57 protein-coding genes and 2 tRNA genes (2 of these 59 running past the window's edge) are annotated in these 57330 nt (G+C 55.4%); 45 read left to right on the top strand and 14 right to left on the bottom strand.

What is annotated here, in order from left to right; all coding sequences use genetic code 11:
• The 13 genes from M3090_RS04965 to rpmA form a co-directional block, all read left to right on the top strand.
• On the top strand, positions 1 to 168 hold the 3' portion of the coding sequence (locus M3090_RS04965) for a hypothetical protein (protein WP_249054289.1). The gene continues 84 nt to the left of window position 1, outside the view; only the last 168 of its 252 coding nucleotides appear in the window; the start codon falls outside the window, past its left edge; the stop codon is at positions 166 to 168.
• Entirely contained in the window at positions 162 to 485 is a 324-nt protein-coding gene (locus tag M3090_RS04960) for a type II toxin-antitoxin system RelE/ParE family toxin (RefSeq protein ID WP_249054288.1), read from the top strand. The genes M3090_RS04965 and M3090_RS04960 overlap by 7 nt, the downstream gene beginning before the upstream one ends.
• Positions 482 to 1297 (top strand): 3-deoxy-8-phosphooctulonate synthase, encoded by an 816-nt coding sequence (kdsA, locus tag M3090_RS04955; RefSeq protein WP_249054287.1) that lies wholly within the window; start codon positions 482 to 484, stop codon positions 1295 to 1297. The genes M3090_RS04960 and kdsA overlap by 4 nt, the downstream gene beginning before the upstream one ends.
• A gap of 128 nt (positions 1298 to 1425) precedes the next feature.
• On the top strand, positions 1426 to 4260 hold the full coding sequence (locus M3090_RS04950) for a M16 family metallopeptidase (RefSeq protein WP_249054286.1): 2835 nt from the start codon (positions 1426 to 1428) through the stop codon (positions 4258 to 4260).
• 127 nt (positions 4261 to 4387) lie between these two features.
• Complete coding sequence (locus tag M3090_RS04945; RefSeq protein ID WP_249054285.1) at positions 4388 to 5884, top strand: DUF5687 family protein; 1497 nt, start codon at positions 4388 to 4390, stop codon at positions 5882 to 5884.
• Between the two features lie 132 nt (positions 5885 to 6016).
• A complete protein-coding gene (locus M3090_RS04940; RefSeq protein WP_249054284.1) occupies positions 6017 to 6754 on the top strand; it encodes an ABC transporter ATP-binding protein in 738 nt (245 codons plus the stop codon).
• Between the two features lie 54 nt (positions 6755 to 6808).
• The gene (locus M3090_RS04935) at positions 6809 to 7396 is read left to right on the top strand and encodes a C40 family peptidase (protein WP_317239129.1); all 588 of its coding nucleotides are present in this window, start codon (positions 6809 to 6811) and stop codon (positions 7394 to 7396) included.
• Between the two features lie 63 nt (positions 7397 to 7459).
• On the top strand, positions 7460 to 8341 hold the full coding sequence (locus tag M3090_RS04930) for a TraB/GumN family protein (RefSeq protein ID WP_249054283.1): 882 nt from the start codon (positions 7460 to 7462) through the stop codon (positions 8339 to 8341).
• 100 nt (positions 8342 to 8441) lie between these two features.
• Entirely contained in the window at positions 8442 to 10406 is a 1965-nt protein-coding gene (locus M3090_RS04925) for an HAD-IA family hydrolase (protein ID WP_249054282.1), read from the top strand.
• A 165-nt stretch (positions 10407 to 10571) separates the two neighbouring features.
• The gene (locus M3090_RS04920; RefSeq protein WP_249054281.1) at positions 10572 to 10751 is read left to right on the top strand and encodes a hypothetical protein; all 180 of its coding nucleotides are present in this window, start codon (positions 10572 to 10574) and stop codon (positions 10749 to 10751) included.
• Positions 10745 to 11251, top strand: coding sequence for a DUF6169 family protein (locus tag M3090_RS04915; protein WP_249054280.1), 507 nt, complete (start codon positions 10745 to 10747; stop codon positions 11249 to 11251). Before M3090_RS04920 ends, M3090_RS04915 begins: the two co-directional genes overlap by 7 nt.
• Positions 11252 to 11413: 162 nt before the next feature.
• Positions 11414 to 11731: a 50S ribosomal protein L21 gene (gene rplU / locus M3090_RS04910; RefSeq protein ID WP_249054279.1), complete on the top strand. Its 318-nt coding sequence runs from the start codon at positions 11414 to 11416 to the stop codon at positions 11729 to 11731.
• Between the two features lie 23 nt (positions 11732 to 11754).
• Complete coding sequence (gene rpmA, locus M3090_RS04905) at positions 11755 to 12027, top strand: 50S ribosomal protein L27 (protein ID WP_249054278.1); 273 nt, start codon at positions 11755 to 11757, stop codon at positions 12025 to 12027.
• 138 nt (positions 12028 to 12165) lie between these two features.
• On the opposite strand, the gene M3090_RS04900 is transcribed toward rpmA, so the two are convergent.
• The 3 genes from M3090_RS04900 to M3090_RS04890 form a co-directional block, all read right to left on the bottom strand.
• Complete coding sequence (locus M3090_RS04900; RefSeq protein WP_249054277.1) at positions 12166 to 12459, bottom strand: DUF4834 family protein; 294 nt, start codon at positions 12457 to 12459, stop codon at positions 12166 to 12168.
• A 70-nt stretch (positions 12460 to 12529) separates the two neighbouring features.
• Positions 12530 to 13237, bottom strand: coding sequence for a CDP-diacylglycerol--serine O-phosphatidyltransferase (gene pssA, locus M3090_RS04895; RefSeq protein WP_249054276.1), 708 nt, complete (start codon positions 13235 to 13237; stop codon positions 12530 to 12532).
• 17 nt (positions 13238 to 13254) lie between these two features.
• Positions 13255 to 13941 (bottom strand): phosphatidylserine decarboxylase family protein, encoded by a 687-nt coding sequence (locus M3090_RS04890; protein WP_249054275.1) that lies wholly within the window; start codon positions 13939 to 13941, stop codon positions 13255 to 13257.
• Positions 13942 to 14126: 185 nt separating this feature from the next.
• Between M3090_RS04890 and dnaE the strand changes: the two genes are divergently transcribed.
• The 11 genes from dnaE to M3090_RS04835 all read left to right on the top strand — a co-directional run bounded on the left by dnaE (position 14127) and on the right by M3090_RS04835 (position 26034).
• Positions 14127 to 17924 (top strand): DNA polymerase III subunit alpha, encoded by a 3798-nt coding sequence (dnaE, locus tag M3090_RS04885; protein ID WP_249054274.1) that lies wholly within the window; start codon positions 14127 to 14129, stop codon positions 17922 to 17924.
• 56 nt (positions 17925 to 17980) lie between these two features.
• Positions 17981 to 18295 carry a thioredoxin gene (gene trxA / locus M3090_RS04880; RefSeq protein WP_249054273.1) on the top strand — a complete coding sequence of 105 codons (315 nt, stop codon included), beginning with the start codon at positions 17981 to 17983 and terminating at the stop codon, positions 18293 to 18295.
• A 49-nt stretch (positions 18296 to 18344) separates the two neighbouring features.
• Entirely contained in the window at positions 18345 to 18680 is a 336-nt protein-coding gene (locus M3090_RS04875; protein ID WP_249054272.1) for a hypothetical protein, read from the top strand.
• A 281-nt stretch (positions 18681 to 18961) separates the two neighbouring features.
• On the top strand, positions 18962 to 20236 hold the full coding sequence (gene serS, locus M3090_RS04870) for a serine--tRNA ligase (protein WP_249054271.1): 1275 nt from the start codon (positions 18962 to 18964) through the stop codon (positions 20234 to 20236).
• A 108-nt stretch (positions 20237 to 20344) separates the two neighbouring features.
• Positions 20345 to 20599: a hypothetical protein gene (locus tag M3090_RS04865; RefSeq protein WP_249054270.1), complete on the top strand. Its 255-nt coding sequence runs from the start codon at positions 20345 to 20347 to the stop codon at positions 20597 to 20599.
• A gap of 87 nt (positions 20600 to 20686) precedes the next feature.
• On the top strand, positions 20687 to 20923 hold the full coding sequence (locus M3090_RS04860; protein WP_249054269.1) for a type II toxin-antitoxin system RelE/ParE family toxin: 237 nt from the start codon (positions 20687 to 20689) through the stop codon (positions 20921 to 20923).
• A 15-nt stretch (positions 20924 to 20938) separates the two neighbouring features.
• The gene (locus M3090_RS04855; protein WP_249054268.1) at positions 20939 to 21517 is read left to right on the top strand and encodes an acyltransferase; all 579 of its coding nucleotides are present in this window, start codon (positions 20939 to 20941) and stop codon (positions 21515 to 21517) included.
• Positions 21518 to 21970: 453 nt separating this feature from the next.
• Entirely contained in the window at positions 21971 to 22216 is a 246-nt protein-coding gene (locus tag M3090_RS04850; protein WP_249054267.1) for a hypothetical protein, read from the top strand.
• 45 nt (positions 22217 to 22261) lie between these two features.
• Positions 22262 to 24565 carry a bifunctional dihydroorotate dehydrogenase B NAD binding subunit/NADPH-dependent glutamate synthase gene (locus M3090_RS04845; RefSeq protein ID WP_249054266.1) on the top strand — a complete coding sequence of 768 codons (2304 nt, stop codon included), beginning with the start codon at positions 22262 to 22264 and terminating at the stop codon, positions 24563 to 24565.
• A gap of 210 nt (positions 24566 to 24775) precedes the next feature.
• Entirely contained in the window at positions 24776 to 25357 is a 582-nt protein-coding gene (locus tag M3090_RS04840) for a superoxide dismutase (RefSeq protein ID WP_249054265.1), read from the top strand.
• A gap of 77 nt (positions 25358 to 25434) precedes the next feature.
• Positions 25435 to 26034: a DUF3267 domain-containing protein gene (locus tag M3090_RS04835; RefSeq protein ID WP_249054264.1), complete on the top strand. Its 600-nt coding sequence runs from the start codon at positions 25435 to 25437 to the stop codon at positions 26032 to 26034.
• 136 nt (positions 26035 to 26170) lie between these two features.
• Here M3090_RS04835 and M3090_RS04830 read toward each other — a convergent pair whose 3' ends face one another.
• From M3090_RS04830 to panC, 4 genes are all read right to left on the bottom strand, one after another.
• Entirely contained in the window at positions 26171 to 26998 is an 828-nt protein-coding gene (locus M3090_RS04830) for an agmatine deiminase family protein (RefSeq protein WP_249054263.1), read from the bottom strand.
• Positions 26980 to 27624, bottom strand: a complete 645-nt coding sequence (locus tag M3090_RS04825) for a hypothetical protein (protein ID WP_249054262.1) — start codon at positions 27622 to 27624, stop codon at positions 26980 to 26982. The genes M3090_RS04830 and M3090_RS04825 overlap by 19 nt, the downstream gene beginning before the upstream one ends.
• Before the next feature lie 96 nt (positions 27625 to 27720).
• Positions 27721 to 28071 (bottom strand): aspartate 1-decarboxylase, encoded by a 351-nt coding sequence (gene panD / locus M3090_RS04820; protein ID WP_249054261.1) that lies wholly within the window; start codon positions 28069 to 28071, stop codon positions 27721 to 27723.
• 99 nt (positions 28072 to 28170) lie between these two features.
• Complete coding sequence (panC, locus tag M3090_RS04815; RefSeq protein WP_249054260.1) at positions 28171 to 29010, bottom strand: pantoate--beta-alanine ligase; 840 nt, start codon at positions 29008 to 29010, stop codon at positions 28171 to 28173.
• 375 nt (positions 29011 to 29385) lie between these two features.
• Between panC and M3090_RS04810 the strand changes: the two genes are divergently transcribed.
• The gene (locus tag M3090_RS04810) at positions 29386 to 30219 is read left to right on the top strand and encodes a glycogen/starch synthase (protein ID WP_249054259.1); all 834 of its coding nucleotides are present in this window, start codon (positions 29386 to 29388) and stop codon (positions 30217 to 30219) included.
• Positions 30220 to 30249: 30 nt separating this feature from the next.
• Positions 30250 to 31827: a DUF4270 domain-containing protein gene (locus M3090_RS04805; RefSeq protein ID WP_249054258.1), complete on the top strand. Its 1578-nt coding sequence runs from the start codon at positions 30250 to 30252 to the stop codon at positions 31825 to 31827.
• A 79-nt stretch (positions 31828 to 31906) separates the two neighbouring features.
• Here M3090_RS04805 and M3090_RS04800 read toward each other — a convergent pair whose 3' ends face one another.
• Genes M3090_RS04800 through M3090_RS04790 form a run of 3 tightly spaced genes read right to left on the bottom strand, consistent with a single transcriptional unit; the run spans position 31907 to position 36505 of the window.
• Positions 31907 to 33253 carry a glycoside hydrolase family 57 protein gene (locus tag M3090_RS04800; RefSeq protein WP_249054257.1) on the bottom strand — a complete coding sequence of 449 codons (1347 nt, stop codon included), beginning with the start codon at positions 33251 to 33253 and terminating at the stop codon, positions 31907 to 31909.
• 18 nt (positions 33254 to 33271) lie between these two features.
• Entirely contained in the window at positions 33272 to 34537 is a 1266-nt protein-coding gene (locus M3090_RS04795; protein WP_249054256.1) for a glycosyltransferase family 4 protein, read from the bottom strand.
• Between the two features lie 18 nt (positions 34538 to 34555).
• Positions 34556 to 36505 (bottom strand): glycogen debranching enzyme N-terminal domain-containing protein, encoded by a 1950-nt coding sequence (locus tag M3090_RS04790; protein WP_249054255.1) that lies wholly within the window; start codon positions 36503 to 36505, stop codon positions 34556 to 34558.
• A 371-nt stretch (positions 36506 to 36876) separates the two neighbouring features.
• On the opposite strand from M3090_RS04790, the gene M3090_RS04785 reads away from it, so the two are divergent.
• The 3 genes from M3090_RS04785 (at position 36877) to M3090_RS04775 (ending at position 40117) form a co-directional block, all read left to right on the top strand.
• Complete coding sequence (locus tag M3090_RS04785) at positions 36877 to 38388, top strand: TrkH family potassium uptake protein (protein ID WP_249054254.1); 1512 nt, start codon at positions 36877 to 36879, stop codon at positions 38386 to 38388.
• Between the two features lie 100 nt (positions 38389 to 38488).
• Positions 38489 to 39157 carry a Crp/Fnr family transcriptional regulator gene (locus M3090_RS04780; RefSeq protein ID WP_249054253.1) on the top strand — a complete coding sequence of 223 codons (669 nt, stop codon included), beginning with the start codon at positions 38489 to 38491 and terminating at the stop codon, positions 39155 to 39157.
• A gap of 21 nt (positions 39158 to 39178) precedes the next feature.
• Positions 39179 to 40117: a DMT family transporter gene (locus M3090_RS04775; protein WP_249054252.1), complete on the top strand. Its 939-nt coding sequence runs from the start codon at positions 39179 to 39181 to the stop codon at positions 40115 to 40117.
• Positions 40118 to 40195: 78 nt separating this feature from the next.
• Here M3090_RS04775 and guaA read toward each other — a convergent pair whose 3' ends face one another.
• Entirely contained in the window at positions 40196 to 41749 is a 1554-nt protein-coding gene (guaA, locus tag M3090_RS04770) for a glutamine-hydrolyzing GMP synthase (RefSeq protein ID WP_249054251.1), read from the bottom strand.
• Between the two features lie 234 nt (positions 41750 to 41983).
• On the opposite strand from guaA, the gene M3090_RS04765 reads away from it, so the two are divergent.
• Positions 41984 to 42214 carry a hypothetical protein gene (locus M3090_RS04765; RefSeq protein WP_249054250.1) on the top strand — a complete coding sequence of 77 codons (231 nt, stop codon included), beginning with the start codon at positions 41984 to 41986 and terminating at the stop codon, positions 42212 to 42214.
• Here M3090_RS04765 and mscL read toward each other — a convergent pair.
• Complete coding sequence (mscL, locus tag M3090_RS04760; protein ID WP_249054249.1) at positions 42204 to 42638, bottom strand: large-conductance mechanosensitive channel protein MscL; 435 nt, start codon at positions 42636 to 42638, stop codon at positions 42204 to 42206. The two genes, M3090_RS04765 and mscL, sit on opposite strands and share 11 nt — an antisense overlap.
• 145 nt (positions 42639 to 42783) lie before the next feature.
• Here mscL and gap point away from each other — a divergent pair, with 145 nt between their 5' ends.
• The 7 genes from gap (at position 42784) to M3090_RS04725 (ending at position 50021) form a co-directional block, all read left to right on the top strand.
• On the top strand, positions 42784 to 43794 hold the full coding sequence (gap, locus tag M3090_RS04755) for a type I glyceraldehyde-3-phosphate dehydrogenase (RefSeq protein WP_087340645.1): 1011 nt from the start codon (positions 42784 to 42786) through the stop codon (positions 43792 to 43794).
• A 99-nt stretch (positions 43795 to 43893) separates the two neighbouring features.
• Entirely contained in the window at positions 43894 to 45969 is a 2076-nt protein-coding gene (locus M3090_RS04750) for a M3 family metallopeptidase (protein WP_249054248.1), read from the top strand.
• A 13-nt stretch (positions 45970 to 45982) separates the two neighbouring features.
• Complete coding sequence (locus tag M3090_RS04745) at positions 45983 to 46492, top strand: DUF4847 family protein (RefSeq protein WP_249054247.1); 510 nt, start codon at positions 45983 to 45985, stop codon at positions 46490 to 46492.
• A 22-nt stretch (positions 46493 to 46514) separates the two neighbouring features.
• On the top strand, positions 46515 to 46964 hold the full coding sequence (locus M3090_RS04740; protein WP_249054246.1) for a dCMP deaminase family protein: 450 nt from the start codon (positions 46515 to 46517) through the stop codon (positions 46962 to 46964).
• Between the two features lie 27 nt (positions 46965 to 46991).
• Positions 46992 to 48731: a S41 family peptidase gene (locus M3090_RS04735; protein WP_249054245.1), complete on the top strand. Its 1740-nt coding sequence runs from the start codon at positions 46992 to 46994 to the stop codon at positions 48729 to 48731.
• Positions 48643 to 49182, top strand: coding sequence for a 5-formyltetrahydrofolate cyclo-ligase (locus tag M3090_RS04730; RefSeq protein WP_249054244.1), 540 nt, complete (start codon positions 48643 to 48645; stop codon positions 49180 to 49182). The genes M3090_RS04735 and M3090_RS04730 overlap by 89 nt, the downstream gene beginning before the upstream one ends.
• Before the next feature lie 50 nt (positions 49183 to 49232).
• Positions 49233 to 50021, top strand: a complete 789-nt coding sequence (locus M3090_RS04725) for a histidinol-phosphatase (RefSeq protein ID WP_249054243.1) — start codon at positions 49233 to 49235, stop codon at positions 50019 to 50021.
• A gap of 5 nt (positions 50022 to 50026) precedes the next feature.
• Here M3090_RS04725 and M3090_RS04720 read toward each other — a convergent pair whose 3' ends face one another.
• Positions 50027 to 50317 carry a DUF721 domain-containing protein gene (locus tag M3090_RS04720; RefSeq protein ID WP_249054242.1) on the bottom strand — a complete coding sequence of 97 codons (291 nt, stop codon included), beginning with the start codon at positions 50315 to 50317 and terminating at the stop codon, positions 50027 to 50029.
• Positions 50314 to 51435 (bottom strand): DNA replication/repair protein RecF, encoded by a 1122-nt coding sequence (gene recF, locus M3090_RS04715; RefSeq protein ID WP_249054241.1) that lies wholly within the window; start codon positions 51433 to 51435, stop codon positions 50314 to 50316. Before recF ends, M3090_RS04720 begins: the two co-directional genes overlap by 4 nt.
• A gap of 300 nt (positions 51436 to 51735) precedes the next feature.
• On the opposite strand from recF, the gene M3090_RS04710 reads away from it, so the two are divergent.
• The 8 genes from M3090_RS04710 to lpxA form a co-directional block, all read left to right on the top strand.
• Positions 51736 to 52419, top strand: coding sequence for a tetratricopeptide repeat protein (locus tag M3090_RS04710; RefSeq protein ID WP_249054240.1), 684 nt, complete (start codon positions 51736 to 51738; stop codon positions 52417 to 52419).
• Between the two features lie 8 nt (positions 52420 to 52427).
• Positions 52428 to 52922: a 6,7-dimethyl-8-ribityllumazine synthase gene (ribH, locus tag M3090_RS04705; RefSeq protein ID WP_249054239.1), complete on the top strand. Its 495-nt coding sequence runs from the start codon at positions 52428 to 52430 to the stop codon at positions 52920 to 52922.
• A 62-nt stretch (positions 52923 to 52984) separates the two neighbouring features.
• Positions 52985 to 53070 (top strand) — tRNA-Tyr (locus M3090_RS04700).
• Positions 53071 to 53076: 6 nt separating this feature from the next.
• A tRNA-Gly gene (locus M3090_RS04695) sits at positions 53077 to 53149 on the top strand.
• A 134-nt stretch (positions 53150 to 53283) separates the two neighbouring features.
• Entirely contained in the window at positions 53284 to 54513 is a 1230-nt protein-coding gene (locus tag M3090_RS04690; RefSeq protein ID WP_249054238.1) for an HD domain-containing protein, read from the top strand.
• A gap of 141 nt (positions 54514 to 54654) precedes the next feature.
• Positions 54655 to 55698, top strand: a complete 1044-nt coding sequence (lpxD, locus tag M3090_RS04685; RefSeq protein WP_249054237.1) for a UDP-3-O-(3-hydroxymyristoyl)glucosamine N-acyltransferase — start codon at positions 54655 to 54657, stop codon at positions 55696 to 55698.
• Between the two features lie 3 nt (positions 55699 to 55701).
• Positions 55702 to 57087 (top strand): bifunctional UDP-3-O-[3-hydroxymyristoyl] N-acetylglucosamine deacetylase/3-hydroxyacyl-ACP dehydratase, encoded by a 1386-nt coding sequence (locus tag M3090_RS04680; RefSeq protein ID WP_249054236.1) that lies wholly within the window; start codon positions 55702 to 55704, stop codon positions 57085 to 57087.
• A gap of 87 nt (positions 57088 to 57174) precedes the next feature.
• On the top strand, positions 57175 to 57330 hold the 5' end (the start) of the coding sequence (lpxA, locus tag M3090_RS04675; protein ID WP_249054235.1) for an acyl-ACP--UDP-N-acetylglucosamine O-acyltransferase. The gene runs 621 nt beyond the window's last position; the window shows 156 of its 777 coding nt (coding positions 1–156); the start codon lies at positions 57175 to 57177; the stop codon falls past the right edge of the window.

The raw sequence follows: 57330 nt of genomic DNA, 5'->3' as shown, positions 1-57330 counted from the left end.
AGATTAGGAACGGCATGCCACCTCATAAAAAACGAAGAACTGGCAGACAATCTGCCTGCAATGCCGGCCTATTTGCTGGAGCAACTGCTCAATGAAGCCTTACAGGAAGATGCCGAAGGACTAAGCATCAGTGATGAAGAAATGGAACAGGAGATACAGAAATGGTAATCAAATGGTCCCCCTTGGCTCAACGAAGCCTGAAAGAAATCTACCTGTTCCATCTGCCCAAGACCGGGAGAGAGAAAGCGCATGCCATCGTAACGGAACTGAAAAAAGAGACACGCTATCTACTTATCTTTCCGGAAATGGGAAGAAAAGAACCGGTCGAAATCAACAGTTATGACTACCGCTATATCGTCAAAGGGCATTATAAGATTTACTATATCATCTTGCCCACACATATTCTTATAGGACTGGTGTGGGACACCAGGCGGAACCCTGAGCTATTAACCAAACTATTAAACATTTCCCCTACACAACAATGAAACTATCTGAACAACTGAAGAACAACCCCGCCGGCAACTTCTTCCTGCTGGCAGGTCCCTGCGTCATCGAGGGCGAAGACATGGCCCTGCGCATCGCCGAACGCATCGTGAAGATAACGGAACGGCTGAAGATACCCTACGTGTTCAAGGGCTCGTACCGCAAGGCCAACCGCTCGAGGCTGGACTCGTTCACGGGCATCGGCGACGAAAAGGCGCTGCGCGTGCTGCGCAAGGTGCACGACACGTTCGGCATCCCCACCGTCACCGACATACACGCGGCGGACGAGGCACAGATGGCGGCAGAGTACGTCGACATCCTCCAGATACCCGCCTTCCTCTGCCGGCAGACCGACCTGCTGGTGGCCGCCGCACAGACGGGGCGCACGGTGAACATCAAGAAGGGGCAGTTCCTCTCGCCCCAGGCCATGCACTTTGCCGCCGAAAAGGTGGTGGGCGCGGGCGACACGGACGTGATGCTGACCGAGCGCGGCACGACCTTCGGCTACCAGGACCTGGTGGTGGACTACCGCGGCATCCCCGAGATGCAGGCCTACGGTTACCCCGTCATCCTGGACGCCACGCACTCGCTGCAACAGCCCAACCAGGCGGCGGGAGTGACCGGTGGCATGCCACAGCTCATCGAGACCATCGCCCGCGCGGGCATCGCCGTGGGAGCCGACGGCCTGTTCATCGAGACGCACGAAGACCCCTCCGTGGCCAAGAGCGACGGAGCCAACATGCTGCGCCTCGACCTGCTGGAAGGCTTGCTGGAGCGGCTGGTACGCATCCGCCGGGCCATTACGGAAGCATGAACGGGAAGGTTGCGACTGTCGCAACTACTCGGTTGCCACACCCGCAACACTTTTTTCCACGCCGCTGTGATTAAAGCCACCAGCCTGCGACAGATAAGTCAAACTATTCTTAACAAAAAGATAGACACATGAAACAGTTAACAAAAACACTTTGGCTCGCGGCACTCATCCTGTGCTGCAGCCTGCAACAGGCAGCTGCCCAGATGCAGTTGCCGCCGCTGCCGGTGGACAAGAACGTCCGCATCGGCAAGTTGGACAACGGACTGACTTACTACATCCGCCACAACGAGAAACCCGAAAACCGCGTGGAGTTCTACATCGCACAGAAGGTAGGCTCCATCCTCGAAGAACCGCAGCAGCGCGGCCTGGCCCACTTCCTGGAGCACATGGCCTTCAACGGCACGAAGAACTTCCCCGGCGACGAGCGCGGCCTGGGCATCGTGCAGTGGTGCGAATCGAAAGGCATCAAGTTCGGCACCAACCTCAACGCCTACACCTCGGTAGACGAGACGGTGTATAATATAAGTAATGTGCCCAGCACCGACCCCGCCATCGTCGACTCCTGCCTGCTCATCCTGCACGACTGGAGCAACTCCATCCTGCTGGCCGACAAGGAGATTGACAAGGAACGTGGCGTCATCCGCGAGGAGTGGCGCAGCCGCAACGTCGGCATGCTCCGCCTCTACACCGACGCACAGGCCACGTTCTATCCCGATTCGAAATACGCCGACTGCATGCCTATCGGTAGCATCGACGTCATCAACAACTTCCCCTACCAGGACATCCGCGACTACTACGCCAAGTGGTACCGCCCCGACCTGCAAGGCATCATCGTGGTGGGTGACATCGACGTCGACCAGATGGAGCAGAAGATAAAGACCCTCTTCTCTGACATCAAGCTGCCGGCCGAACGCGCCGAACGCATCTGGTACCCCGTGCCCGACAACGAAGAACCCATCGTCTACATCGGCAAGGACAAGGAAATCGACACCCCCATCGTAGACATCTACTTCAAGCACGATGCCACGCCCGACAGCATCAAAGGCAGCGTCATGTACCTGGCACAGCAATACATGCTCGACGCCATCGCCACCATGCTCAACCAACGCTTCAGCGAACTGGCACAGTCGCCCAACCCGCCCTTCAACATGGCCGGCTGCTCGCCCGACGGCGACTTCTTCATCAGCGGCACCAAGAAAGCCTTCAACGTCAGCGCCTACTGCAAGGACGACGGTCTGAGCAACGCCCTCAAAGTCCTGCTGCAAGAAGTAGAACGCGTACGCCGCCACGGATTCACCGAATCGGAATACACCCGTGCCCGTGCCAACATCCTGCAACAACTGGAGTCCGTCTACAACGAACGCGAGAAGACCAACAACGACCGCTACGTCAACCAGTGCCTCCAGCACTTCCTCCACGCCGAACCCATCCCCGGCATCGAGTATGAATACGCCACGCTCAACCAACTGGCTCCCAACATCCCTGTGCAAGCCATCAACCAAGTAGCCCAGCAACTGATTACGGACAACAACCAGGCCGTCTTCATCGCCGCTCCGGACAAGGAAGGCGTAGTCATCCCCACTCAGGAAGAAGTCATTGCCGACCTCAAAGCCATGCCCACCCTCGACGTGCAGCCCTACGTGGACAAAGTATCCAACGAACCGCTGATGAAGGAAGCCCCCCAAGGCGGCAAGATTGTCAGCCAGAAGGACAACGCCCTGTTCGGCGCCACCCTGCTGACCCTCTCCAACGGCATCAAGGTCTATGTGAAGAAGACCGACTTCAAGGCCGATGAAATCCGCATGAGCGGCTTCAGCCTGGGCGGCATGACCAACTTCGACGCAGCCGACAAGCTGAACTACTCCTTCATGAACGGCGCGGTAGATGCAGGCGGCGCCGGCAACTTCAGCAACATCGAGCTGACCAAGATGCTGGCCGGCAAGAACGTCAGCGTCACCGCTTCCGTGGGCAGCACGCAGGAGAACGTCAACGGCTCTTGCTCGCCAAAGGACTTCGAGACCATGATGCAGCTCACCTACCTCTACCTCACCCAGCCCCGCAAGGACGAGGAAGCCTTCACCTCCTTCATGAACCGCATGAAAGCCCAGTTGGAAAGCTCCGAAGTCAACCCGCTCTCCGTATTCAGCGATACACTGAGCTATGAGATGTACGGCCAGAACGAACGCTTCATCAACGTGAAAGCCTCCATGGTAGACCAAGTGGACTACGACCGCATCCTCGAACTGTACAAGCAAGCCTTTGCCGACTGCGGCGACTTCCAGTTCATCTTCGTGGGCAATGCCGAACTCGACTCCATCAAGCCCTACATCGAAACATACCTCGGCGCCCTGCCCGCCAAGAGTGCCAAGCAGAACTACAACAAGGCCAACCTGCTGATTCCCGCCAAAGGCACCAAGGAGAACATCTTCGCCAAGGAACAGCAGACTCCAATGGCTACCGTAGCCATGGTCATCACCGGCAACTGCACATACAACCTGCGCAGCTCCGTCCTGATGAGCGTCCTCAACCAGGCCCTCGACATGGTCTATACCGAGGAAATCCGCGAGAAGGAAGGTGGCACATACGGTGTCAGCACCTACGGAATGTTAGGAAGCGAACGCCAGGATGCCACGCTCCAGATTTTCTACCAGACCGACCCCGCCAAGTTCGAACACCTTAACGGCATCATCAACACCCAACTGGAGAAGATGGCCCAACAAGGCCCCTCGGACGAGCAGATGCAGAAAATCAAGGAGTACATGCTCAAGAAGTATGCCGACAACCAGAAGGAAAACGGCTACTGGCTGGGCAATATCAGAGAGATGCTCTACACCGGCATGGACAAGACCAAGGACTACGAAGCACTCGTCAACGGCCTCACCGCCCAAGACGTAGCCCAGTTTGCCCAAGCCCTGCTGAAGCAAGGCAACAAACTGACGGTGGTAATGACCGTGCCGGAATAATAAGTTAAATGAAGAATGAAGAACGAAGAATGAAGAATCTGAGCAAGAAGCGGACGACGCCACGCACCCATTCATCACTCTTCATTTTTCATTCTTCACTCTTCATTCTTAATTCTTCATTAAATCCATGAACTTATTCTTAGAACTCCGCCGCCACGGCCGCCTGGCCGACAAGCGCCACCCGATGTACGAGAAGAGCCGCTTCACCCGGTTCTGGATGTACTTCATGGCCGTGTTTTGGGCGGGCTATCTTATCTTCATCGGCACTACCTTTGCCTTCGGCTTCGAGGGAGCGGCAGTAGAGCCGTACCACCTCCTCAATTCCGGTCTGGTATTCGTGCTCGCGCTGGACTTCCTGATGCGCTTCCCCTTCCAGAAGACACCCACGCAGGAGGTGAAGCCCTACCTGCTGCTGCCCGTGCGGCGCAACCGGCTGATTGACTTCCTGCTCATCCGTTCGGGGCTGAGCGGTTTTAACCTCCTCTGGCTGTTCCTGTTCGCGCCCTTCGCGCTGATCACCGTCACCAAGTTCTACGGACTGTGGGGTGTGCTGACCTACTGCGTGGGCATTTGGCTGCTGATGGTGCTCAACAACTACTGGTTCCTGCTGTGCAAAACGCTCCTGAGCGAACGCATCTGGTGGGTGCTCTTGCCCGTGGCCGTCTATGGGGGACTGGCTTTGGGGATGTTCCTGCCGGATGACAGCCCGGTGTTCGACTGGTTCCTGGAGTTGGGCGAGGGCTTCATCACGGGCAACGCGTGGGTGTTCCTGGCCCTGCTGGCCGGCATCGGCCTGATGTGGTGGGTCAACAGCCGCGTCATCCGCCGCCTCATCTACGACGAGCTGAACAAGACGGAAGACACTACCGTGGAAGTGAAGACGCTCTCGGAGTACCGCTTCCTGGACCGCTACGGCATGACAGGAGAATACATGCGCTTGGAGCTGAAGCTGATGCTACGGAACAAGATGTGCCGCAAGTCGCTCATCGCCATCGTCTGCGCCGTGGCCGCCATCAGCGCGGTCATCGCCTTCACGGACGTTTACAGCAGCGGGGGGATGAACAACTTCTGGGTGATGTACAATTACGTCATCGTCAGTCTGCTGGCTTTCTCCACGCTGATGGGCTACGAGGGCAACTACATGGACGGGCTAATGACACGCCGCGAGTCCATCTTCGCCCTGCTGCGGGCCAAGTACGTGCTCTACAACCTTGTCCTCCTCCTCCCCTTCCTGCTGATGCTGACGGGCGTGGTGACGGGCAAGCTGACACTCTTGCAAATCTTGGGGTGGGGACTGTTCACAGCGGGACCCGTCAACTTCGGCTTCTTCCAACTGGCCGTGTACAACAACCGCACCGTGGACCTCAACGCCAAGATGACCAGCCGCAACAATGCCGGTACAGGCCTGCAACAACTGGCCAGCTTCGGCGCCTTCATGCTGCCGTGGATTGTCTACCTGCCGCTGGTTGTTCTCTTCAATGAGACAGTGGCCTACTGGGGACTCCTCGTCCTTGGCCTCGCCTTCATCCTGACCTCGCGGCTGTGGATACGCAACGTCTACACGAGACTGATGAAACGCAGGTACAAGAACATGGAGGGCTTCCGCGACAGCCGCCAACGGTAAGCTCCTTTCCGGCACCCGGAATGCTTCCTTTCCGGCACCCGGAATGCCTCCTTTCCGATACCCGGAATGCCTCCTTTCCGATACCCGGAAAGTATCCTTTACGACACCCGTAACCTATAAAAGAATAAAGATATGATAGAAATAACCGACTTACAGAAGAGCTACGGCTCGAAACGGGCCATCGACATCGACCGCTACACTATCGCCGACGGCGACATGCTGGGCCTGGTGGGCAACAACGGCGCGGGCAAGACCACCCTGTTCCGCCTCATCCTGGACTTGGTGAAGGCCGACCAAGGCACGGTGGCCATCGCCGGGACGGACGTCACCCGCACCGAGGACTGGAAGGACATCACCGGTGCGTACATCGACGACGGCTTCCTCATCGACTACCTCACGCCCGAAGAATACTTCTACTTCATCGGCCGCATGTACGGGCTGAAAAAAGAAGAAGTGGACGAACGCCTCCGCCCCTTCGACCGCTTTATGAACGGCGAGGTGCTGGGACAGAAGAAGTTCATCCGCAACTACTCCATGGGCAACAAGCAGAAAATTGGCATCATCTCCGCCATGCTGCACCACCCGCAACTGCTCATCCTGGACGAACCCTTCAACTTCCTTGACCCCTCCAGCCAAGCCATCATCAAGCACTTGCTGCGGGCATACAACGAGGAGCACCACGCTACTGTCCTCATCTCCAGCCACAACCTGAACCACACCGTCGACATCTGCCCCCGCATCGCCCTGCTGGAGCACGGCGTCATCCTGCGCGACATCGACAACCACGACGGACAGGCCGAGAAGGAACTGGAGGACTACTTCAACCTGAAAGCCGAAGAAATGAATAATGAAGAATCTACGAATCAATGAAGAACGAAATAAATGAAGAATAAAGAATGAAGAATAAAGAATGAAGAATAAAGAATGAAGAATGAAGAATTAACCAAACATGAAGGACGAAAGACGAGAGACAAGAATCGCCGGAAGCGGACGCTACGCGCCCATTCTTCATTCCTCATTCTTTATTCTTCATTTATATTCTTTCTCCTCTGCCTGACCGGCTGCCGCACCGCTGCGCCCAAGCTGGACTACCGCGCCCTGGTCCGCGCCGCCGACCGCCTGGGTGTGGACATTGGTCCCAAGGACCACCACGCCCTCTACCTGGAGGCCGCGCAGTGGATAGGCACACCCTATCGCAGCGGCGGACAGAGCCGACGAGGCACGGACTGCTCAGGCTTCGTGCGCCAGGTCTACAAGGCGGCCTACGGCATCGACCTGCCCCGCAGCACCGACCAGCAAATGGATGCCACGAGCCGGGTCCGCCGGGGCAAATTGCGCGAAGGAGACCTGGTTTTCTTCCACGGAAGCCGCAAACGCCGCGTCAACCATGTGGGCATCTACCTGAAAGACGGCAAGTTTGTCCACGCCAGCACCAGCCGGGGCGTCATGGTCAGCCGGCTGGACGAGGACTATTGGGACGAGCACTGGATGCGGGGCGGAAGAATCAATTGACAATTAACAACGAGGCGTTGCTATCAAGACGTATTAACCATTAACCATTTATCATTAACCATTATGAAACGATTCATCACCCTCCTCCTGGTCGTCGCAGCCACGCTGGGCGCCCAGGCACAATTACTCTGGAAAGTATCGGGCAACGGGCTCGACAAACCTTCGTACCTCTTTGGCACGTATCACCTCGCCGCCTTGAGCATCAAGGACAGCATCGCTGCCCTGCCGCAAGTGCAACAAGACGTGCAACAGGTGTACGGCGAACTGGTCATGGCCGACATGATGAAGCCCGAAACGCTGACGCAGATGCAGCAACAGATGATGCTGCCCGCGGACACCACGCTCCGCAGCCTCTTCTCTCCCAAAGAGTTCGAGGTGGTGACCCGCGCCGTGACGGAGTACCTCAAGGTAGACATCGCCCTGCTGGACCGCCTGAAGCCCGCCGCCCTCTTCCAGCAACTGACCGTGCTGTTCTACCTGAAGCATACGCCGGGCTATAACCCGCAGGAACAGCTGGACGCCTCCTTCCAGCAAGATGCCACGAAGGCAGGCAAGAAGGTAGGCGGGCTGGAGACGGTACAGTCGCAGATGGACATCCTCTTCAACAAGCCCCTCCGCCGCCAGGCCGAAGACCTCTACTGCTTCGTCAGCGACCCGGCCAAAGCCGAACGCCAAGCCAAGGAACTCATCGCCGCCTATGCCGCGCAGGACCTGGACAAAATGCTGCAACTGATGGAGGAGAAGGAAGGCACGTCGTGCGACCCCACGCCCGAAGAGATGGCCCAACTGCTGTATGACCGCAACCAAGCCTGGGCGAAGCAGATGCCCGCCTTGATGCAGGCCGCTCCCACCCTGTTTGTCGTAGGCGCCGGACACCTGCCGGGCGAACGAGGCGTGCTCAGTCTGCTGAAAGAGAAAGGATATACAGTAGAACCGATGAAATGAGAATAATGGTGAATGGTAAATGATTAATGGTTAATACGTGCGGCCGGACATCATTTACCATTAACCATTAATCATTAACCATTAATCACTCTCCCTCCGCATGTCTTATCAAGTCTACCTTTTTGACTTCGACTACACCCTGGCCGACTCGTCGCGCGGCATTGTGATGTGCTTCCGCCACGTGCTGGAGCGCAACGGCTATGCCGACGTGACCGACGAGGCCATCCGCCGCACCATCGGCAAGACGCTGGAGGAGTCGTTCTCCATCCTGACGGGTGTCACCGACCCCGAACGTCTGGCGGCTTTCAAAGCCGAATACCGCCGGGAAGCCGACGTGCACATGACGCCCAACACGCGCCTCTTCCCCGAAACGCTCCGTGTGCTCCGGACGCTGAAGGAGCGGGGCGCCCGTGTGGGCATCATCTCCACCAAATACCGCTTCCGCATCCACGACACCATGGACCAGCACCTGCCTGCGGATTTCCTGGACATCGTGGTGGGCGGTGAAGACGTCTCCCGCGCCAAGCCCGACCCCGAAGGACTGCTCTACGCCATCCGCCAACTGGGCGTGAAGAAGAAGCGCGTGCTCTACATCGGCGACAGCACCGTGGATGCCGAGACGGCCCAAGCCGCCGGCGTGGACTTTGCCGGAGTGACTCACGGCGTCACCACCGCCGACGAGCTGGCTGCCTATCCCCACCAACGCATCATGTCCTCGCTGGACGAACTGTTGGAGCCGGAGGGAAAGACGCAACGCCCCACCACCCACCGACGCATCGCCGTACACCAGGTGCTCATCCTGGCCCTGCTGCTATGGATTGCCTGCGAAGAAAGCTTTCCGCTGGACGACGACCCGACGTATCTCTTCTTCCTCTTCTTCCTCGCCTATCTGGTCAAAGTCCTCCGCACGCGCCGTGTCCTGCCTCCGGCTGCCAGACAATGGCTGTGCGAGCAGTGTCACCCCCTCATCGTCCGCGCCCGCGCCCTGCACATCCGCCAGATTCGCGGCAAAGTGCCCGCCCCGCTCAGCACGCAGCCCTGCACCTGCCGCAACTGCGGACACACGTTCACGGGCAATTTCTGCCCCCGCTGCGGACAGACGCGTTCCGTCTATCGCTTCCGGCTGAAGCACGCGGCGGGCAACATCCTGCGCAGCCTGTTCCGTGTGGACGGCAAATTCGGCCGCACGCTCATCGCCCTGCTCTACCGCCCCGGCCATCTGATGCGCGACTTCATGCAGGGCCGCCGCGCCAACCACTCCATGCCCCTTCAGACGCTCTTCCTGCTCGTGGCCTTCTACCTGCTAGCCGTGCAACTGGTCATCCCCCAGATAGAAACGGAAAAAACAACGGTCGAAAGCGACTCCGTGCAGGTGGCCAAGCTGCGCGAGTCCATCGCCGAACTGCAAGAAGAAAACAATTACAAAGACGACTCCCTGTCCAAAGCCGCCAACGACCTGGCCATCATCCTCTTGCAGAAAGAACTGGCACAGAAAACTGCCACCGCCGACTCCCTGTCTGCCGCCGACCAGAGCGACATGGAAGAGTTGAGCCAAACCGCCCGCGTCCTGGCCGGAGAATCCAAACTGAGCCACTACCTGGAGAACGGCATCCGCAGTGTCCCCTTCCTCAACCGCGTATGGGAGCTGCTGAAACGCTGGGGGCACGGCAACCGCACGCTGCACGTCGTCGCCACGCTGCCCCTGCTGGCCATCGCCACGCTCTGGGCTTTCCAAAGCCGACGCCGGCTCAGGCGCTGTCCGCCCAAGGTACGCTTCAACCTGATGGAACATTTCTTCATACAAGCCTACATCGCCGGACAAATCATGCTCATCAGCATCTTGCTCCTGCCCATCGGTCTGACCGCCTATGCCGACGACCTCTTCGCCCTGCCGTGGTGGGTCCTCTTCCTGCTTTTCTGGTGGGATTTCCGGCAGTTATACCTCTGCTCGTGGTGGGAAAGCTTCTGGCGCACGCTGCTGATGTTCGTCTACGCCCTCCTGTTGCTCGTCGGCATCGTGATGTTCGTACTCCTCCTCATCGCCGCAGCCGAAAGCCTGCTGTGAGCAGGGCGCGGTGCTTGTCCGGAAGAAGCGCGGTCCTGACACACAACGGCCGGGCTTCTTGTCCGGAAGAAGCCCGACCGTTGCAGCCTCCACCAAGATAATCCCTCAAAAGTTTGGCCGTCTACCCCAAGATTCGTACCTTTGCCTCCATAAACACTTATCACTATGGAAGAAACATTGCAAACACCCCCCAAGAAGACAACGCTGACCAAAGAAGAAGTATGGCGGCGGATGAAGGAGCATAAGCGGAAGAAGCAAGAACTTATCCGACAGATGGAAGAGTACTTGAGAGCAGAATACAAGAAACGTACAGGGCAAGAACCAGAATCTATCGAAGTATGGTAAAAATTGACTTGGAGCGTGTCAACACATCTGCTCCATATATGCTCCGGTTGGCTCCATACGCCCAGTTGTCATACATATTGACCACTGACTACGGCGTCAATTACACGTTAAGCTTCATGCCAAGCGACCTTATGCCGAACATTGAAGCATACGAGTTTGCCATATCCAACACCAACCACCGCAAGTCTCCCCGCGACCCCAAGCTGCGGCAAACCATCCTGGCCTTGGTCTACGAATTTTTCCGCAAGCGGGAAGCCGTCATGCTCTACCTGTGCGAGACGGGCGACAACCGGCAGAAGCACCGCAGCCGCCTGTTCGAATCGTGGTTCCGCTCTTCGGGCAGCCAGACAACGTTCGCTTTTCTATCGGCACAGATACCCGACGAAGAAGGCATCCCGAACTACGTCGCCCTCATCGTCCGTCCCGACCATCCCCGGTTTGCCTTCATCGCCCAGCAGTTCAGCGACACGCTGGAGCTGTTTCGCGACAAACCGGCATGAAGGCGGGCAAAAAAACGGATAAAAAAGCCCTGCCTACACTTGCCCGTCTCGGATAAAATCCGTACCTTTGCAGCCGATTATTCCGCAACGGGTTCAGTTAAGAGTTCTCTAAGTGATTAGGGACCACCCGCCGGAGCTAACTTATACATTGTTTTATAAGAAATGTACGCAATTGTAGAAATCCAAGGCCAGCAATTCAAAGCAGAGGCCGGAAAGAAGTTGTTCGTTCACCACATGCAGAACGCAGAAAACGGTGCAACGGTAGAGTTTGACAGAGTACTGTTGGTGGACAAAGACGGTGTCATCACCGTGGGAGTTCCCACCGTAGAAGGTGCAAAAGTAGTTTGCGAAGTAGTATCCCCGCTGGTAAAAGGCGACAAAGTACTTGTTTTCCACAAGAAAAGAAGAAAAGGCTATCGCAAGCTGAAAGGCCACCGCGAACAGTTCACGGAATTGACAATCAAAGAAGTAGTAGCTTAATCAATTAAAAACAGTAAGAAGAAATGGCACATAAAAAAGGTGTTGGTAGTTCTAAGAACGGCCGCGAATCAGCAAGTAAGAGATTAGGCGTTAAAATATTCGGCGGTGAAGCTTGCAAGGCAGGAAACATCATCGTCCGTCAGAGAGGTACCGAGTTCCATCCGGGCAAAAACATCGGCATGGGTAGTGACCACACTCTGTACGCCTTGGTAGACGGAACTGTACAGTTCAAAGTAACCCGCGAAGACAGACGCTACGTGTCCGTCATCCCGGCAGAGACAAAAGCAGAAGCATAAGACTGCATACCCCAGAAACAGAAAAGGGAGAGTAACGATTACTCTCCCTTTTCTGTTTCTAAACCTCTCTCTGCCGGACGTAGGAACCACAGCCACAACAGCGGAAAGAATCTCCGGACGACCGACCGCTTAAGTACCTTAATCCCTCACCTCTTCATAAGGCACATACTCGCCTTCATCTTTGCCGAAAATCTTCTTCCGGTTAATATGCAGTTCCCCCTCTTCCACCGTCACAGTCCCGTCGTCCGACACAGCAGTCCGCCGCGCACGTTCCGCACCCGTACGTTCCGCACCGCCGGCCCGCTGATAAGCCGTCGTATTTTTTCCCCGGCCAAAGCCAAAGACACCCCGCACCACACTGAGCAGGATAGCGATGCCAATGAACACAATGGCCAATATGATAATCAGAATAAATCCTAAGAAATGAAGCATATATCCGGTTTTAAGTTAAAAATGAATTACCTCTGAAGGTATAACTACAACAACCGTGCCGAAAAAAAGTTCAACCCCGCTTAGCCGTGCAGAGCGAAAGCAAGACATACCACACGATGCAAGCAGACAAGCCCTTGACTTGCAGGCAAGCCAGCAGCACAATGCAAACAGCCAGGAAGAGGAAACGCAACTTATTGTCCGCCCACGACAGGCTCTTGAACTTCAGCGAAAACATGGGCACCTCGCTCACCAACAGCCACGACGACAGGCACACCAGCAGCAACAGCCACAAAGGATGAACGTCCCCTCCCGACAGCCAAGGATGGAACCCCGCCACCAATGCCGCCCAGAACAACGCATTGGCCGGGACAGGCAAGCCGATGAACGAAGTGGTCTGCCGCGCATCATTGTTGAACTTGGCCAAACGCAGGCCCGAAAAGACAGCTATCAGGAAAGCCACATAAGGGAAATAAGGAGCCACCGCCTCCAGATAAGTCGGATAACGCATCTCCTGCAAAAGAGAAAAGACCACCACCGACGGTGCCAGGCCGAAGCTGATGTCATCGGCCAGCGAATCCAAATCCTTGCCGATGTTGGAATAAGCATGAAGCGCACGCGCCGCCATCCCGTCGAAAAAGTCGAACACCGCTCCAACGATGATGAACAACAAAGCCATGTCATAACGAGACTGAAACGCCATGACGGCAGCCACACAGCCCGAAAAAAGATTCAGGCAAGTCAGCGTATTGGGAATGTGACGAGTAATGCAATTAGCCATAAGCAAAAAAGAAATAATTATTTTAGTCTGGCAATGACGGTCTGGTTACCCGTGGTCGTTTGCCCCAGTTTGACCAGCACCTCCGTACCCAGTGGCAGGAACACATCCACACGCGAACCGAACTTGATGAACCCCATGTGCTCGTCAATGTAACACTCGTCACCTTCCACAGCGTATGTGACGATTCGCCGCGCCATTGCACCGGCAATCTGACGGGCCATCACCTCCACGCCTTCGGGCGTCTCGATGACCACGGTCGACCGTTCGTTATCCGTACTGGCCTTGGGCAGCCACGCTTTCATGAATTTGCCGTTTTGATGAAGAACTTTCTTCACCGTCCCATCCACAGGATACCAGTTGGCATGCACGTTCACCAAACTCATGAAGATAGAAATCATAATACGACGGTCGTGGAAATACTCGTTCTCGTCCACCTCTTCCACGACTACCACCTTTCCGTCAGCAGGAGCCACCACCACCTTCTCCGTATCTTGCCCGAACAGCCGGATAGGACAACGGAAGAAATTAACCATAATCCCATAAACCACCAGACTCAACAGAGCAATAATATAGAAAGGGATTCTGGTCTCCAGCCCCCAGTAAAGCGCAGCGTTAATGATTAACAGCAACAGAAAGCTGCCAGTCAGTGTATGTGTACCTTCACGGTGTATGCGTATTTTCTTCAATCTTTTCAAACGACCCATTATCTCGTAATTACAACAGTTGTTATGAATAATGTAGAATCTGCGTGCAAAAATAGGCTTATTTTGAACATGAAGCAAAAAAAGCGTACAGAAAAGTACCTGTTAATAACTTTTGGGAGAAAATTTTGCCCAATCCCGCATTTGGTTGTATTTTTATGCGCTCATTAGAAAGGAAAACTCAAACTATGCAAGATTTCGTCCACCTACACGTACACACCCAATATTCGCTCCTCGACGGTCAGGCCAGCGTCAGCAAGTTAGTAGACAAAGCCATGAAAGACGGCATGAAAGGAATCGCCGTCACCGACCATGGCAATATGTTTGGCATCAAAGAGTTCTACAACTATGTAAGCAAAAAGAACAGCGGCCCGCGCGGAGAAATCAAAGAACTGAAGAAACGCCTGGCCGAGCTGGAAAACGCTTCGTCCAAGGATGCTGAAACCTTGGAGGAGATGGCGGCTTGTCAAAAGAAAATAGCCGAAGCAGAAAGCAAGCTGTTCAAGCCCGTCATCGGATGCGAGATGTACGTGGCCCACCGCACCATGGATAAGAAGGAAGGAAAACCCGACCAAAGCGGCTGGCACCTCATCGTCCTGGCGAAGAACGAGAAAGGCTACCATAACCTCATCAAGTTGGTCTCCCGCGCATGGACGAAGGGTTACTACATGCGTCCACGTACCGACCGAAGCGAACTGGAGAAATACCACGAGGGCCTCATCGTCTGCTCGGCCTGCTTAGGCGGAGAGATACCCAAGAAGATAATCGCCGACCATTACGACGAGGCGGAAGAGGCCATCCAATGGTACAAGAACCTATTCGGCGAGGACTATTACTTAGAACTGCAACGCCACAAGGCAACCGTCGAACGTGCCAACCACGAAGCCTTCCCTTTGCAGCAGAAAGTGAACGCCAAGTTGCTGGAGTATGCCAAGAAATACAATATCAAGGTTATCTGCACGAACGACGTGCACTTTGTGGACGAAGAAAACGCCGAAGCACACGACCGCCTCATCTGCCTCAGTACCCAAAAGGATTTGAACGACCCCAAACGGATGCTCTACACCAAGCAGGAATGGATGAAAACCAAGGCAGAGATGAACCAGCTTTTTGCCGACGTGCCCGAGGCCCTTTCGAATACGCTGGAAATTCTGGACAAAGTGGAATACTATTCCATAGACCACGCTCCCATCATGCCTACCTTCGCCATCCCCGAAGACTTCGGCACGGAGGAAGAATACCGAAAGAAATATACCGAGAAAGACTTGTTCGACGAGTTCACCCAGGACGAAAACGGTAACGTCGTGCTGGATGAAGACGCCGCCAACGCTAAAATCAAACGTTTGGGCGGCTACGAGAAGCTGTACCGCATCAAGTTGGAGGCCGACTACCTGGCCAAACTGACTTTCGACGGAGCCAAAAGGCTGTATGGCGACCCGCTGTCCGAGGAAATCAAAGAACGGCTGGTGTTCGAGCTATACATCATGAAGACAATGGGTTTCCCGGGCTACTTCCTCATTGTGCAAGACTTCATCAACGCGGCGCGCACCCAACTGGGCGTGTCCGTAGGCCCGGGACGCGGCTCGGCGGCCGGCTCGGCCGTGGCCTATTGCTTAGGCATCACCAAGATCGACCCCATACAGTACGACCTGCTGTTCGAACGTTTCCTGAACCCCGACCGCATCTCGCTGCCCGATATCGACGTAGACTTCGACGACGACGGACGCGGAGAAGTCTTGCGCTGGGTGACGGAGAAGTACGGCCAGGAGAAAGTGGCGCACATCATCACCTACGGCACGATGGCCACGAAGATGGCTATCAAGGACGTGGCCCGCGTGCAAGGGCTCTCCGTGGCCGAGTCTGACCGCCTCTGCAAACTGATTCCCGACAAGATTCCCGACAAGAAGCTGAACCTGCCCAACGCCATCGAATACGTCCCCGAACTGCGAGCCGCCGAAGCCTCGCCCGACGAACGCGTGCGCGACACCCTCAAATACGCCAAAATGCTGGAAGGAAACGTGCGAGGCACGGGCGTGCACGCCTGCGGCACCATCATCTGCCGAGACGACATCACCGACTGGGTGCCCGTCAGCACGGCCGACGACAAGGAGACGGGCGAAAAGATGCTGGTCACACAATACGAAGGCTCGGTCATCGAAGACACCGGACTGATCAAGATGGACTTCTTAGGCCTGAAGACGCTTTCCATTATCAAGGAAGCCGTGGCCAACGTGAAGTTGCACCGGGGCATAGACTTGGACATCGACACCATCCCCATAGACGACCCGGCCACTTATAAACTTTACTGCGACGGACGTACCGTGGGCACCTTCCAGTTCGAGTCGGCCGGCATGCAGAAGTACCTGCGCGAGCTTCAGCCCAGCACCTTCGAGGACCTCATCGCCATGAACGCCCTCTACCGGCCGGGGCCTATGGATTACATCCCCGACTTCATCGACCGCAAGTGGGGACGCAAGCCCATCGAGTATGACATCCCTATCATGGAGAAGTATCTGAAGGACACGTATGGCATCACCGTCTACCAGGAGCAGGTCATGTTGCTGTCCCGATTGCTGGCCAACTTCACCCGCGGTGAGTCTGATGCCCTGCGCAAAGCGATGGGTAAGAAGCTGCGCGACAAGCTGGACCACATGAAACCCAAGTTCATCGAAGGCGGCAAGAAGAACGGCCACGACCCGAAGGTGTTGGAGAAAATCTGGGCGGACTGGGAAAAGTTTGCTTCGTACGCCTTCAACAAATCGCACGCCACGTGCTACTCGTGGGTGGCTTACCAGACGGCCTACCTCAAGGCCAACTATCCCGCCGAATACATGGCTGCCGTGATGAGCCGAAGCAAGGACAACATCACGGACATCACGAAGTTCATGGATGAATGTAAGGCAATGGGCATCAAGGTATTGGGACCGGACGTGAACGAAAGTAACCTGAAGTTCACCGTCAATGCCGAGGGCAACATCCGCTTCGGGCTGGGAGCCGTGAAGGGAGTGGGCGAAAGCGCCGTAGAAAGCATCATAGAAGGGCGTAAGAAGGAGGGGCCGTACAAAGGCATATTCGACTTCGTGCAGCGCGTCAACCTGAACGCCTGCAACAAGAAGAACCTGGAATGTCTGGCACTGTCCGGCAGTTTCGACAACTTCCCCGAGCTGACGCGCGAACAGTATTTCGCCGTCAATGCCAAGAACGAGAGCTTCTTGGAAACTTTGGTGCGCTACGGCAACCGCTACCAAATGGACAAGGCCATGGCCTTGAACTCGCTGTTCGGAGGCGAGAACATGGTGCAAGTCTCTACGCCCGAAATATTGCCCACCGAACGCTGGAGCGACCTGGAGCGTCTGAACAAGGAACGCGAACTGGTAGGCATCTACCTCTCGGCACATCCGTTGGACGAGTTTTCGGTCATACTGGAGAATGTGTGCAACACGCACATGAAGGAACTGGAGAACAAAGAAAACCTCGTGGGACGCGAAATCACCATGGGAGGCATGGTCACTGACGTGCGGCGTGGCACCAGCAAGAACGGCAACCCCTACGGCATCGTCCGCATCGAAGACTACACGGGCTCGGCCGAACTGCCGTTCTTTGGCAACGACTGGGTCACCTGGCAAGGTTACCTGGGCGAAAAGACTTTCCTGTTCATCAAGGCACGGTGCCAGGCCAAGCAATGGAAACAGAACGAGCTGGAGGTAAAGGTCACTTCCATCGAGCTGCTGCCCGACGTGAAGGAGAAGCTGGTGGAAAAGATTACCATCTTCATTCCGCTCAGCGTCCTGAACAAAGGGCTCATCGCCGAACTGGCCGACCTGACCAAAGCACACCCCGGCAACACGCAACTGTGCTTTAAGGTGATGGACAAAGATACGCGCATGGCCGTCGACCTCGTGTCGAGACCGGTCAAACTGAACGTGGGCCGCGAGCTGATTTCATACTTAAAAGGGCATCCCGACCTCAGGTTCCAGATAAATTAGTATCTTTGCAGCGAAAGAGAATCATCAGAAACACCAAACTTTAATATTAGAACATTATGGCTTTGAACATTACAGAAAGCAATTACAAAGAACTGCTGGCAGGCGACAAGCCTGTGGTTATCGACTTCTGGGCTACGTGGTGCGGACCATGCCGCATGGTAAGCCCCATCATCGACGAACTGGCTACGGAATATGAAGGACGCGCTGTCATCGGCAAGTGCGACGTGGAAGAGAGCAACGACCTGGCCATGGAGTACGGCATCCGCAACATTCCCGCCGTGCTGTTCTTCAAGAACGGCGAGCTGGTGGACAAGCAGATAGGCTCGGCCCCCAAGGCAACATTCGTGGCCAAGCTGGAAGCACTGCTCTAAGACAGTACAGACATTCAGACCATCCAAACCTTCTAAAAAGACATCAACCATGAGACAAGATGACGACTTTTTGCAGGACGACCTCGATGACGAAAAGACCATCGAGTTCATTAAGAATTACCTGCCGCAAGACTTGAAAAACAAGTTCACGGACGACGAGTTCTATTACTTCCTCGACCTGATTGACGAGTACTACACGCAAAGCGGTATCCTCGACGCACAGCCCGACGCAGAGGGCTGCATAGAAATCGACCTGGAGAAAGTTGTCGATTACATGGTCAAGGAAGCCCGAAAAGACGGAATGGGTGAATATGACCCCGAAGAACTGCTCTTCATCGTACAGGGAGAGATGGACTATGCCGACTCGCTGGACAACGGAGACTGACATCGGTCCGCACACTTATGCAAAGAGGGTATGCCCGCCAAGGCATACCCTCTTTCGTTATCCCCACAAGCGCCGCGGCCGGCACGCACGGCAAGGAAGGCTGCGGCGAACGGCAAGCGCAGCCGTTGCACCCGGCAAGCAACAGACTGACGGACAAGAAAATCTGCTTTCGGCAAAAGCCTTCTCACCAGAACATCACCACATATCGGTTTTTTGCGTATCTTTGCCCCGCGAATCGTACAGAACGAAATGAAATAACATTAAATAAATAGGTATAAACCATGCTTACCATCAAACAAATCACCGAGAACACCGACGCCGTGGTGCGCGGACTCGAGAAGAAACATTTCAAGAACGCCAAGGAGACCATCGACCAGGTGCTGGCCCTCAACAACAAGCGCAAGAGCACGCAAGCCGTGCTGGACACCAACCTGGCCGAAGTGAACGCCACCTCCAAAACCATCGGCCAACTGATGAAGGAAGGCCGCCGCGACGAGGCCGAAACCGCCAAGGCACGCGTGGCCCAACTGAAAGAGACCAACAAGACACTGCAAGCCGACATGGACCAGGCCGCCCAAGACCTGCAACAACTGCTCTACACCATCCCCAACGTGCCCTACGACGAAGTGCCCGAAGGCAACGGCGCCGAAGACAACCTCGTCGTCAAGATGGGCGGCATGGAGACACCCCTGCCCAAGGACGCCCTGCCCCACTGGGAACTGGCCAAGAAGTATGACATCATCGACTTCGACTTGGGCGTGAAAATCACCGGCGCCGGATTCCCCGTCTACAAAGGCAAAGGCGCCCGCCTGCAACGCGCCCTCATCAACTTCTTCCTGGACGAAGCACGCGCATCGGGCTACACCGAAGTGATGCCCCCCACGGTGGTCAACGCCGCCTCGGGCTACGGCACCGGCCAACTGCCCGACAAGGAGGGACAGATGTACCACTGCGAGGTGGACGACCTCTACCTCATCCCCACCGCCGAGGTGCCCGTCACGAACATCTACCGCGACGTCATCCTCGACGAGCGCGACCTGCCCATCAAGAACTGCGCCTACACCGAGTGCTTCCGCCGCGAGGCCGGCTCCTACGGCAAGGACGTGCGCGGCCTGAACCGCCTGCACGAGTTCTCCAAGGTAGAGCTCGTCCGCATCGACAAGCCCGAACACAGCCGCCAGAGCCACCAGGAGATGCTAGACCACGTCGAGGGCCTGCTGCAGAAGCTCGAACTGCCCTACCGCATCCTGCGCCTCTGCGGCGGCGACATCAGCTTCACCGCCGCCATCTGCTACGACTTCGAGGTCTACAGCGAGGCGCAGAAGCGTTGGCTCGAGGTCAGCTCCGTCTCCAACTTCGACACCTACCAGGCCAACCGCCTGCACTGCCGCTACCGCACGGCGGACAAGAAAATCGAGCTGTGCCACACGCTCAACGGCTCGGCCCTCGCCCTGCCCCGCATCGTGGCCGCCCTGCTGGAGAACAACCAGACGCCCCAGGGCATCCGCATCCCCAAGGCACTGGTGCCCTACTGCGGGTTCGACATGATTGACTGATACACATTATATTATACAGATGCACAAGAAAAGAAGGCAGGGGCTTGCAAAGTTCCTGCCTTTCTTTTACCTTTGTCCCTGTTGAACCTAACGAAGGAGGAACCAACTATGGAAGCAACCGTATCATTGGATTATCTGTGGAAACTGATACAATCGCTCAGTCCCGACAACAAACGCTGGCTGGCCGGCAAGCTCTACGAAGAAGTAGAGGAAGAGGAAAAACAACGCCTCACGCCCTACACCATGGAGGAAATCAATGCCCGCATTGAACGCTCGCGTGCCAATATCAAGGCCGGACGCGTGCATACGACGGAAGAAGTCAGACGCATGATAGAAAACAAACACCCTTGGCTATGCGAGTGATATGGGATGATGATGCAAGCGAAAGACTTGCCGATACGCTGGAATATGGCCGCGACACATTTGGCGAACGCGCAATGAAGAAATTCTATGCCCGTTATCTTGGATTACGAGCAACTCTTGCAAAGCAACCCCGGAATGGGAAAGAAAGAGCCACTGCTTGAAAAAGAGCCGGAAGGTTATCGCAGCATCGTCGTGCATCCCAATTACAAAATAGTGTATTACGTTGAAGGTGACACTATTTACATCGCCGACCTCTGGGACACCCGACGCGAGCCCGTCCGACAGGCCGACGGACTGACCGGAACCGACACCCATAACCCATAACACCCATATATCCCCATGACACAGATAGAAGGAAACGAAAACCAACTCATCTTCGCCTTCCCCGACCGGGAAGTCAACTGCACGACAACGACCGATGCCCTGACAAGCCGCCTGCTGGAGAGGGCGGACATCTCCATCATCGGCCACCGCAACCGCGTGCTGCTGCACTTCGAGTCGGAGGCCGCTGCCGAAGAGCTGCTGACGGGAGGCGGCTTCCTGCTGATTGTCAAAGGCGATGACAACGACGTGGAGGTGGGACACGTCATCGTGCGCTGCTCCTCCATCCTGGGCATGACGGGACTGAAGCTCATCGTCGGCCAACTGCCGGGACTGGGCGCGGGCGTGTCGCGCACGGCCAACGGCTGCCGCGTGCGCATCGGCAACCGGGTGGTCATCAACGGCGTCACGCTCTACTTGCAAGAAGACCGCTCGCACGTCTGCATCGGCGACTACAGCATCGTGGGCTGGGGAAGCATCGTCACCAGGCGCTTCGACGAGCCCAACGTCATCCTGGCCGGCATCCCCGCCAAGGTGGTCAAACGGGGCATCAACTGGGACCGCAGGAGCCTCAACAAGTACATGCTGGGGAGATAAGCCACCACTCGTAGCTTACCTCCCCCAAAGCCGTGCAAAGCTCCTGCCTTTCTTTTCAAACAATAAATCCTTACATCACGAGAGACATCGCGGAGACTTCCCTTGCGCATGGCCGACACTTGTGCTAAGTATCACCGACACTTGTGCTAAGTATCACCGACACTTGTGCTAAGTGTCACGGATACTTGTGCTAAGTGTCAGCGACACCTGTGCTAAGTGTCAACGCACTGTCACTGAAATCATTAGAAAGCGCCCAACGAGGCACACTGATGTCGTGCCGACATCCAAAACTATTTACAGAAGAATGCCGGTGTCCCGGCACCGACGACAGCGACGGCGAAGGCACCTTCGGCTAACGCTAAAAAAACACAAGAAAAGGCCGGCGTAGGGATGGACGTCGGCCTTTTTTGTTAACTTTGCGGGGAAAGTAAAAACACAGTAAAAGAACACCCTATGAACGCAACCATCTCACTGGACGGCCTCCTGTCCTTCATCCGCTCCCTTGCCCTCAGCCCCGACAACAAAGAGTGGCTGGCCCAAAAGCTGATTGAAGACGCCCGACACGAACAGGATGCCGCCCCTTGCCAATACACCGCAGAGCAACTGCAACAACGCCTGGAACAATCTATGCAGAGCTATCGCGAAGGACACTATTACACCAGCGACGAACTGCGCAAACGACACGCCCCATGCGAATAGTCCAAGTCCCTCAAATCCTACGTAATTATACATAACTAACCGAATATGAACAAGATTCTCCACAAAGAACATTTCTCCGAAAAGGTCTTCAAGCTCGTCGTTGAAGCACCCCTCATCGCCCGGTCGCGCAAGGCCGGGCACTTCGTTATCGTCCGCGTCGGCGAGAAGGGCGAACGCATGCCCCTCACCATTGCCGAAGCCGACCCCGTAGCCGGCACCATCACCCTCGTCGTGCAGGAAGTCGGCCTCTCCTCCACCCGCCTCTGCGAACTGCAGGAAGGCGACTACATCACCGACGTCGTCGGCCCCCTGGGACAAGCCACGCACATCGAACGCTTCGGCACCGTGGTCTGCGCCGGAGGAGGCGTGGGCGTCGCCCCCATGCTGCCCATCGTACAAGCCCTGAAGGCTGCCGGCAACCGCGTCATCACCGTCCTGGCCGGACGCACCAAGGAACTCATCATCCTGGAAAAAGAGATGCGCGCCTCCAGCGACGAAGTCATCATCATGACCGACGACGGCTCCTACGGACAGAAGGGCCTCGTCACACAGGGCGTCGAGCAGGTCATCCTGCGCGAACGGGTAGACAAGTGCTTCGCCATCGGCCCCGCCATCATGATGAAGTTCGTCTGCCTGCTGACCAAGAAATATGACATCCCCACCGACGTGTCGCTCAACACCATCATGGTGGACGGCACGGGCATGTGCGGCGCCTGCCGCATCACCGTGGGCGGCAAGACCAAGTTCGTCTGCGTGGACGGCCCCGAGTTCGATGGCCACCAGGTGGACTTCGACGAGATGCTCAAGCGCATGGGCGCCTTCAAGCCCTACGAACAGGAAGAGATGCACAAGCTGGAACACCCCGACACTTGCCAGGCCACGGGCGAATCCCTCCAGGAAGAAGACAAGACCCGCAACGCCCCCTGGCGCGTGGAACTGCGCAAGGCCATGAAACCCAAGGAACGCACCGCCATCCCCCGCGTCAAGATGCCGGAGCTCGACCCCGAATACCGCAGCCACAGCCGCCGCGAAGAGGTGAACCTCGGCCTCAACGAAGAGCAAGCCCTCACCGAAGCCAAGCGTTGCCTGGACTGCGCCAACCCCGGCTGTATGACCGGCTGCCCCGTAGGCATCGACATCCCCCGCTTCATCAAGCACATCGAAAAAGGCGAGTTCCTCGAGGCCGCCAAGACCTTGAAGGAAACCAGTGCCCTGCCCGCCGTCTGCGGCCGTGTCTGCCCGCAGGAGAAGCAGTGCGAATCCCAGTGCATCCACCTGAAGATGAACGAGCCCGCCGTGGCCATCGGCTACCTGGAACGCTTCGCCGCTGACTACGAGCGCGACAGCGGCCAGATTTCCGTGCCCGAGATTAAGGAGAAGAACGGCATCAAGGTAGCTGTCGTAGGCAGCGGCCCCGCCGGCCTGTCCTTCGCAGGTGACATGGCGAAGAAGGGCTACGACGTCACCGTCTTCGAGGCGCTGCACGAGATTGGCGGCGTGCTGAAGTACGGCATCCCCGAATTCCGCCTGCCCAACAAGATTGTGGACGTGGAGATAGACAACCTGGCCAAGATGGGCGTGCAGTTCGAGAAAGACTGCATCATCGGCAAGACGCTCAGCATCGCCGAGCTGAAGGAAGCAGGCTTCCGGGGCGTATTCGTAGCCAGCGGTGCCGGCCTGCCCAACTTCATGAACATCCCCGGCGAGAACTCCATCAACATCCTCTCGTCCAACGAATACCTGACGCGCGTCAACCTGATGGACGCTGCCAGCGAGGACAGCGACACCCCCGTGCCCTTCGGCAAGCGCGTGGTGGTCATCGGCGGCGGCAACACGGCCATGGACTCCGTGCGCACGGCAAAGAGATTGGGTGCCGAGCGTGCCATCATCGTCTACCGCCGCAGCGAGGCCGAGATGCCCGCAAGAATAGAAGAGGTGAAGCACGCCAAGGAAGAGGGCGTGGAGTTCCTCACGTTGCACAACCCCATTGAATACCTGGCCGACGAGCAGGGCCGCGTGAAGCAGGTAGTCCTCCAGAAAATGGAACTGGGCGAACCCGATGCCAGCGGCCGCCGCAGCCCCGTGCCCATCCCCGGTGCCACGGAGACGCTGGACATCGACCTGGCCATCGTCAGCGTCGGCGTAAGCCCCAACCCCATCGTGCCCCACTCCGTCGAAGGACTGGAACTGGGCCGCAAGGGCACCATCGCCGTGAACGACGACATGCAGTCGTCCATCCCCTTCATCTTTGCCGGCGGCGACATCGTGCGCGGCGGTGCCACGGTCATCCTGGCCATGGGCGACGGACGGCGCGCGGCAGCGGCGATGGACAAGCAGCTGCGCGGCTGAAACTGATTGGCTAACTGAATGACAACATGATAAAGGCTTACGCGTTTCTCCACAGAAAGCGTAAGCCTTTTTTCCTTATACTTATTTTTAGACACTTATAAATAACTACATTCCATTCCTTCTCCCCCAAAATTGTACTACCTTTGCAAAGCCATGGTTTCCATAAACCCAAGGCACAAAACACTATAATCTTTTAAAAACTTTTATGTCATGAAGAACGAAATGCCCAAACTGCCCTATCCAAACAACGGACTGGAACCGGTCATCAGTGCCGAAACCCTGACTTATCATTACGGCAAACACCTGCAAACCTATGTGACAAACCTGACAAACCTGACCGCAGGCACAGCCTATGAACAAAAGGAAGTGGAAGACATCGTGGCCACTGCTCCCGATGGCGCCATCTTCAACAACGCCGGACAAGTGCTCAACCACACGCTCTATTTTCTGCAATTCACCACGCCCCATCAGGCACAAGCACCGGAAGGCCGGCTGGCCGAACTTATCTACCGCGATTTCGGCAGCCTGGACAACCTAAAAGAACAAATGGAAAAAGCCGCCATCGGCCTCTTCGGCTCGGGATGGGCATGGCTGTCACTAAGCAAGGAGGGAACCCTGCAAATTACCCAAGAAAGTAATGCAGGCAATCCGTTGCGCCGGGGCGACACCCCCTTGCTCTGCATAGACGTATGGGAACATGCCTACTACATCGACTACCGCAACCGCCGCGCCGACCATGTGAAGCGCCTTTGGGACATCATCAACTGGCAAGCCGTAGGCAACAGGCTATAAACCCGCCTTCTTCCCCTCAAGGAAGGACAATGCCCATACCAAGTGCGTACTATTTTGACTTATAGAAAAGATATGCCATGGCAAAGATTATCTGGAAAGGTTTTACCGAGCACGTCATTCGTGCCCCACGCCGACCGTTGCCGCCCGACGCCCGGCCTCTGATTGTCCCCCGGCGGCACTACTGGCTGAAAGCCATCTTGCTGGCTGCGCCCGTCTATCTGCCCGTATTGGCTTCACTGTATCTAAAGAACAGTTTCCTTCAAACAGACATGCGGGACAAGCCGTGGATAGTGGCGGGTATGGCATTGGCTCTGCTACTGGGACCCTTGCACGAATACTTGCACGCTTGTGTCTATCCCAAGATGGCCACGGCGCACATCGGCGTGCTTTACAAACGGTTTCTTTTCTATATGGATTGCGGAGCACCCATCGGCCGTGGAAGGTATTTCGTAATGTGTCTGCTGCCGATGCTGCTCTGCATCCTTCCGTGGATTATCTTCCTACTCTGTCCGGCCGATGCCAAAGCCTTGGCTTCGTTGTGCTGGGGCTGCGCCATCATGGGAGCCGTAGGGCCATGCCCCGACTACATGAACGCACTTTGCGCCTGGCGGCAAGTGCCGCGCGGTGGGTACCTACAGGAAGGAGAAGATGGAGGGGATTACTGGTTCGTACCCTGATGTGGAGAACTGCCCAATCTTGGAGAAGAGAAATTTTTTAGCATCATAAACAAGCGTAGATTGCTCAAATAAGACAAGTACCAACAAAGAAGTCTCACCTACTTGCTTCTACCGAGCGTTGCAGGAGAGGCTTTCTTTATACCTTTATATTCCATGAAATGCAATTCAAAGCACCCCCATAGCCAACTATATCCGAGACATCGACCTGTTCTATCCGTCCCCGATAATCAGAAAAAACTTCTTCAAATTGTCTCATAGCCTGCACATCCTCTTTGATGCCAAACGCAGGAACAAGAATTACATCTTGAGTCTGAAGAAAGTTTATATAAGCCCAAGTCAGATTTCTACTACGCGGACGGGTAGTATAGACCAATGGAATGACATTGAAATGACGCTCCAACGCCTCACGAAACTTACGAGCAAAATGACGGGACTGTTCGTAGGCAGTCAGCAAAACAACATCATCGGCCACCCACCTCACGATACCGTCTGCATGTCCATAAGGTTCTGATCGATCCCAAGGCAAGAACACTATTTCGCACTCAAACAACCTTTCGAGTTCAGCAACTACGACCCGAGGGGACAATTGTTGGTTTTCCCAAAAGACCTTCTCGGTCATGATGATGTTCTGAGAGCACTTAACCACATTACCACCATCAATAATGAGTGCTGACTGCACCGACTTAATGCCCAACTCATCCAAGGTCCTGTCAGGATTGGTAATAAATGGACGATTCCTTCTACTCCTCAGATAATCCGGATAATAAGTATAGCGAACAAATTTCTGATCAGTCACTTGCACCGGCATATAGTCACGACACCAATAGTCCCGCGTATGCGGCAACAAACCATACTTCACTCCGTGCTTCTCCAACAGCCGACACACATTGGCAAAAGTAACAGGAAAATCTTGTCGAATCCATTCTGAAAAATAAACCTGATTAGTCAGTCGGTCGGTAAGCATATATCATCATTCAATTTGAAACTCCACGGTCGATCGTCTGGTACTCCGTCAATCTTCCTATAGGGTTCTTGAGGATTACCAGTCTCCCAGTATGCACACACCCGGCAACGTCGACCTTGCAGCAAGGACTTACGTGGAAAACGCTCTTCGTCTACCCAACGAACACCGCTATCACCAGCAAGCGAAAAACCGTTGAGATAATCATATAAATAAGTAGAACGGTCATCGCGATTGTTTTTCTTTAACTCCAAAAAGCGATTGTTATTGACATCAAACACGGAATATTCGCGTATCAAGGCAGAGGCCCGATAACCTTGTTCCTCGTTCTCAAACGTAATGTCAAAACCGGAAACATGAGCATGCAATGTCATCAGTGGGAAATAGGGTACGACAATACCTTTTTCCGGGCGATTACGATGATACACGATGAAATCTTTAATAGGATTCGCGCGTTCTTTCTCATCGTGAAAATAAAACTCAACAGTGCAGATATACACCCGATATACATCACGGACATTAATGTAGCCGCCGTAAATAAAATGGGGAGCCAAACGAGAAAAACTTTCCGTCAGTTCTTTTTCGGAAGACGGCCGCTTAAAGTCAGCCAAAATCTGATATAGTGCCATAAAATTCTACTTAAGAAGATACATAAAATAATGACGGCACAGACACTCCCCGCCAAACCAGGAAACGTCTATGCCGCTTCTCATATAGAAATACGTTTACACCAGCTTGTTCGTCGCCGGGTCGGGGAAGATGACCGTCGGCTTGAACGTCTTGGCCTCCTCGAAGTCCATCAGGGCGTAGGACATGATGATGACGATGTCATCCGGCTGTACCTTGCGGGCAGCGGCGCCGTTCAGGCAGATGCAGCCCGAGCCGCGTTCGCCCTTGATGATGTAGGTCTCGAAGCGCTCGCCGTTGTTGTTGTCCACGATGGCCACCTTCTCGCCGGCAATCATGTTGGCAGCGTCCAGCAGGTCTTCGTCGATGGTGATGCTGCCCATGTAGTTGAGGTTGGCCTCGGTGACGCGGGCGCAATGGATTTTCGATTTCAGAACTTCAATAAACATCTTTTTTTATTTTAGCAGTTGACAAAGGGAACAAGTTAACGAGACTACAAGAGCCTCATGACCTGAAGCCTCGTCAACTTGTCAACTCGTCCACTCAATTCAATATTTTATGTTATCAATCAGGCGGACTTCTCCGCAGAACACGGTGATGCAGCCCACGGGATACGTCGTATCCTTCCAGTCGGCAATGCTTTGCAGCGTGTTGCCGTCCACCAATTCAAAATACTCCAGCGTCAGGCCGGGAGCCTGGGCGATGCGGTCTTCCACAAACTGCCGGGTCTCCTGCACCGTATGCGTCTTGGCATAGTCCACGCTGGCAAAGAGCGTCTGCGAGATTTGCAGAGCCTCGGTGCGCTGTTCGGGCGTCAGGCGCTTGTTGCGGCTGCTCAAGGCCAAGCCGTCGGCTTCGCGGACTATCGGACAACCCACAATCTGGAGGGGGAAGTGCATCTGCCGCACCATCTCGCGGACAATGGCCAGTTGCTGGAAATCCTTCTCGCCAAAGTAAGCGCGGTCGGGCTTCACCATGTCGAAGAGCTTGCTCACCACCTGGCACACGCCGTTGAAATGGCCGGGACGGTATTTGCCCTCCATCACCGTGTCGAGCGGCGCGTAGCTGAACTGGCGCGTGTCCGGCTCAGGATAAACCTCCTCTACCGACGGGGCAAAGGCGATGGCAGCACCGTGTTGCTCAAGCAGACGGCAGTCAGCCTCCAGCGTGCGCGGATACTTCAGCAAATCATTCTTGTCATTGAACTGCGTGGGGTTGACGAATACACTGACCACCGTCACGTCGTTCTCGCGCACGCTGCGGTCCACCAACGAGGCATGTCCGGCGTGCAAGGCCCCCATCGTGGGCACCAGGCCCACACTCTTACCTTCGGCCCGCAAAGCCGACAACTCGGCCTGCAAGGCTGCGACTGTATGAATTACTTTCATTGCACAGAAAAGTTATGTAAAATAAATCAACATTTCAACATCCATCCGGCAACCCCGCCCCAGGGAAACGCTTCCGACGCACACGAAGCACGCTTCTGACGCACCGGAAACGCGCTTCCGACGCGCACCAAACAACGTGAAAAGGCCGGGCCGGAAAATCGGGTGCAAAATAAGTCATTATTTGCCACATAACGAAGAAAACACGCAAATTTATGCACGGAAACACGCAGACAAGGAGGGCGGAAAGCCGATACAGGCCACTGTAATACAACTTCTTAACAAAACATAAGGAATAATTGGAGAAAGGAAAGCACACGATTGCGCAAAAAATTTCGTATCTTTGCACACATAAACGAAGAAGAGAAGACTGTGACTATGACAAAGGTGAACAAAGTTTTATTCATAACCCAAGAAATCGCTCCTTACCTTCCTGATTCAGAAATGTCGCTCACAGGCCGCAACCTGCCGTCGGCCATCCAGGAAAGAGGACGTGAAATCAGGACATTCATGCCTAAATGGGGTAACATCAACGAACGCAGAAACCAACTGCATGAAGTCATACGCCTCTCCGGCATGAATCTTATCATTGACGACACCGACCACCCCCTCATCATCAAGGTGGCTTCCATACAGTCGACACGGATGCAGGTTTATTTCATCGACAACGACGACTACTTCATGAACCGGCTGGAAGCGACCGATGAAAACGGCAACGAATATGAAGACAACGACGAACGCGCCATCTTCTACGCCCGCGGAGTGCTGGAGACGGTCAAAAAACTGCGCTGGCAACCCGACATCATACACTGTCACGGCTGGATGAGCGCCCTGGCACCCCTCTACATCAAAAAGGCATACCACGAAGAACCCTCCTTCCGCGACTGCAAAGTGGTGTACTCGCTCTACGAGGACGGCTTGAAGCAATCCTTCGAGCCCAACTTCGCCAACAAAGTCCTGATGAAAGGAATCAATAAAAAAGACCTGGCAAACATAAAAAGCCCCGTCGACTTCGTGACCCTCAACAAACTGGCCATCGACTATTCCGACGGCGTCGTGCAGCAGAGCGAACACGTGGACGAACAAGTGCTGGAATACGCCCGCCAAAGCGGAAAGCCCTTCCTGCCCTATGCAGCCGACAACTTCGCCGACGAATGTAACAACTTCTACGACCTGCTGGGAGGAAACGACAGCGATGAAAAAGAAGAATAAAACATACGACCCCAATACTACGGACAACTTATGAAACTGAAATACATAGCATCGATGCTCATGGCCGTAACCGTGCTCTTCAGTTGCGACGAAGAAACCGGCCAACTGGGCATGGACATGCTGAACCCCGACGCTGACTACATGTCGGCACACACCGTGACGTTCGACGTAGAAACACAATCGGTCGAAGCCGGCCCCGTGTTCGCCAAGACCAGTACCGGATACATCGGCCGATACACCGACGCCGAGTTCGGATTCTACGAATCCGGATTCCTCACCGCACTGAACAGCACCGAAAACTTCTCGCTGCCCGAAGTCTACCACGTCACCGAACGGGACGCACAGGGCAACCCCACCAAGGCCAGCGGAATCATGAGCGGCGACAGCGTAACCGCCGTCCACCTGGTGGTGTACTACAACGAATGGTTCGGCGACTCGCTCAACGCCTGCCGCATGAGTGCCTACGAACTGAACAAGGCACTGGACTACGACAACCGTTATACCAACCTTGACCCGACGGAGTATTACGACGAATCCGGCCTGCTGGGACGTGTGGCCTATTCAGCCTACGATGCCTCTGTGCCCGACTCCGTGCGCAACGCCACCGACTCCTACGGAAATTCCACCTACACGCCCTACGTCGCCTTCAAACTGCCCAACAAGGAATTTGGAGAGGACAGAATACTCAAGCCCTACCGCGAAAACCCCGAATACTTCAAAGGTTCGGACAACTTTATCAACAACATCTTCAAAGGCGTCTACCTGACCACAGACCAAGGCGACGGAACCATCCTCTACGCCAGTGGCGTAGAGTTGCAGATGCAGTTCCACTTCTTCCACGTCAACGACACCACCGGCGTCAAACTCAAAAAGCAAGACGGGACGGACTCCACCTATTACAGTACCAACACCCTCTTCGCCTCCACCAAAGAAGTGACACAAATCAACCGCTTCTACAACGCCGAAGAAAAAATACAGCAAAAGTTGCAAGAAACCAACTGCACCTACCTGAAGTCGCCCGCAGGCATCTTCACACAAGCCACCCTGCCCTACGACGAAATCTACAACCAGTTGGCCAACGACACCCTGAACGGAGCTCGCCTGGTCTTCACCAACTACCGCCAGGAGAGCAAATACGACTTCAGCATGTCTGCCCCCAACGAAGTACTGTTGGTGCGCAAGAAAGACTACCAGAAGTTTTTCGAAGACAACGAAGTGCCCGACGACATCACGTCCTACGTGGCCACACACAACGAATCCGGCACCAACGAATATACCTTCGGCAACATCGCCCGACTGATAAGCTACTGTATCAACGAAAAACAACAGGCCCGCGAAGCTGCCGGAGAAGCTTGGGACGAGGAAAAATGGATGGAAGAGAACGAATGGGACAAGGTTTACCTGGTTCCTGTCGTTGTCACCAGAGACCAGACCTCGCAAAGTACCCAACAGCGCATCATCAACATCCAACACGATTTGGAGCCGGGCTATGCCAAGCTGTACGGCGGACCCGAACGGGAAGGCGGTACCGACTCTCCGCTGAAAAACCCGCTGAAGCTGGAAGTGACCTACACCAGCTTCTCGCCCACCGGCACAACGGAACAGTAAGCAAACGCTTATGACATCATAAGAAAGCCCCATCGGCATGAAACCGATGGGGCTTTCTCTTTATAACCTTAAAGACGCCTTACGCCTCTGTCTTCTTCGTCGCAGTCTTACGCTTGGGGGCAGCTGCCTTTTCTTCCTTTTTCAGCTTAGCCTCAGCCTTTTCCAGCTTCTTGCGCAGTTCCTCAATCTCAATACCCTGGTTGCGGATGGTGGTCAGCAGCGGGTTCAGCTCCTCATTATCCACATCGACAGGATACAGCGAATTGACACGGCTGATGAAGTCGCCCAAGATGTTCATATAATTCGTGAAAGCATCGTACGGCGACTCATAGATGCCCCGGTTCAAGCCCACGCCACTGTTCTTGGTAGTCATGAAACGGAAGTTGTTGCTGGCCTGCAAGTAATCCCAGTCTTGCTTGATACGGCGGTCGTCGCACAAGTGGATGCGCTCGGCCACGCTGTACAATTTGTTGAAGGCTTCACGCTGCATCACGTTGCCCAGCAGGCAGCTCGTGTCGCGCTCTTCGTCCAGCCACGACATGGGGTCGGGCACGTCCAGTTGCGATACAGACTTCAGCTTGGCAATCACTTCGCTCGGCGTGGAGAAGGTGATTCCTTTCTCCTTGGCACAAATAGGCAGCGCCTTGATGAACTCCAGGATGTTGGACGACAAAGGCTGTGCGATGCCCAGTGCACTAAGTTCCATGAAGATGTTGATAACTTGTTCCTCCTGCGGCATGGAGTCTATCCAACCAATGTACCTGTCGGCAAAGAGCGGGAACTCGTTCCACTCGGAGTTGGAGAAGCGCAGGCTGATATCGTCGGACAGCTTATAGTCACGCAACAGCAGCTTCAGGTTCGGGTTCATGTTGCAGTGGTACACATAGTGCGGACTCTTCCAGCCCAACACGTGCTTCGCACCTTCTGTCAGCATACCTTTGAAGCCCATGCTTGCCACCATAGCACCAATCTCGTCCGAATAAATCAGGCTGGAGTTGCGGAAGACTTTTGGAGCCTTGCCGAACATTTGCTTCATCTTGGCAGCCTGGCGCATGACCTCTTCCTTGAAGCAGTCTTCGTTGACCAGCGACGAAAGACCGTGCGAGTAGGGCTCGGCCAGAAATTCGCAGCAACCGGTTTCGTTCAACTGGTGAAGCAGGTCGATGACGGCCGGCGCATGGATTTCCAATTGCTCCAAGGCTACGCCCGAGATGGACAATGCCACCTTGAAGGCTCCCTCGGACTTCTTCACCATGTCGATGAGCGTGTTTAAGGCGGGGATGTACGAACGTTCGGCCACGTCGTTCATGCCCGCTTCGTTGGCATAGTCGTCGTAGTAGTAGTGGTCGTTACCTATGTCGAAGAAGCGGTAACGTTTCAGATGAATAATCTGGTGTATTTCGAAATAAAGACAAATCGTTCTCATGTTAGTATTGTTTGATGTTTACCTATAATTCTTTAAAACATTCTCGTAGAGTCCGCGGACTTTCAGTGCCACTTTTTCCCATGTGATGCCGGCCACTTCCTTCATGCCTTCTTCCTGTAAGTAGTGGAACAGGGCCGGATTGGTGCAGATGGAATGGATATAGTCCGCCATCGCGTGAATGTCCCAGTAATCGGTCTTGATGACGTTGGTCAGGATTTCGCCGCAACCGGATTGCTTGGAGATGATGGAAGGAGTGCCACACTGCATGGCCTCGAGGGGTGCGATGCCAAAAGGCTCGGAGACTGAGGGCATGACAAACACGTCACTGTCTTTGTAGACCTCGTACACCTGTTTTCCTTTCATGAAACCGGGGAAGTGGAAGCGGTCGGCAATGCCACGCTCGGCGGCCAGGTTGATCATGGCGTTGAGCATGTCGCCCGAACCGGCCATGACAAAGCGTATGTTGCGCGTGCGTTTCAAGACCATGGCTGCTGCCTCGACAAAGTATTCGGGGCCTTTCTGCATGGTGATACGCCCCAGGAAGGTGACGACCTTCTCTTTGTCGTGCGCCGGACGCGGGATGTCCACGTACTCCTGCGAGAGCGGGTAGACGGCATTGTGCACCGCAAAGACTTTGCGCGGGTCTTGGTGATACTCGTTGATGACCGTGCGGCGTGTCAATTCGGAGACGCACATGATGCAGTCGGCATAGTCCATGCCGTTCTTCTCGATGCCGTAGACGGTGGGGTTTACTTTGCCGCGCGAACGGTCGAAGTCGGTGGCGTGTACGTGGATGCAGAGCGGTTTTCCGCTGACCATCTTAGCGTGTACACCGGCCGGATAGGTCAGCCAGTCGTGAGCGTGTATGATGTCGAACTGCTGCTGGCGCGCTACCACCCCTGCGATGATGGAGAAGTTGTTAATCTCGTCATTCAGGTTGGAGGGATAGCCCCCGGCAAATTCCATACAGCCCAGGTCGTTGACGTGCATGTAGGAGAAGTCTGCGTAGATGTGGTTGCGCAGGTCGTAATAGAGCTCCGGTGTCATGCCCGGGCCAAGGCGTGCTTTCAGGTAGTCGTAATCCATATTGTGCCATACGATGGGCACTTGGTTCATACCGATGATATTCAGGAATCGTTCTTCGTCTCCGCAGGGCTTGGGCATGCAGAAGGTGGTTTCCACGTCGCCTTGCACGCTGAGTCCCTTGGTGATTCCGTATGTGGCGACTGCGAGGCCGCCGTATATCTTGGGAGGAAATTCCCATCCGAACATTAAAACTTTCATCTTGTTCCTCCTCTTCTTTTATTCTGCGTTGTTGTTATACATGGACAATAATCTCAATGCGCGCAGAATCTCGGCCACGTTCATGGCAAAGGAGACTGCGCCACGCCCGGTGAACGGCGGGTTGCCGTCGAACAGTTCGGGCAGGGTGCCGATGCAGTGGCAGGTCATTTCGTCTTCCATTCCGATGAGGGCTCGCTCCAGGAATGACAGGCCGCTGGTCTTGTAGATGCGCAGGTAGGCTTCGGTGTAGAAGCCGAGCAGCCAAGGCCAGGCGGTACCCTGGTGGTAGGCGTAGTCGCGTTGCGTCTGCGGTCCCACGTAGTTAGGATTGTAGCCGCCGCTCTTGGGGCTGAGGGTGCGCAGGCCTTTGGGGGTGAGCAGCTCTTTGGTCACGATATCCAGCACTTGCTTCTTCTGCGCCTTGTCCAGGGGCGAATAGTCCAATGCCACGGCGAAAATCATGTTGGGACGTACGCTCCAGTCCATCATGTAACCGTCGACGTAGTCGAACAGATAGCCGTATTCGTTACGGAAGACTTCGACAAAGGATTTGCCAGTCACCTCGGCTTGGGCGTCCAGGCCGTTGGCTCCGATTTCGTCGCCGGCTTCGCGGGCCATATCGGCCGAGAAGCGGAGCGCATTGTACCACAGAGCGTTGACTTCTACCACGTAGCCTGTACGCGGGATGACGGGATGCCCGTTGGCCGTGGAGTTCATCCAGGTGACGGCGTGCTCGGTGCCGTTGGTGTAGAGCAGTCCGTTGTCGTGCAGGAAGAGGTTGTCATGTTTCCGGCTCAGGAGGTATTTCATGATGTCTTGCAAGAGGGAGCCGTACATCTGCCGGCAGTGTTCGCGCGAGGTGAACTTGGCGTACTGCTGCAGTGTCCACACGGCCCAGAGAAGGACATCGGGGTGCTCCATTTCGTAGATTTTGTAGGTCGAGGGTTCGCCGGCCATGAATTGGCGGAGCGCTTTCTCGGCGGTCTTCATCACGTCTTCGAACTCGTCTTGTTCGTCGATTGCCAGCGTCAGTCCGGGCAAGGAAACGAAGAGGTCGCGCGCACGGCACTTGAACCAGGGATATCCGGCAAGGACATAATGCTCGTCGCCCTGTTTGTTGTGGAACTGGTGCGCGGAGTTGGTGAGGCAGTGGAGGAAGTTGTCGCGCGGGGTACGGTCGGCCACCTCGGCTTCGAATGTCTGCTTCAGGCGGCGGGTGGAGACTTCGGAGATGCCGGCGGAGAAGACGATGCTTTCGCCTTTCTTGATGTCTACTTCGAAGTATCCCGGCACGTAGAGGTCTTCGTTGAAGTCGTAGCCGCGTTCTTGTTCTTTGGTGTAGACGATGCCCCGGTACCAGTCGGGCTGGAAGTGGAACTCGTTCTGCTTGTTCAACTGCATGTAGAGCTCAGGATATCCGGGATACATGCAGGTTTTGATACCGTTTTCCACCTGCTGATAGTCGCGGTTGGCCTGGGCGTTCTCGTGAGTGTACTCGCGCACGCTGCGGAAGGCCAGGAAGGGGCGGAAACGCAAGGTCGTGGCCGAATGGGCGTCGACCAGGGTGTAGCGGATGAGGATACGGTTTTCGTGATGTACAAAAATCTTTTCTTTTCTCAGGATGACGCCGCCCACCCGGTAAGTGGTAGCAGGGATGTGTTCGCAATCGAACTCGCGGATGTACTTGTGGCCGTTGGGACTGAAGTGCCCGTTGCCATAATAATGGAGGCCCAAGTTAAATTCGGCGCCGTGCTGAATCACCGTCTCGTCCAGCGAGGAGAGCAGTACGTGGTTTTCGTCGTCCAGGTTTGGTACGGGAATAACCAGCAAGCCATGATACTTGCGTGTATTGCAATCCACTATTGACGTGCAGTGATAAGCGCCCGACTTGTTCGTCCGGAGTATTTCGCGAGGCAGCGACTCCTGAAGATTGGTCATCAGGGTCTTGTCAAATCGTAAATAGCTCATGGTTATACATTATTTAAAGGTTAAATTGTTCCAGTCATATCGCGCCACAGAGCATGTAGCGACGCTCAAAAGTACAAATTTATGACCATACTCAAAATAAAAAGAGAGTTTTTTTTCAGTATTCAAACAAAATATCGTAGTATTGCACCGCCAAAACGGGAAACCGACGCTTCACGCAGTGCCAAATGCCTGCCACAACGGCAGGCAACGACGCCACGGGGCGGGACCGGTTGCGACGGTTCCAGACACCGGGGGCTTCGGACGCGCAAGGAAGATGCTCCGGACGTACCAGAGGCGGGGCCGTGACGCGGAAGAGCGGGAACCGACGTTTGGCACACTTTTTTCGAAACGGACAAGAAATTTTACAAGAAATGGAAGGTTACATATCGGACAGCCTGTACACGAACAACAGGAAGCGGAACAACAGCCTCATCAACCGCCGCATCATCCTGCGCGTGCTGGGCGTGTTGCTGCTGGTAGAAGTATGCATGTTGCTCACCTGCGTGGGCGTGGCCTGGTTTTACAACGAGTCCGACGGCTGGGCATTTCTGCTCTCGGCAGGCATCACCGCCCTGGCTGCCGGACTGCTGATTCTGGCCGGGCGGAAGGCCGAACGGCGCATGGGCAAACGCGACGGCTATTGCGTGGCTGCCCTGACATGGGTGCTGTTTAGCCTGTTCGGCATGCTGCCCTTCGTGCTGAGCCAAAGCGTGCCGACGCTGGGCAGCGCGTTCTTCGAGACCATGTCCGGCTTCACCACCACGGGTGCGACGATTATGGACGACATCGACACGCAGTCGCACGCCATCCTCTTCTGGCGCAGCCTGACGCACTGGATAGGCGGCTTGGGAATCGTGTTTTTCGCCATCGCCATCCTGCCCGCCTTCAGCGACGGCGGCAACCTGCAACTGTTTTCGGCCGAAGCGGTGGGCGTGACGCACGACAAGATACACCCCAAGGTGAGCACCATGGCGCGCTGGCTGTGGAGCATTTACCTCATACTGACCGTCAGCCAGACCATTCTGCTGCGGCTGGGCGGCATGGGCTGGTTCGACTCCGTGTGCCACACGTTTGCCACCGTCGCCACCGGCGGCTTCTCGACCAAGCAGGCCAGCGTGGCTTATTGGAACTCTCCGTACATCGAATACGTGATTGCCATCTTCATGGTACTGGCAGGCATCAACTTCTCGCTCTACTTCTCGTGCCTGAAGGGCAAGTTCGGGAAAATCTGGCGCGACGAAGAAACCCGCTGGTTCTTGGGCTCCATCCTCGCGGTGACGCTCGTCATCGCCGTCTCGCTGGTGCTGCAACGGGGTTACGGACTGGAGGAAGCCTTCCGCAAAGCCTTCTTCCAGGTGGTGACGCTGCACACATCGACCGGCTTCGCCACAGACGACTACATGCTATGGCCTCCGTTCACCTGGCTTTTGCTGAGCTACGCCATGCTGGCGGGCGGATGCACCGGCTCGACCAGCGGCGGCATCAAGAACCTGCGCCTGCTCATCATGACCAAGGGCATACGCAACCACTTCCGCAAGTTGCTCCATCCCAACGCCGTGATGCAGATACGTGTCAACCGCCAGGCCGTACCCTCCAACGTGGTGCTCACCGTGGCCATCTTCATCTGCCTCTACCTGCTGTGCATCCTCGTGGGCTGGACGGTGTTCATGCTCATGGGCGTAGGCTTCATGGAGGCCTTCGGCGTCACCGTCTCCAGCATGGGCAACGCCGGACTGGGGTTAGGACTCTTCGGCCCCGCCTACTCCTGGAGCGCACTGCCCGAAGCCGGCAAATGGCTCAGCTCGTTCCTCATGCTGCTGGGACGTCTGGAGATGTTTGCCGTCATGCTCATGTTCTACTCCGCCTTCTGGAAAAGCCGCTAACGCCGCCTTATATTTTAAGAAATGATAAAAATACAGCAGAAAGACAAACCAGCGCCCCGAGAATCACTAATTTTGCGCCCGACAAAGAATGCCTACGCACATGGACTACTCAATGTTTGACACTTTGCTGCAACTGCCCCTCTTCCAAGGGCTGTCGCTGGAAGACCTTACCAACATCTTGGCAAAGGTCAAACTGCAATTTGTCAAATGGAAAGCCGGCGCCACGATAGCCCAGAAAGACGAGCCTTGCACGCAACTCACCTTCATCCTGAAAGGGAAAATAAGCGTCAGCACGCCAGCCACCAACCAACTCTACCAGCTCACCGAATCCTACGAGGCACCCTACCTGGTCGAACCGCAAGCCATGTTCGGCATGTACACGCACTACGTGTCCAGCTACACGGCCGAGGAAACGACAGACAGCGTCAGCATCAGCAAAATCTTTGTCAGCAGCGAACTGTTCAAATACGAAATCTTCCGGCTGAACTACATCAACATCATCAGCAACCGTACCCAGACCCTGCGCAGCCGCCTTTGGACGCCCTACGAAGGCGACACCGGTGACCGCATCGTCCACTTCATAGCCAACCGGGTCGAACGCCCGTACGGGAAGAAACAACTGAAGATAAAGATGGAAGACTTGGCCCGCATCGTCAACGACACCCGCCTGAACGTGTCGCACGCACTGAACGCCATGCAAGACAACGGGCTGGTAGAACTGCACCGGGGAGAAATAATCATCCCCCGCCTGGAAGACCTCATCGGATAACCAACCACAAACCATACTCACATGAACGAAAAAGCCCAAGGCTATATCTTGGCCGTCATCGCTGCGGCCACCTATGGCATGAACCCCCTGTTTGCCCTGCCGCTCTATGCAGACGGCATGAACCCGGACTCCGTGCTTTTCTTCCGCTACTTGTTTGCCATCCCCCTGGTGGGAGCCATGATCAAGGGACGCGGACGAGACTTCAAAGTGCATCGCACCACGCTGCTCCCGCTCTTTGTACTGGGCATACTGATGGCCGCCTCATCGCTCACGCTGTTCGAAGCTTACAATTACATGGATGCGGGCATCGCCTCCACCATCCTCTTCATCTACCCCATCCTGGTTGCCCTCATCATGGCTGCCGTCTACAAAGAGAAAGTAACGCTCCAGACCGCCTTGTGCATCCTGCTGGCCCTGAGCGGCATCGCCATGCTCTACCAAGGCGGCGACGGCATCACCCTCAGCCTGACGGGCACGTTGCTTGTCTTTGCCTCGGCACTGTCATATGCCATCTACATTGTGGGCGTCAACCGGCCGTCGCTGAAAGAAATGGCCACCCTAAAGGTGACGTTCTACGTCCTGCTGTTCGGCGTATTGCTGTTCGTCGTGCGGCTATGGGCAAGCCACGACCTCACCCTGCCCAGCCAATGGTGGCTCTGGGGCAACCTCCTGGCCTTGGCCGTCTTCCCCACCGCCATCTCTTTCCTCTGCACCACCAGCGCCATCCAGCGCATCGGCTCCACACCGACGGCCATCTTGGGCGCGCTGGAACCGGTGACGGCCATCTTCTTCGGCATCACCGTCTTCGGCGAACGGCTGACGGCCCGCGACTGCATGGGCATCACGCTGATTCTGGTGGCCGTCACAGTGGTTGTGGCCGGAGGCAGCATCACGCACCAACTGGTACGCCTGCGCAAGATGTTCCCGCGGTTGCCGCTGAAAAAGAAAGGAAAAGGATAAAGAGAAAAGGCGCGACCTGACACGGTGCACATGCATCGGGTAAGGCCACGCCTTTTAATCTTAATTCCAATCAAAGGGTCACTCCCACTCAATCGTCGAAGGCGGCTTGGACGAGATGTCATACGCCACGCGGTTCACTCCCTTTACCTTATTAATAATGTCATTGGACACTTGGGCCAGGAAGTCATAAGGCAAACGGGCCCAATCGGCGGTCATGGCATCGGTCGAGGTCACAGCACGCAAGGCCACAGCCTGCTCGTAGGTACGTTCGTCGCCCATGACGCCCACCGAGCGCACGGGCAGCAGGATAACGCCCGCCTGCCAAACCTGATGGTAGAGGCTCGTCTCGCGTCCGTCGGCGTCCTTCACCTTCCAGTCGCGCAGGCCGCGGATGAAGATGTCGTCTGCATCTTGCAAGATGCGCACCTTCTCGCGGGTGATGTCACCCAGGATGCGCACGGCCAGGCCGGGGCCGGGGAAAGGATGGCGGCCGATGAGGTGCTCGGGGATGCCCAGCTCGCGACCCACGCGGCGCACTTCGTCTTTGAAAAGCCACTTCAGCGGTTCGCACAGCTTGAGGTTCATCTCTTTGGGCAGGCCGCCCACGTTGTGGTGGCTCTTGATGACCTTGCCCGTGATGTTCAGGCTCTCGATGCGGTCGGGATAGATGGTGCCCTGCGCCAGCCAGCGGGCGTCGGTAATCTTGCGCGCCTCGGCGTTAAAGACCTCGACGAAGTCGCGGCCGATGATTTTACGCTTCTGTTCGGGGTCGCTCACGCCCTCCAGGTCTTTGAAGAATTTCTCCGAGGCATCTACGCCGATGACGTTCAGGCCCAGGCACTCGTAGTCGTGCATGACATCGTGGAACTCGTTCTTGCGCAGCAGGCCGTGGTCTACGAAGATACAGGTCAGGTTCTGTCCGATGGCGCGGTGCAGCAACACGGCGGCCACGGACGAATCGACGCCTCCGCTCAGGCCCAGGATGACGCGGTCGTTGCCAATCTGTTCTTTCAGTTCGGCCACGGTAGTATCGACAAACGAAGCCGAACTCCACGTCTGGTGGCAACCGCAGATGCCTACCACAAAGTTCTTGAGCATCAGCGTACCGTCTTCGCTGTGGTAAACTTCCGGGTGGAACTGCACGCCCCACACCTGCTCGCCCTCTACCTGATAGGCTGCCACAGCCACTTCGTCCGTCGACGCAATGATGCGGAAACCGTCGGGGATGGCGGTGATGGTGTCGCCGTGGCTCATCCACACCTGCGAATTGTCGCGCACGCCCCGCAACAGCGCATTGTCGTGGTCGAAGCGTCCCAGACGGGCACGTCCGTACTCACGGCTGCCGGCAGGCTCCACGTTGCCACCGCTGGTATAGGCGATGAACTGCGCACCGTAGCAGATGCCCAACACGGGCAGCTTGCCGCGGATGTCTGCCAAATCTACCTTGAAGGCCTCCTGGTCGTACACCGAGAAGGGGCTGCCGGACAGGATGACACCCTTCACGCTCTCGTCGCCGTGCGGAAACTTGTTGTAAGGCACGATTTCGCAATAGACATTCAGCTCGCGGATGCGGCGGCCGATGAGCTGCGTGGTCTGCGAACCAAAGTCGAGAATGATAATTTTTTCCTCCATGATTGAATCTCTTGGTGAATACTGTTTTTATCGATGTGAGTGCAAAAGTAGGAAAAAGCACTGACATTTGGGGCATCCGCAAGCGAAAATCGTTCCACAAAATGCAAGGCGACGGTCCGTGTGCGGAAGAGGCACGGCCGGTGTGCGGCAGAAGCAGGGGCGGTGTCCGATTGAGGCGTGTGGCGGGACACTTCTGCGTCAAACGACCGTTTTTGGGGACAAAAATGCCCTTTTTTGCGCAAATTAGGTACAAAAGTGCGTTTGAAAGGTACTTTTGTACCTAAAACGTGCATTTATCGCCCCAAAATGCACGTTTTACGTACTTCGGGTAAAAAAAAGAAAAGTAACCAAAAGAAAAAAAACAAAAGCAAAGCAAAGCAAACAAAAGGAAACCCCTTCCTCAAGGTTTCCCCCGAAACGGGAGAAACCGGAGGACGCGCGGCAGGCGCGGAGGTTACTGTTTAGCCTTCAGCAAATCGCGGATTTCCGTCAGCAACAGTTCTTCCTTCGACGGCGCGGGCGGTGCGGACGGAGCAGCCGGTTTCTCCTTCTTGCGGTTCAAGCGGGAGAGCAAGCGCACGAACAGGAAGACCGAAAAGGCGATGACCAGAAAATCGAACGTCACCTGGAGGAAATTGCCGTAGTTCAGCGTCACCGCCGCAGCCACCTCTTCCCCATCCTTCAGCACGGCAGGCTTCAGCACCCACTTCAGGTCGGTGAAGTTCACCCCGCCCACCAGCAGTCCGATGGGGGGCATGATGACATCTGCCACCACCGACGACACGATTTTACCAAACGCGCCGCCGATAATCACGCCGACGGCCATGTCAATCACGTTTCCCTTCATGGCAAAAGCCTTGAAGTCTTGCAGAAAAGATGTTTTTCCCATGTTTTTTAAATTATTTAATCATGAAACAGCGTGCGAATATAAAAACAATTTCTTATTTTTGCAGCGCAAAAAGGAGAATAAACACCCCTATGCACTAACACGCAATTGATTATTAACACTATAAACCTTTAAAAGTTTAAACAAAATGATTAAAGTAGGTATTAATGGATTCGGACGTATCGGACGTTTCGTATTCCGCGCAGCTCAAAAGAGAAACGATATTCAAATCGTTGGTATTAACGACCTTTGCCCGGTTGACTACTTGGCATACATGCTGAAGTACGACACGATGCACGGCCAATTCGACGGCACCATCGAAGCTGACGTTGAAAACAGCAAGCTGATTGTAAACGGCAAGGAAATCCGCGTAACGGCTGAAAAGAACCCCGCCGACCTGAAGTGGAACGAAGTAGGCGCTGAATACGTTGTTGAGTCTACTGGCTTGTTCTTGACAAAGGAAAAAGCTCAGGCCCACATCCAAGCCGGAGCCAAATACGTGGTTATGTCTGCTCCTTCCAAGGACGACACCCCCATGTTCGTATGCGGCGTAAACGAAAAGACTTACGTGAAGGGCACTCAGTTCGTGTCTAACGCTTCTTGCACGACCAACTGCTTGGCTCCTATCGCCAAAGTCCTGAACGACAAGTTCGGCATCGTTAACGGTTTGATGACTACCGTTCACTCTACTACCGCTACTCAGAAGACAGTTGACGGTCCTTCTATGAAAGACTGGCGCGGCGGCCGTGCTGCTTCCGGCAACATCATCCCGTCTTCTACGGGTGCTGCCAAGGCAGTAGGCAAGGTTATCCCCGAACTGAACGGCAAACTGACGGGTATCTCCATGCGCGTTCCGACTTTGGACGTATCTGTAGTTGACCTGACTGTAAACCTGGCTAAGCCCGCTACGAAGGAAGCTATCTGCGCTGCCATGAAGGAAGCTGCCGAAGGCGAACTGAAGGGCGTACTGGGCTACACGGAAGATGCAGTGGTTTCTTCTGACTTCCTGGGCTGCACGCTGACTTCTATCTTCGATGCTAACGCAGGCGTTTACCTGACCGACACATTCGTTAAAGTCGTTTCTTGGTACGACAACGAAATCGGTTACTCTAACAAGGTGCTCGACCTGATTGCCCACATGGCTTCGGTTAACTGCTAATTGACAGTTAGAAAACCTTAAAGAAAGGGCGGCTCCCGTTGGAGTCGTCCTTTTTTTGTATATTTGCGGGTTGAATACAACAACGATAAAAGACTGAAGATGATAACAAACGATACATTGGCACACAATCCATTCCTCGCCCCTTTCGGCACTCCGCACGACACCGTGCCCTTCGACCGCATCCGCACCGAACATTATGAACCTGCCCTGCGCGAAGGCATCCGACGCCAACTGGCCGAAATAGACGCCATTACCTCCAATCCCGAAGAACCGACGTTCGGCAACACCATCGAAGCCTACGAACACTCGGGCCGGTTGCTCGAAACCGTGAGCAACGTCTTCGGCAACCTGCACAGCGCCGAAACCAACGACGAGATGGAACGACTGGCACAAGTGCTGATGCCTCTGCTGAGCGAACACAGCAACAACATCAGCCTCAACCCGCAACTCTTTGCACGCATCAAGCACGTCTACGAGCACACCGACCGCGCCAGCCTTACCACCGAACAGCAGACCTTGCTCGAAGAGACCTACCAGGGCTTTGTCCGCCACGGCGCCGACCTGCAGGGCGAGGCACGCGACCGCTACCGCGAATTGTGCCAGGAGCTGAGCCTGCTGACCTTGAAGTTCAGCGAAAACAACCTGAAAGAAACCAACGACTATCAACTGGTGCTGACCGACCGCGACCAACTGGCCGGACTGCCGGACAGCGTTGTCGAAGCCGCCGCCGAGACCACCCGCGAGAAAGGCCTCGCCGAAGGTTGGACGTTCACCCTCCAGGCTCCCAGCTACGTACCCTTCATGCAATATGCCGCCAACCGCGACCTGCGCCACAAGCTCTACCTGGCCTACAACACCAAATGCACACATCCGGACAACGGGTGCAGCAACCTGGACATTGTGAAGCAGATTGCCAACGACCACCTGGAGCTGGCCAGGCTGATGGGCTACCGCGATTACGCCGACTATGTGCTGAGACACCGCATGGCACAAGACAGCACACACGTATACCGCCTCCTGGAGCAACTGCTCGAGGCCTATACACCTGCCGCCCGCCGCGAAGTGGCCGAGGTAGAAGCCTTGGCCCGCGAACTGGAAGGAGATGATTTCATCCTGATGCCGTGGGACTGGAGCTACTATTCGCAGAAACTGAAAGACCGCAAATACAGACTGAACGACGAGATGCTCCGCCCCTATTTCGAGCTGAGCCGCGTCAAGGAAGGCGTATTCGGACTGGCCACACGTCTCTACGGACTCACCTTCCGCAAGAATCCCGACATCCCCGTCTACCACAAAGACGTAGACGCCTACGAAGTGTTCGACCGCGACGGCTCGTTCCTGGCCGTATTCTACGCCGACTTCCACCCCCGTGCCGGCAAACGCTCAGGCGCCTGGATGACCTCATACAAAGGTCAATGGATAGACCCGCAGACGGGCGAAAACAGCCGCCCGCATGTGTCCATCGTCATGAACTTCACCAAACCCACGCAAGACAAACCTGCCCTGCTGACTTTCAGCGAAGTGGAAACCTTCTTGCATGAGTTCGGCCACAGCCTGCACGGCATGCTGGCCAATACCACTTACGAGAGCCTGAGCGGCACCAACGTCTATTGGGATTTCGTAGAGCTCCCCTCACAATTCATGGAGAACTTCGCCACGGAACGCGACTTCCTCCACACTTTCGCCCGCCATTACCAGACGGACGAACCGATTCCCGACGAACTGGTGCAACGCATCAAAGACTCAGCCAACTTCAACGTGGCCTACGCCTGCCTGCGCCAAGTCAGCTTCGGATTGCTGGACATGGCCTGGTACACCCGCACCGAACCATTCGAAGGCGACGTGGAGGCATACGAAAAACAGGCCTGGGCACAGGCACAAGTGCTCCCCTCCGTCCCCGGCACATGTATGAGCGTACAATTCTCACACATCTTCGCCGGAGGCTACTCGGCCGGATATTACAGCTACAAATGGGCCGAAGTGCTGGACGCCGACGCGTTCGCATTGTTCCGCCAGAAAGGCATCTTCAGTCCTGAAGCGGCCGCCTCGTTCCGCGACAACATCCTGTCGAAAGGCGGAACGGAACATCCCATGACACTTTACAAGCGCTTCCGCGGACAGGAACCTACCATCGACGCATTACTCATCAGAAACGGAATAAAAAAGGAAAAATAAAGAACAAGGAACAATGAAGCTATACAAGAAACTGACATACCTGTTGCTTGCCCTGCTGCCCCTGCTGGGCGGATGCGACAACGGCGACGACGTGATAGAAATCTTCACGGGAAAGACCTGGAAACTAAATGTCATCTCTCTGGACGGACAAGGCGACTGGTTCGACTTCTGGAACGGAGACTCCCAGGCCCGCCAGGCCAGCATGAACCTGCGCGGTTCAAACAGTTCGGCAACCTTCACCATCACCTTCAACGGCAGTGACACCGGCGAAGTGACAGGCGGAGATTTCAGGGCACAAGGCGTCAACCGCTCATTCTCGGGCACCTGGAGCGCCGACGGCTCTTCACACACACTGAGCCTGACCAATGTAAACGGCACCGGCAACAGCGAGACGGACGTACTGGCCCGGGCCTTTGAGACCGGCCTGCGCAATACCGTCAGGTACAGCGGCGACAGCCAGAACCTCTACATCTATTACGAAGACGGAGAAACTACCAAACGAATGGCTTTCCAACCGCAATAACCTCTTTTCATACGCCAAAGTCATGGACAACGAATCAACCAAAGCCAAACAAGAAGCGCTGGACAAGCGATACATCCGCATGGCCGCCATTTGGGCCGAGAACTCTTACTGCAAACGCCGCCAAGTGGGCGCCCTCATCGTGAAGGACAAGATGATTATCTCCGACGGCTACAACGGCACGCCGGCCGGCTTCGAAAACGTCTGCGAAGACGAACACAACCTGACCAAACCCTACGTGCTCCACGCCGAAGCCAACGCCATCACCAAGATTGCCCGTTCGAACAACAGCAGCGACGGCGCCACAATGTACGTCACCGCCTCACCTTGCATCGAATGTGCCAAACTCATCATCCAGGCGGGTATCAAGCGCGTGGTCTACTCCGAGAAATACCGCTTGGAGGACGGCATCGAACTGCTGAAACGCGCCCACATCGAAGTGGTGTACCAGCCCGTTGCCGAACAACAACCATAAACCAGAAACAACAAACAAAAACATGATATGAGCAACAAGAATACTTTCCGCTTCACCCCACTCATCATTGCCGTCAGCGTGGTGTTGGGCATCCTTATCGGGACATTCTATGCCAAGCACTACGGAGGCAACAAGCTGGGCATCATCAACGCCTCATCCAACAAACTAAACGCGCTGCTGCACGTCATCGAAAACCAATACGTAGACACCGTAGACATGACGGAACTGGTGGAGAAGACCATGCCGCAGATATTGGCCGAACTGGACCCGCACTCTACCTACATCCCCGCCAAAGACCTGGCAGAAGTCAACTCTGAGCTGGAGGGCAGCTTCAGCGGCGTGGGCATACAATTCACCATCCTGCAAGACACCATCCACGTGAACAGCATCGTGCCCGGCGGACCGGCCGAAAAGGTGGGCATGCTGGCGGGCGACCGCATCGTGACGGTGGACGACAGTCTGTTCGTAGGCAAGGACCTGACCAACGAACGCGCCCTGCGTACCCTGAAAGGCCCTAAAGGCAGTGAAGTGCGACTGGGCGTAAAACGTGCCACGGAGAAGGAGCTGCTGCACTTCACCATCGTGCGCGGAGACATCCCGCAGAATACCATCGACGCTGCCTACATGATGGACAACGACTATGGCTACATACAGGTCAGCAAGTTCGGACGCACCACACACGTGGAACTGCTGAACGCCATCGCCCAACTGACCCATAAAGGCTGCAAGGGCTTCATCATTGACCTGCGCGACAACACGGGCGGATACATGGACGCCGCCACGCGCATGGTGAACGAGTTCCTGCCGGCCAACAAGCTGATTGTCTATGCCGAAGGCCGCAAATATCCGCGGTGGGAAGACTATGCTGACGGGACGGGCAGTTGCCAGCAGATGCCGCTGGTGGTGCTTATCAACGAAGGTTCGGCCTCGGCCAGCGAAATTTTCGCCGGAGCCATCCAGGACAACGACCGCGGCACCATCATCGGCCGCCGCTCGTTCGGCAAGGGACTGGTGCAGCAACCCATCGACTTCAGCGACGGGTCAGGCATCCGGCTCACCATAGCCCGCTACTACACGCCTTCCGGACGTTGCATCCAACGCCCCTATGACAGCGGAGACAACATGGCCTACGAGATGGACTGGCTGCACCGCTACGAGCACGGCGAATTTTTCTCGGAAGACAGCATCAAGCTGAACAAGGACGAACAGTTCTTCACCGGGCTGGGACGTCCCGTCTATGGCGGAGGAGGCATCATGCCGGACATCTTCGTGCCGCAAGACACCACGGGCGTCACGTCGTGGCTCATCGAAGTGAACAACAAAGGCATCATCCTCCAATACAGCTTCGAATACACCGACAAGAACCGCGCCAAGCTGAATGAATATACCACCGCAGAAGACCTGCACGCTTATCTGCAAAAGCAAAACCTGGTGCAACAGTTTGTACGCTATACCGACCAGAAGGGCGTCAAACGCCGCAACCTGCTGATACAGAAGTCACGCAAGCTGCTGGAACGCAACCTTTACGCCTCCATCATCTACAACATGCTGGGACGGGAAGAATACATCCGCTTTGTCAACCAGAGCGATGCCACCGTGCAGAAAGCACTCGACGTGCTGCAGAAAGGAGAAGCCTTCCCCAAGGCACCGGAAACGCCCGTAAACGCAGAAGAGAACGATGCAGACGAAGACAGAATTGCGCAAGGAGATCTCTTTACGGAAGACCCGTCACAGTTCTTCCGACTGGCGCGCACGACAAGCTGCTGAAGCCTGGCAACGGGTCGTGGCACACCCGCGTTGGCAGGAAGCCCGCACGGTGCTGCTCTACCACTCGCTGCCCGACGAGCCGGACACGCACGCCTTCGTCCGCCAGTGGGCAAGGGAAAAACGCATCCTGCTGCCCGTCGTCGTGGGCGACGACCTGGAACTGCGTGTCTACACAGATGACGGCAGTCTTCGGGCAGGAGCCTTCCACATCGCCGAACCCACGGGCAAAGCCTTCACGGACTATGCGGCCATCGACCTGGCCATCGTTCCCGGCGTGGCCTTCGACCGCGAAGGCAACCGGCTGGGACGCGGCAAGGGATATTACGACCGCCTGTTGCCCCGCCTGAAAGCTTACAAGATAGGACTGTGCTTCCCCTTCCAACTGGTGGAGAGTATCCCGGCCGAAGCGCACGACGTGCGGATGGACGAAATCATCTGCGGCGGAAGATAAGCTGCCGGAATTGAGACAAGAACGATTATTCAGGATAAATACAACGAAACATGAAAACAAACTATCACACCCATACCACCCGTTGCCTGCATGCCGTAGGCACAGACGAGGCCTACGTGAAGAGTGCCCTGAAGGGTGGCTACCAAGTGTTGGGCTTTTCAGACCACACGCCGTGGAAATATCACACCAACTACGTGGCCGACATGCGCATGCTGCCCGACCAACTGCCGGACTACGTGGAAAGCCTGCGCACCCTGCGCGAGAAGTACCGCGGACAGATAGACATCAAAATCGGCCTGGAGTGCGAGTATTTCCCCGAGTACATGCATTGGCTGAAGGAACAGGTGAAGAAGTACGAGCTGGACTACGTCATCTTCGGCAACCACTTCTACCACACGGACGAGAAGTTCCCTTACTTCGGCCACCACTGCGACTCGCGCGACATGCTCGACCTGTATGAAGAAAGCGCCATCGAGGGCATGGAGACGGGGGTATATTGCTGCCTGGCACACCCCGACTTGTTCATGCGCTCGTATCCCCAGTGGGACCGCCACTGCACGCTGGTGGCACGGCACATCTGCCGCACGGCTGCCCGGCTCGGCATCCCGCTGGAATACAACACCGGCTACCAAGCCTACAACGAAGCACACGGGCTGGAGACATATCCCTGCCCTGAGTTCTGGCACATCGCCGCCAACGAGGGCTGCACCGCCATCGTCGGGCTGGACGCCCACAACAATGCCGACCTGGAAGACCCGACGTACTACGACCGGGCGCTGCAAACGCTGAAGGGCCTGAAGATGAAGGTGACGGATACCCTGCGGATGAACGCGTGGTAGGCTGTTCAGCGGAATACGATATTGGTAATGACCTGCGCCCCCACGTGCTTGTTCAGGTTGCGAACCAGCAGGTCGCGCCCCATCATCAGCTCTTGGCGCAAGGCGGACGAGGTGAGGTGTACGAAAAGCGTCTGATTGCGCACAAACAGGCCGTCGGTGTACGAAGCAATGGCCGGCCCCACCACCTCGGGCCAGGCATTGACCAGGCGGCGTTCGTTCAAGGGCGACTCCAGACTCTCCTGCCGCAAGTAGGTGCGGATGAGCTGGCCGATGCTTTGGGCGTCGTTGCGTTTCATGCCGCCCCTCCTTCCCCGTCGGCCGCTTCGGCCACCCGGCCCTGCTCGACACAAAATATCTTATAATCTCCACCCACCCCTTGCAGGATGCGGTCCAGGTGACTGCGGTTGGTATCGGTGATGAAGATTTGCCCGAAGCCGTCGCCCGCCACCAGCTTGATGATTTGCTCCACGCGCCGGGCGTCGAGCTTGTCGAACAGGTCGTCCAGCAACAACAGCGGCACGGTGCCCGCCGTGCGCTTCAGGAAGTCGAACTGCGCCAGCTTCAGCGCCACCAGATACGTCTTGTTCTGCCCCTGCGACCCTTCTTTCTTGATGGGATAGTCGCCCAGAAGCATGTTCAGCTCGTCCTTGTGGATGCCGCGGAGAGAATAGCCCATGATGCGGTCGCGCTCGCGGCTCTCGCGCAACAGTCCCAACAGGTTGCCCCGCGCGGCATGCGACTCGTACGACAGTCCGACCTGCTCCTTGTCCTGGGAAATGAAGGAATAGAACGACTGGAAGATAGGGATGAACTCGCTGATGAAAGCCTCGCGCTTGCGATAGACCACCTCGCCGGTCTGCGCCATCATCTCCTCCCAGACGTCGAACAACCCGTCTTCCACCGGCTGCTCGCTCTTCAGCAAGACGTTGCGTTGCGCCAGAGCCTTGTTGTAGCGGATAAGGGCGTTGAGATACTCTTTGTCATACTGCGAAATGACCACGTCCATGAAGCGGCGGCGGCCGTCGCTGCCGCCGGCAATCAGCTCGGCATCGGCCGGCGATACCATCACCAGGGGGATGAAGCCGATGTGGTCGGACAGGCGCGTGTATTCCTTCTTGTTGCGCTTGAACTGCTTCTTCTGCCGCCGCTTCATGCCGCAGTAGATTTCCTCGGGCGTGCCGTCGGCAGCCTGGTAGAAGCCCTGAATCATGAAGAAATTGGCCTCGTGCAAGATGTTCTGCGAGTCGACAGGATTGCCCGCGCTTTTGCAGAACGACAGGTAATAGACGGCATCCAGCAGGTTGGTCTTCCCCATGCCGTTCTGCCCGAAAAAGCAGTTCAACTTGGGCGAAAAGCTCAGCTCCACCTGCTCCAAGTTCTTATAATTAAGGATAGATATGCGATTCAGTATCATAGTTGTTATATGCAGTTGACCCCGGAGAAGAATCCGCCTCCAACCCGCCTCATGCCCTGCGCCGCCCCCTGTGCGGAAGCGCCGCAGCCCGTGTGCGGACGGAGCACGGCCGCCACGCGCAACGGCCCGGCAACAGTTTCCCCCCTTTCTAAAGCGCAAAAGTAGGAAGAATTTCGCTGTTTTCTATCCGATGACCGAAAAAAGATGCCCCCAAATTTCGCTCGTACTGAGAAAAGAACTAATTTTGCGGGTCGAAACCCAATGTACAAAAAAGAATAATAACAAAAAGAATACATAACAATGGCTGAACAAAAAAAGACCAACGAAGCCCTCAACGTGGAAGAAGCATTGACACAGTCTGAGGCATTTCTCATCAAAAACAAGAAAACCATCATCGGCGCCGTAGTGGCCGTCATCGTCATCGTGGCCGGCGTGTCGATGTACAAACACCTCTACGCCGCCCCGCGCGAGGAAAAGGCACAGGCCGCCCTGTTCAAAGGACAGGAATACTTCGAGGCCGGCCAGTTCGAGCAGGCACTGAACGGCGACAGCATCGGCTACGAAGGCTTCGCCAAGGTGGCCGACGAATTTAGCGGTACCAAGGCTGCCAACCTGGCACAAGCCTACATGGGCATCTGCTACGCCAAAATGGGACAGAACGAACAGGCCATCGAGGCACTGAACCAGTTCGACGGCAACGACCAGATGGTGGCACCCGCCATCAAGGGCACCATAGGCAACTGCTACGCACAGTTGGGACAGTTGGACAAGGCTGCCGCTACCTTGCAGGAAGCTGCCGCACAGGCCGACAACAACACACTCAGCCCCATCTTCCTGAAACAAGCCGGCGAAATCCTGGTGAAGCAAGGCAAGTTTGACGAAGCCATCCAGGCGTACACCACCATCAAGGACAAATACTTCGCCTCCTACACGGCCATGGACATCGACAAGTACATCGAACAGGCCAAACTGCTGAAGAAATAAGCGCGACGATGGCAACAGCATACCACAACCTGTCAGAATACGACTTCCAGTCCGTCCCCGACGCATCGGGCATGAAGTTCGGCATCGTCGTATCCGAATGGAACTACAACATCACCGGCGCCCTGCTGCGTGGTGCGCTCGACACGCTGAAAAAACACGGTGCGCGTGAAGAAAACATCCTCGTCCGCACCGTGCCCGGCAGCTTCGAGCTGACCTTCGGCGCCGCCCAAATGATTAAGCAGACCGACGTCGATGCCGTCATCGCCCTGGGATGCGTGGTGCGTGGCGACACCCCCCACTTCGACTACGTGTGCATGGGTGCCACGCAAGGCATCGCCCAACTGAATGCCACGGGCAACGTCCCCGTCATCTACGGCCTCATCACCACCAACAACATGCAGCAGGCAGAAGACCGTGCAGGAGGCCGTTTGGGCAATAAAGGAGACGAATGTGCCGTCACTGCAATAAAAATGATAGATTTTGCTTGCACATTAAAAAAATAGTGCTTACCTTTGCACCGCAATTGAGAAAGAGAGGTACTTACCACTCTTCGAGAACGCGGAACGGGCAAATACCAGAGTGGCCAAATGGGGCAGACTGTAAATCTGCTGGCTTACGCCTTCGGTGGTTCGAATCCATCTTTGCCCACCAAAAATTGCGGAAGTAGCTCAGTTGATAGAGCATTAGCCTTCCAAGCTGAGGGTCGCGGGTTTGAGTCCCGTCTTCCGCTCTTCCGAGAATCAGATGGTCATCGCAAGATTTCCATCTGATTTTCTTTTTTCTACCCCTCAACTCCCCTCCTCTCCCGTCCAAACGAACAGCATTGACATCTTTTTCGTATCTTTGCCCCCCAAACAGAAACCTATGTCCTACGAAAGCAAAATCATCAACGACCCCGTCTTCGGGTTCATCAAAATACCCAAAGGCCTGCTCTACAACCTGGTGTGCCACCCCGTCATGCAACGGCTGACGCGCATCCGCCAACTGGGCCTCTCGTCCGTAGTCTACCCCGGCGCACAACACACCCGCTTCCAGCACTCGCTCGGCGCCTTCCACCTGATGAGCGAAGCCATCCGCGAACTGACGGCCAAGGGCAACTTCATCTTCGACAGCGAAGCCGAAGCCGTCGAAACCGCCATCCTGCTGCACGACGTGGGGCACGGACCTTTTTCGCATGTACTGGAGCACACCTTGGTACAAGGCATCGCCCACGAAGAAATCTCGCTCATGTTGATGGAACGCATCAACCGCGAAATGAACGGGCAACTCTCGCTGGCCATCCGCATCTTCCGCGACCAATACCCCAAACGTTTCCTGCACCAACTGGTCAGCGGGCAACTGGACATGGACCGCCTGGACTACCTGCGCCGCGACAGTTTCTACACGGGAGTCACCGAAGGCAACATCGGTTCGGCCCGCATCATCAAAATGCTCGACGTACGCGACGACCGGCTGGTAGTGGAGTCCAAAGGCATCTACTCCATCGAAAACTTCCTCACCGCCCGCCGCCTGATGTACTGGCAAGTGTACCTGCACAAAACCTCCGTGGCCTACGAACGGCTGCTGCTCAATACCCTGTGCCGTGCCAAAGAACTGGCCGCACAAGGCGAAGACCTATTTGCTTCGCCCGCCCTGCGCTTCTTCCTCTACAACGACATCGGGCGAGAACGCTTCCAAACCGACCCGGACTGCCTGGAAAACTTCCTCCTGCTGGACGACAACGACATCTGGACCGCCCTGAAGGTATGGACGCACCACACGGACAAAGTCCTCTCAACCTTGAGCGATGGCATGGTCAACCGAAAGCTTTTCAAAGTGGAAGTCTCCACCGAACCATTCCCCGACACACGCAAGCAGACCTTGCTGAAGCAGATAACCCAGACATTGGACATCCCGGCCGACGACGCACACTATTTCCTCTCTACGCCAGACCTCGAAACCAACATGTACAACCCTGCGGACGACAGCATAGACATCCTATACAGCGACGGCACCATACGAGGCATTGCCGAAGCCTCGGACATGTTCGACATCGCCCTGCTCTCGCGTAAAGCCAAAAAGTATTACCTCTGCTACTGGCGGCTGGACAAATAACCCAATTGATAAAAAAAACATATTTTTCCCACCCTATGACGAGAGAAAACAGCGCAAATTGCTAAAATATTCCCCGACGTAGAGAGAATTATAAAAAAAAGTACGATATTTGTGTTTTGAAACCATCAAACAAGAATAACAATGGAGTTCTCTGCCAAACAAATAGCCACATTCATCCACGGAGAAATCGTGGGAGATGAGAATGCTACGGTACACACCTTTGCCAAAATAGAAGAAGGGATACCGGGAGCCATCAGCTTCCTGTCCAATCCCAAATACACACCTTATATATATGAAACAAAGGCAAGCATCGTCTTGGTGAACAAAGACTTCGTGCCCGAACACGAAATCAAAGCCACACTTATCAAAGTGGACAACGCCTACGACAGCCTGGCCCGCCTGCTCACCCTCTACGAACAGAGCAAGCCCCGGAAGACAGGCATCGACCCGCTGGCTTTCATCGCCCCCACGGCCAAAGTCGGCAAAGACGTGTGGATAGCACCGTTTGCCTACGTAGGCGAAAACGCCGTGGTCGGCGACCGCACCGTGCTACACCCCCACGTCACCATCGGCGACGGTGCGCAAGTAGGCGATGACTGCACGCTCTATGCCAACGCCACCGTCTACCACGACTGCCGGGTAGGCAACCGCTGCACGCTCCACGCCGGCAGCGTAGTAGGTGCCGACGGCTTCGGCTTCGCCCCCACCCCCCAAGGCTACGAAAAAATACCCCAAATAGGCATTGCAATCTTGGAAGACGACGTGGAAATCGGTGCCAACACTTGCATAGACCGCGCAACCATGGGCGCAACTATCGTACACAAAGGAGCCAAGCTGGACAATCTGGTACAAGTGGCACACAACGACGAGATTGGTTCACACACGGTCATGGCCGCACAAGTAGGAATAGCCGGTTCGACCAAAGTCGGCGAGTGGTGCATGTTCGGCGGACAAGTAGGCATTGCCGGACACATCCACATCGGCGACCGCGTAGTGTTGGGCGCACAATCAGGCGTGCCAAGCAGCATAAAAAGTGACCAACGCCTCATCGGCGCCCCCCCCATGGAAGAGAAGCCTTTCTTCAAGTCGCACGCCATTTTCCGCAAGCTGCCCGACATGTATTTCGAACTGAACGCACTGCGCAAGGAACTAACTGAATTAAAGAAACAATTAAATAAAGAGTGACCGATGTTGAAACAAAAGACTCTGAAAGATAGCTTCTCACTCAGCGGGAAAGGCCTGCACACAGGGCTCGACCTGACTGTCACTTTCAACCCCGCTCCCGAGAACCACGGCTACAAGATACAGCGTGTCGATTTAGAAGGAAAGCCCCTTATCGAAGCCGTAGCAGACAACGTAGTGGAAACAACCCGCGGAACGGTACTTGCCAAAAATGACATAAAAGTCAGCACAGTAGAACACGGCATGGCCGCTCTCTATGCTTTGGGCATAGACAACTGTCTGATTCAAGTAAACGGTCCCGAATTTCCCATACTTGACGGCAGCGCACAATATTACGTCAACGAGATAGAACGCGTGGGCACGGTAGAACAAAATGCCGTCAAAGATTTCTACATCATCAAGTCCAAGATTGAGTTCCGAGATGAACAGACCGGCTCGTCCATCATCGTCCTGCCCGACGAAAACTTCAGCCTGAACGTATTGATCTCCTACGACTCTACCATCATTCCCAACCAATTTGCGACACTGGAAGACATGGCCAAGTTCAAAGATGAAATTGCCGCCAGCCGCACCTTCGTCTTTGTACGCGAGATAGAACCCTTGCTTCAAGCAGGTCTCATCAAAGGCGGCGACTTGGACAATGCTATCGTCATCTACGAACGCCAAATGTCGCAAGAAAACTATGACAAGCTGGCCGACGTGATGGGCGTGCCTCACATGGACGCCACCCAATTGGGATACATCATGCACAAGCCGCTGGTATGGCCTAACGAATGTGCCCGTCACAAACTGCTGGATGTCATCGGAGACATGGCACTCATCGGCAAACCCATCAAGGGCCGCATCATTGCCACACGCCCGGGCCATACCATCAACAACAAGTTCGCCCGCCAGATGCGCAAGGAAATCCGTCTGCACGAAATACAGGCTCCTTCCTACGACTGCAACCGGCCGCCGCTCATGGACGTCAACCGCATCCGCGAGCTGCTGCCCCACCGCTATCCGTTCCAACTGGTAGACAAGGTCATAGAAATGGGTGCCAACTACATCGTAGGCGTGAAAAACGTCACCTCCAACGAACCGTTTTTTCAAGGCCACTTCCCGCAAGAGCCGGTCATGCCGGGCGTACTGCAAATTGAGGCAATGGCACAAGTAGGCGGCCTGTTGGTACTGAACTCGGTAGATGAACCCGAACGTTATTCCACCTATTTCCTGAAAATAGACGGCGTACGTTTCCGCCACAAAGTCGTGCCAGGCGATACCCTCCTTTTCCGGGTAGAACTATTGGCACCCATACGCCGCGGCATTTCCACCATGAAAGGCTATGTCTTCGTCGGCGAAAAAGTGGTGTGCGAAGCAGAGTTTACAGCGCAAATTATCAAAAACAAATAATTAATAACGAAGAATGTAGAATGAAGAACTCCCTTGGATTACTTATAAGACGGAGGTTCTTCATTCTTCATTATTAACACTTCCAATATGATTAGTCCTTTAGCATACATCCATCCAGAAGCCAAGATAGGCGAAAACGTAGAGATTGGGCCCTTCGTGTTCATTGACAGGAACGTGGTGATAGGCGATAACAACAAAATCATGCCCAACGTCAACATTCTCTACGGAGCACGCATAGGCAAT

The sequence above is a fragment of the Bacteroides sp. ET71 genome (assembly GCF_023336905.1).
GTDB lineage: Bacteria > Bacteroidota > Bacteroidia > Bacteroidales > Bacteroidaceae > Bacteroides.
This window is presented reverse-complemented; position numbering and strand designations above follow the sequence as displayed.

What these genes read in the sequence shown, in the direction of transcription:
- M3090_RS04960 (WP_249054288.1), top strand. Translation starts at nt 162, where the DNA reads ATGGTAATCAAATGGTCCCCCTTGGCTCAACGAAGCCTGAAAGAAATC.
- kdsA (WP_249054287.1), top strand. Translation starts at nt 482, where the DNA reads ATGAAACTATCTGAACAACTGAAGAACAACCCCGCCGGCAACTTCTTC.
- M3090_RS04950 (WP_249054286.1), top strand. Translation starts at nt 1,426, where the DNA reads ATGAAACAGTTAACAAAAACACTTTGGCTCGCGGCACTCATCCTGTGC.
- M3090_RS04945 (WP_249054285.1), top strand. Translation starts at nt 4,388, where the DNA reads ATGAACTTATTCTTAGAACTCCGCCGCCACGGCCGCCTGGCCGACAAG.
- M3090_RS04940 (WP_249054284.1), top strand. Translation starts at nt 6,017, where the DNA reads ATGATAGAAATAACCGACTTACAGAAGAGCTACGGCTCGAAACGGGCC.
- M3090_RS04935 (WP_317239129.1), top strand. Translation starts at nt 6,809, where the DNA reads ATGAAGAATGAAGAATTAACCAAACATGAAGGACGAAAGACGAGAGAC.
- M3090_RS04930 (WP_249054283.1), top strand. Translation starts at nt 7,460, where the DNA reads ATGAAACGATTCATCACCCTCCTCCTGGTCGTCGCAGCCACGCTGGGC.
- M3090_RS04925 (WP_249054282.1), top strand. Translation starts at nt 8,442, where the DNA reads ATGTCTTATCAAGTCTACCTTTTTGACTTCGACTACACCCTGGCCGAC.
- M3090_RS04920 (WP_249054281.1), top strand. Translation starts at nt 10,572, where the DNA reads ATGGAAGAAACATTGCAAACACCCCCCAAGAAGACAACGCTGACCAAA.
- M3090_RS04915 (WP_249054280.1), top strand. Translation starts at nt 10,745, where the DNA reads ATGGTAAAAATTGACTTGGAGCGTGTCAACACATCTGCTCCATATATG.
- rplU (WP_249054279.1), top strand. Translation starts at nt 11,414, where the DNA reads ATGTACGCAATTGTAGAAATCCAAGGCCAGCAATTCAAAGCAGAGGCC.
- rpmA (WP_249054278.1), top strand. Translation starts at nt 11,755, where the DNA reads ATGGCACATAAAAAAGGTGTTGGTAGTTCTAAGAACGGCCGCGAATCA.
- M3090_RS04900 (WP_249054277.1), bottom strand. Translation starts at nt 12,459, where the DNA reads ATGCTTCATTTCTTAGGATTTATTCTGATTATCATATTGGCCATTGTG.
- pssA (WP_249054276.1), bottom strand. Translation starts at nt 13,237, where the DNA reads ATGGCTAATTGCATTACTCGTCACATTCCCAATACGCTGACTTGCCTG.
- M3090_RS04890 (WP_249054275.1), bottom strand. Translation starts at nt 13,941, where the DNA reads ATGGGTCGTTTGAAAAGATTGAAGAAAATACGCATACACCGTGAAGGT.
- dnaE (WP_249054274.1), top strand. Translation starts at nt 14,127, where the DNA reads ATGCAAGATTTCGTCCACCTACACGTACACACCCAATATTCGCTCCTC.
- trxA (WP_249054273.1), top strand. Translation starts at nt 17,981, where the DNA reads ATGGCTTTGAACATTACAGAAAGCAATTACAAAGAACTGCTGGCAGGC.
- M3090_RS04875 (WP_249054272.1), top strand. Translation starts at nt 18,345, where the DNA reads ATGAGACAAGATGACGACTTTTTGCAGGACGACCTCGATGACGAAAAG.
- serS (WP_249054271.1), top strand. Translation starts at nt 18,962, where the DNA reads ATGCTTACCATCAAACAAATCACCGAGAACACCGACGCCGTGGTGCGC.
- M3090_RS04865 (WP_249054270.1), top strand. Translation starts at nt 20,345, where the DNA reads ATGGAAGCAACCGTATCATTGGATTATCTGTGGAAACTGATACAATCG.
- M3090_RS04860 (WP_249054269.1), top strand. Translation starts at nt 20,687, where the DNA reads ATGCCCGTTATCTTGGATTACGAGCAACTCTTGCAAAGCAACCCCGGA.
- M3090_RS04855 (WP_249054268.1), top strand. Translation starts at nt 20,939, where the DNA reads ATGACACAGATAGAAGGAAACGAAAACCAACTCATCTTCGCCTTCCCC.
- M3090_RS04850 (WP_249054267.1), top strand. Translation starts at nt 21,971, where the DNA reads ATGAACGCAACCATCTCACTGGACGGCCTCCTGTCCTTCATCCGCTCC.
- M3090_RS04845 (WP_249054266.1), top strand. Translation starts at nt 22,262, where the DNA reads ATGAACAAGATTCTCCACAAAGAACATTTCTCCGAAAAGGTCTTCAAG.
- M3090_RS04840 (WP_249054265.1), top strand. Translation starts at nt 24,776, where the DNA reads ATGAAGAACGAAATGCCCAAACTGCCCTATCCAAACAACGGACTGGAA.
- M3090_RS04835 (WP_249054264.1), top strand. Translation starts at nt 25,435, where the DNA reads ATGGCAAAGATTATCTGGAAAGGTTTTACCGAGCACGTCATTCGTGCC.
- M3090_RS04830 (WP_249054263.1), bottom strand. Translation starts at nt 26,998, where the DNA reads ATGCTTACCGACCGACTGACTAATCAGGTTTATTTTTCAGAATGGATT.
- M3090_RS04825 (WP_249054262.1), bottom strand. Translation starts at nt 27,624, where the DNA reads ATGGCACTATATCAGATTTTGGCTGACTTTAAGCGGCCGTCTTCCGAA.
- panD (WP_249054261.1), bottom strand. Translation starts at nt 28,071, where the DNA reads ATGTTTATTGAAGTTCTGAAATCGAAAATCCATTGCGCCCGCGTCACC.
- panC (WP_249054260.1), bottom strand. Translation starts at nt 29,010, where the DNA reads ATGAAAGTAATTCATACAGTCGCAGCCTTGCAGGCCGAGTTGTCGGCT.
- M3090_RS04810 (WP_249054259.1), top strand. Translation starts at nt 29,386, where the DNA reads ATGACAAAGGTGAACAAAGTTTTATTCATAACCCAAGAAATCGCTCCT.
- M3090_RS04805 (WP_249054258.1), top strand. Translation starts at nt 30,250, where the DNA reads ATGAAACTGAAATACATAGCATCGATGCTCATGGCCGTAACCGTGCTC.
- M3090_RS04800 (WP_249054257.1), bottom strand. Translation starts at nt 33,253, where the DNA reads ATGAGAACGATTTGTCTTTATTTCGAAATACACCAGATTATTCATCTG.
- M3090_RS04795 (WP_249054256.1), bottom strand. Translation starts at nt 34,537, where the DNA reads ATGAAAGTTTTAATGTTCGGATGGGAATTTCCTCCCAAGATATACGGC.
- M3090_RS04790 (WP_249054255.1), bottom strand. Translation starts at nt 36,505, where the DNA reads ATGAGCTATTTACGATTTGACAAGACCCTGATGACCAATCTTCAGGAG.
- M3090_RS04785 (WP_249054254.1), top strand. Translation starts at nt 36,877, where the DNA reads ATGGAAGGTTACATATCGGACAGCCTGTACACGAACAACAGGAAGCGG.
- M3090_RS04780 (WP_249054253.1), top strand. Translation starts at nt 38,489, where the DNA reads ATGGACTACTCAATGTTTGACACTTTGCTGCAACTGCCCCTCTTCCAA.
- M3090_RS04775 (WP_249054252.1), top strand. Translation starts at nt 39,179, where the DNA reads ATGAACGAAAAAGCCCAAGGCTATATCTTGGCCGTCATCGCTGCGGCC.
- guaA (WP_249054251.1), bottom strand. Translation starts at nt 41,749, where the DNA reads ATGGAGGAAAAAATTATCATTCTCGACTTTGGTTCGCAGACCACGCAG.
- mscL (WP_249054249.1), bottom strand. Translation starts at nt 42,638, where the DNA reads ATGGGAAAAACATCTTTTCTGCAAGACTTCAAGGCTTTTGCCATGAAG.
- gap (WP_087340645.1), top strand. Translation starts at nt 42,784, where the DNA reads ATGATTAAAGTAGGTATTAATGGATTCGGACGTATCGGACGTTTCGTA.
- M3090_RS04750 (WP_249054248.1), top strand. Translation starts at nt 43,894, where the DNA reads ATGATAACAAACGATACATTGGCACACAATCCATTCCTCGCCCCTTTC.
- M3090_RS04745 (WP_249054247.1), top strand. Translation starts at nt 45,983, where the DNA reads ATGAAGCTATACAAGAAACTGACATACCTGTTGCTTGCCCTGCTGCCC.
- M3090_RS04740 (WP_249054246.1), top strand. Translation starts at nt 46,515, where the DNA reads ATGGACAACGAATCAACCAAAGCCAAACAAGAAGCGCTGGACAAGCGA.
- M3090_RS04735 (WP_249054245.1), top strand. Translation starts at nt 46,992, where the DNA reads ATGAGCAACAAGAATACTTTCCGCTTCACCCCACTCATCATTGCCGTC.
- M3090_RS04730 (WP_249054244.1), top strand. Translation starts at nt 48,643, where the DNA reads ATGCAGACGAAGACAGAATTGCGCAAGGAGATCTCTTTACGGAAGACC.
- M3090_RS04725 (WP_249054243.1), top strand. Translation starts at nt 49,233, where the DNA reads ATGAAAACAAACTATCACACCCATACCACCCGTTGCCTGCATGCCGTA.
- M3090_RS04720 (WP_249054242.1), bottom strand. Translation starts at nt 50,317, where the DNA reads ATGAAACGCAACGACGCCCAAAGCATCGGCCAGCTCATCCGCACCTAC.
- recF (WP_249054241.1), bottom strand. Translation starts at nt 51,435, where the DNA reads ATGATACTGAATCGCATATCTATCCTTAATTATAAGAACTTGGAGCAG.
- M3090_RS04710 (WP_249054240.1), top strand. Translation starts at nt 51,736, where the DNA reads ATGGCTGAACAAAAAAAGACCAACGAAGCCCTCAACGTGGAAGAAGCA.
- ribH (WP_249054239.1), top strand. Translation starts at nt 52,428, where the DNA reads ATGGCAACAGCATACCACAACCTGTCAGAATACGACTTCCAGTCCGTC.
- M3090_RS04690 (WP_249054238.1), top strand. Translation starts at nt 53,284, where the DNA reads ATGTCCTACGAAAGCAAAATCATCAACGACCCCGTCTTCGGGTTCATC.
- lpxD (WP_249054237.1), top strand. Translation starts at nt 54,655, where the DNA reads ATGGAGTTCTCTGCCAAACAAATAGCCACATTCATCCACGGAGAAATC.
- M3090_RS04680 (WP_249054236.1), top strand. Translation starts at nt 55,702, where the DNA reads ATGTTGAAACAAAAGACTCTGAAAGATAGCTTCTCACTCAGCGGGAAA.